The organism is Desulfurellaceae bacterium, from assembly GCA_021296095.1.
Taxonomy (GTDB): domain Bacteria; phylum Desulfobacterota; class Binatia; order Bin18; family Bin18; genus JAAXHF01.
Genome location: JAGWBB010000017.1, coordinates 1 through 41,899 on the forward strand (window position 1 = coordinate 1; position 41,899 = coordinate 41,899).

48 protein-coding genes are annotated in these 41,899 nt (G+C 63.5%); 16 read left to right on the plus strand and 32 right to left on the minus strand.

Annotated features, from left to right (window positions below):
- The 4 genes from J4F42_05630 to J4F42_05645 all read left to right on the plus strand — a co-directional run.
- Positions 1–454, plus strand: a 454-nt coding sequence (locus J4F42_05630) for an LLM class flavin-dependent oxidoreductase (protein MCE2484972.1), incomplete at its 5' end; no start/stop codon positions are given.
- A gap of 85 nt (positions 455–539) precedes the next feature.
- Positions 540–1,247: an alpha/beta fold hydrolase gene (locus J4F42_05635; protein ID MCE2484973.1), complete on the plus strand. Its 708-nt coding sequence runs from the start codon at positions 540–542 to the stop codon at positions 1,245–1,247.
- Positions 1,248–1,303: 56 nt separating this feature from the next.
- Positions 1,304–1,804, plus strand: coding sequence for a hypothetical protein (locus J4F42_05640; GenBank protein ID MCE2484974.1), 501 nt, complete (start codon positions 1,304–1,306; stop codon positions 1,802–1,804).
- Positions 1,805–1,859: 55 nt separating this feature from the next.
- Positions 1,860–2,843 (plus strand): hypothetical protein, encoded by a 984-nt coding sequence (locus tag J4F42_05645; GenBank protein ID MCE2484975.1) that lies wholly within the window; start codon positions 1,860–1,862, stop codon positions 2,841–2,843.
- A gap of 20 nt (positions 2,844–2,863) precedes the next feature.
- Here the strand turns inward: J4F42_05645 and J4F42_05650 are convergent, their stop codons facing one another.
- The 4 genes from J4F42_05650 to J4F42_05665 all read right to left on the minus strand — a co-directional run bounded on the left by J4F42_05650 (position 2,864) and on the right by J4F42_05665 (position 6,268).
- Positions 2,864–3,739 carry an LLM class F420-dependent oxidoreductase gene (locus J4F42_05650; GenBank protein ID MCE2484976.1) on the minus strand — a complete coding sequence of 292 codons (876 nt, stop codon included), beginning with the start codon at positions 3,737–3,739 and terminating at the stop codon, positions 2,864–2,866.
- A gap of 162 nt (positions 3,740–3,901) precedes the next feature.
- Positions 3,902–4,558, minus strand: a complete 657-nt coding sequence (locus tag J4F42_05655) for a hypothetical protein (GenBank protein MCE2484977.1) — start codon at positions 4,556–4,558, stop codon at positions 3,902–3,904.
- Between the two features lie 54 nt (positions 4,559–4,612).
- Positions 4,613–5,059, minus strand: a complete 447-nt coding sequence (locus J4F42_05660) for a hypothetical protein (GenBank protein ID MCE2484978.1) — start codon at positions 5,057–5,059, stop codon at positions 4,613–4,615.
- 9 nt (positions 5,060–5,068) lie between these two features.
- Complete coding sequence (locus tag J4F42_05665; protein MCE2484979.1) at positions 5,069–6,268, minus strand: amidohydrolase; 1,200 nt, start codon at positions 6,266–6,268, stop codon at positions 5,069–5,071.
- A 277-nt stretch (positions 6,269–6,545) separates the two neighbouring features.
- Here J4F42_05665 and J4F42_05670 point away from each other — a divergent pair, with 277 nt between their 5' ends.
- From J4F42_05670 to J4F42_05685, 4 genes are all read left to right on the plus strand, one after another.
- A complete protein-coding gene (locus J4F42_05670; GenBank protein MCE2484980.1) occupies positions 6,546–7,145 on the plus strand; it encodes a TetR/AcrR family transcriptional regulator in 600 nt (199 codons plus the stop codon).
- 216 nt (positions 7,146–7,361) lie between these two features.
- Positions 7,362–8,237 carry a xanthine dehydrogenase family protein subunit M gene (locus tag J4F42_05675; protein MCE2484981.1) on the plus strand — a complete coding sequence of 292 codons (876 nt, stop codon included), beginning with the start codon at positions 7,362–7,364 and terminating at the stop codon, positions 8,235–8,237.
- A complete protein-coding gene (locus J4F42_05680) occupies positions 8,234–8,719 on the plus strand; it encodes a (2Fe-2S)-binding protein (protein MCE2484982.1) in 486 nt (161 codons plus the stop codon). Before J4F42_05675 ends, J4F42_05680 begins: the two co-directional genes overlap by 4 nt.
- Positions 8,720–11,086: a xanthine dehydrogenase family protein molybdopterin-binding subunit gene (locus J4F42_05685; GenBank protein MCE2484983.1), complete on the plus strand. Its 2,367-nt coding sequence runs from the start codon at positions 8,720–8,722 to the stop codon at positions 11,084–11,086.
- A gap of 65 nt (positions 11,087–11,151) precedes the next feature.
- Here J4F42_05685 and J4F42_05690 read toward each other — a convergent pair whose 3' ends face one another.
- The 3 genes from J4F42_05690 to J4F42_05700 are packed head-to-tail and all read right to left on the minus strand — an operon-like array spanning position 11,152 to position 12,473.
- On the minus strand, positions 11,152–11,451 hold the full coding sequence (locus J4F42_05690; GenBank protein ID MCE2484984.1) for an MmoB/DmpM family protein: 300 nt from the start codon (positions 11,449–11,451) through the stop codon (positions 11,152–11,154).
- A gap of 29 nt (positions 11,452–11,480) precedes the next feature.
- Entirely contained in the window at positions 11,481–11,795 is a 315-nt protein-coding gene (locus tag J4F42_05695) for a Rieske 2Fe-2S domain-containing protein (protein ID MCE2484985.1), read from the minus strand.
- Positions 11,796–11,855: 60 nt separating this feature from the next.
- Positions 11,856–12,473, minus strand: a complete 618-nt coding sequence (locus J4F42_05700) for a 2-hydroxychromene-2-carboxylate isomerase (protein ID MCE2484986.1) — start codon at positions 12,471–12,473, stop codon at positions 11,856–11,858.
- Between the two features lie 170 nt (positions 12,474–12,643).
- Between J4F42_05700 and J4F42_05705 the strand changes: the two genes are divergently transcribed.
- Complete coding sequence (locus J4F42_05705) at positions 12,644–13,153, plus strand: nuclear transport factor 2 family protein (GenBank protein MCE2484987.1); 510 nt, start codon at positions 12,644–12,646, stop codon at positions 13,151–13,153.
- A 9-nt stretch (positions 13,154–13,162) separates the two neighbouring features.
- Entirely contained in the window at positions 13,163–13,942 is a 780-nt protein-coding gene (locus J4F42_05710; GenBank protein MCE2484988.1) for a carbon-nitrogen hydrolase family protein, read from the plus strand.
- A gap of 3 nt (positions 13,943–13,945) precedes the next feature.
- Here J4F42_05710 and J4F42_05715 read toward each other — a convergent pair whose 3' ends face one another.
- Entirely contained in the window at positions 13,946–14,404 is a 459-nt protein-coding gene (locus J4F42_05715; protein ID MCE2484989.1) for a pyridoxamine 5'-phosphate oxidase family protein, read from the minus strand.
- Between the two features lie 46 nt (positions 14,405–14,450).
- Entirely contained in the window at positions 14,451–15,209 is a 759-nt protein-coding gene (locus tag J4F42_05720) for an SDR family oxidoreductase (GenBank protein MCE2484990.1), read from the minus strand.
- 107 nt (positions 15,210–15,316) lie between these two features.
- Between J4F42_05720 and J4F42_05725 the strand changes: the two genes are divergently transcribed.
- Positions 15,317–15,790, plus strand: coding sequence for a nuclear transport factor 2 family protein (locus J4F42_05725; protein ID MCE2484991.1), 474 nt, complete (start codon positions 15,317–15,319; stop codon positions 15,788–15,790).
- On the opposite strand, the gene J4F42_05730 is transcribed toward J4F42_05725, so the two are convergent.
- A complete protein-coding gene (locus J4F42_05730; GenBank protein ID MCE2484992.1) occupies positions 15,787–16,857 on the minus strand; it encodes an LLM class flavin-dependent oxidoreductase in 1,071 nt (356 codons plus the stop codon). The genes J4F42_05725 and J4F42_05730 overlap by 4 nt on opposite strands.
- A 27-nt stretch (positions 16,858–16,884) precedes the next feature.
- Positions 16,885–17,790 carry a universal stress protein gene (locus tag J4F42_05735; protein MCE2484993.1) on the minus strand — a complete coding sequence of 302 codons (906 nt, stop codon included), beginning with the start codon at positions 17,788–17,790 and terminating at the stop codon, positions 16,885–16,887.
- A gap of 283 nt (positions 17,791–18,073) precedes the next feature.
- On the opposite strand from J4F42_05735, the gene J4F42_05740 reads away from it, so the two are divergent.
- Together J4F42_05740 and J4F42_05745 are read left to right on the plus strand one after the other, a co-directional pair.
- A complete protein-coding gene (locus J4F42_05740) occupies positions 18,074–18,493 on the plus strand; it encodes a hypothetical protein (protein MCE2484994.1) in 420 nt (139 codons plus the stop codon).
- Between the two features lie 291 nt (positions 18,494–18,784).
- Positions 18,785–19,189 carry a CBS domain-containing protein gene (locus tag J4F42_05745; protein MCE2484995.1) on the plus strand — a complete coding sequence of 135 codons (405 nt, stop codon included), beginning with the start codon at positions 18,785–18,787 and terminating at the stop codon, positions 19,187–19,189.
- Between the two features lie 23 nt (positions 19,190–19,212).
- On the opposite strand, the gene J4F42_05750 is transcribed toward J4F42_05745, so the two are convergent.
- Genes J4F42_05750 through J4F42_05765 form a run of 4 tightly spaced genes read right to left on the minus strand, consistent with a single transcriptional unit; the run spans position 19,213 to position 21,086 of the window.
- Positions 19,213–19,734 carry a hypothetical protein gene (locus J4F42_05750; GenBank protein MCE2484996.1) on the minus strand — a complete coding sequence of 174 codons (522 nt, stop codon included), beginning with the start codon at positions 19,732–19,734 and terminating at the stop codon, positions 19,213–19,215.
- 20 nt (positions 19,735–19,754) lie between these two features.
- Positions 19,755–20,186, minus strand: coding sequence for a CBS domain-containing protein (locus J4F42_05755; GenBank protein MCE2484997.1), 432 nt, complete (start codon positions 20,184–20,186; stop codon positions 19,755–19,757).
- A gap of 29 nt (positions 20,187–20,215) precedes the next feature.
- On the minus strand, positions 20,216–20,587 hold the full coding sequence (locus J4F42_05760) for a hypothetical protein (GenBank protein ID MCE2484998.1): 372 nt from the start codon (positions 20,585–20,587) through the stop codon (positions 20,216–20,218).
- Positions 20,588–20,618: 31 nt separating this feature from the next.
- A complete protein-coding gene (locus J4F42_05765; protein ID MCE2484999.1) occupies positions 20,619–21,086 on the minus strand; it encodes a hypothetical protein in 468 nt (155 codons plus the stop codon).
- A 250-nt stretch (positions 21,087–21,336) separates the two neighbouring features.
- Here J4F42_05765 and J4F42_05770 point away from each other — a divergent pair, with 250 nt between their 5' ends.
- Positions 21,337–22,050, plus strand: coding sequence for a HAMP domain-containing histidine kinase (locus J4F42_05770; protein MCE2485000.1), 714 nt, complete (start codon positions 21,337–21,339; stop codon positions 22,048–22,050).
- 20 nt (positions 22,051–22,070) lie between these two features.
- Here the strand turns inward: J4F42_05770 and J4F42_05775 are convergent, their stop codons facing one another.
- Entirely contained in the window at positions 22,071–23,423 is a 1,353-nt protein-coding gene (locus J4F42_05775) for a sigma-54-dependent Fis family transcriptional regulator (GenBank protein MCE2485001.1), read from the minus strand.
- 137 nt (positions 23,424–23,560) lie between these two features.
- Between J4F42_05775 and glgP the strand changes: the two genes are divergently transcribed.
- Positions 23,561–25,696 carry an alpha-glucan family phosphorylase gene (gene glgP, locus J4F42_05780; GenBank protein ID MCE2485002.1) on the plus strand — a complete coding sequence of 712 codons (2,136 nt, stop codon included), beginning with the start codon at positions 23,561–23,563 and terminating at the stop codon, positions 25,694–25,696.
- Between the two features lie 2 nt (positions 25,697–25,698).
- On the opposite strand, the gene malQ is transcribed toward glgP, so the two are convergent.
- The 15 genes from malQ to J4F42_05855 form a co-directional block, all read right to left on the minus strand.
- Complete coding sequence (malQ, locus tag J4F42_05785; GenBank protein MCE2485003.1) at positions 25,699–27,825, minus strand: 4-alpha-glucanotransferase; 2,127 nt, start codon at positions 27,823–27,825, stop codon at positions 25,699–25,701.
- A gap of 5 nt (positions 27,826–27,830) precedes the next feature.
- Positions 27,831–29,342 (minus strand): glycoside hydrolase family 13 protein, encoded by a 1,512-nt coding sequence (locus J4F42_05790; GenBank protein ID MCE2485004.1) that lies wholly within the window; start codon positions 29,340–29,342, stop codon positions 27,831–27,833.
- A gap of 53 nt (positions 29,343–29,395) precedes the next feature.
- The gene (locus J4F42_05795) at positions 29,396–29,959 is read right to left on the minus strand and encodes an OmpH family outer membrane protein (GenBank protein MCE2485005.1); all 564 of its coding nucleotides are present in this window, start codon (positions 29,957–29,959) and stop codon (positions 29,396–29,398) included.
- 31 nt (positions 29,960–29,990) lie between these two features.
- Positions 29,991–30,473 (minus strand): RES domain-containing protein, encoded by a 483-nt coding sequence (locus J4F42_05800; protein ID MCE2485006.1) that lies wholly within the window; start codon positions 30,471–30,473, stop codon positions 29,991–29,993.
- A complete protein-coding gene (locus J4F42_05805) occupies positions 30,473–30,937 on the minus strand; it encodes a DUF2384 domain-containing protein (protein ID MCE2485007.1) in 465 nt (154 codons plus the stop codon). Before J4F42_05805 ends, J4F42_05800 begins: the two co-directional genes overlap by 1 nt.
- Positions 30,938–31,014: 77 nt before the next feature.
- Positions 31,015–31,833: an aldo/keto reductase gene (locus J4F42_05810; GenBank protein MCE2485008.1), complete on the minus strand. Its 819-nt coding sequence runs from the start codon at positions 31,831–31,833 to the stop codon at positions 31,015–31,017.
- A gap of 29 nt (positions 31,834–31,862) precedes the next feature.
- Entirely contained in the window at positions 31,863–33,086 is a 1,224-nt protein-coding gene (gene glgC, locus J4F42_05815) for a glucose-1-phosphate adenylyltransferase (protein MCE2485009.1), read from the minus strand.
- A gap of 10 nt (positions 33,087–33,096) precedes the next feature.
- The gene (locus J4F42_05820) at positions 33,097–34,779 is read right to left on the minus strand and encodes a DUF1957 domain-containing protein (protein ID MCE2485010.1); all 1,683 of its coding nucleotides are present in this window, start codon (positions 34,777–34,779) and stop codon (positions 33,097–33,099) included.
- 4 nt (positions 34,780–34,783) lie between these two features.
- Positions 34,784–36,286, minus strand: coding sequence for a glycogen synthase GlgA (glgA, locus tag J4F42_05825; GenBank protein MCE2485011.1), 1,503 nt, complete (start codon positions 36,284–36,286; stop codon positions 34,784–34,786).
- A 43-nt stretch (positions 36,287–36,329) separates the two neighbouring features.
- The gene (locus tag J4F42_05830; protein MCE2485012.1) at positions 36,330–36,638 is read right to left on the minus strand and encodes a GYD domain-containing protein; all 309 of its coding nucleotides are present in this window, start codon (positions 36,636–36,638) and stop codon (positions 36,330–36,332) included.
- Between the two features lie 27 nt (positions 36,639–36,665).
- On the minus strand, positions 36,666–36,986 hold the full coding sequence (locus J4F42_05835; protein ID MCE2485013.1) for a hypothetical protein: 321 nt from the start codon (positions 36,984–36,986) through the stop codon (positions 36,666–36,668).
- A 6-nt stretch (positions 36,987–36,992) separates the two neighbouring features.
- On the minus strand, positions 36,993–37,637 hold the full coding sequence (locus tag J4F42_05840) for a hypothetical protein (protein ID MCE2485014.1): 645 nt from the start codon (positions 37,635–37,637) through the stop codon (positions 36,993–36,995).
- 11 nt (positions 37,638–37,648) lie between these two features.
- Positions 37,649–37,960 (minus strand): antibiotic biosynthesis monooxygenase, encoded by a 312-nt coding sequence (locus J4F42_05845; GenBank protein MCE2485015.1) that lies wholly within the window; start codon positions 37,958–37,960, stop codon positions 37,649–37,651.
- An 11-nt stretch (positions 37,961–37,971) separates the two neighbouring features.
- A complete protein-coding gene (locus J4F42_05850; protein MCE2485016.1) occupies positions 37,972–38,715 on the minus strand; it encodes a hypothetical protein in 744 nt (247 codons plus the stop codon).
- 193 nt (positions 38,716–38,908) lie between these two features.
- The gene (locus tag J4F42_05855; protein MCE2485017.1) at positions 38,909–40,021 is read right to left on the minus strand and encodes an ATP-dependent 6-phosphofructokinase; all 1,113 of its coding nucleotides are present in this window, start codon (positions 40,019–40,021) and stop codon (positions 38,909–38,911) included.
- A 413-nt stretch (positions 40,022–40,434) separates the two neighbouring features.
- Between J4F42_05855 and J4F42_05860 the strand changes: the two genes are divergently transcribed.
- Positions 40,435–40,728, plus strand: a complete 294-nt coding sequence (locus J4F42_05860) for a hypothetical protein (GenBank protein MCE2485018.1) — start codon at positions 40,435–40,437, stop codon at positions 40,726–40,728.
- On the opposite strand, the gene J4F42_05865 is transcribed toward J4F42_05860, so the two are convergent.
- On the minus strand, positions 40,706–41,899 hold a 1,194-nt coding region (locus J4F42_05865; protein MCE2485019.1), incomplete at its 5' end, for a hypothetical protein. The two genes, J4F42_05860 and J4F42_05865, sit on opposite strands and share 23 nt — an antisense overlap.

A 41,899-nucleotide genomic window follows, 5' to 3' on the forward strand; every position in this document is an offset into this window, starting at 1 on the left:
GAGCGATGAGTACCTGCGGGCGATGAAGACCCTGTGGACGCAGCCCGACCCGGAATTTGAGGGGGAATTCGTCAGCTTCAGCGATATCGAGTGTGAGCCAAAGCCGCTCCAGCAGCCGCCGCCGATCTGGCTCGGCGGTCACTCGGCCCGCGCCATGCGGCGGGTAGTCGAGTTCGGCGACGGTTGGCTGGCCGTACCCAAGAGCGTTGCGGCGTTTCATGACAGCCTGGGCGCCCTCCGGGTCGCCGCCGAACAAGCCGGTCGGGCGATGAGCGATATCCAGATCATGATCAGCCCGATGTACGTCGATTCGGTCGATGCCTACGTCGAAGAGTTCAAACGCTACAGCGCTATGGGCTACGATTCCTTCTTTGCCACGCTGCCCTTCTGGGCCCGGGGCCTGGACGGCATTCAGCAGGCCATGGACGACTTTGCGCGCAAGATGAACATGTAAGCCGGCAAGGGGCAGTCATGGGATGGGCGACGATTGACGGGCTTAAGATTCACTACCACACCGCCGGAGACCTCTCGGCGCCACCGTGCACGGCACGGGCTGCGACGGGCGGGTGTGGGCGCGTCACATGGCAGCCCTGGCCGACCGCCATGCTGCGGTCGCCATTGACCTGCCCGGCCACGGCCGCTCAGCGGGCGACGGTTTTCGGGGGGTGGCGGATTATGCCTATTGTGTGGCCCGGCTGGCCGCCCATCTGGAATGGGACCGCTGTGTTGTCGCCGGCCACTCCCTGGGTGGGGGCATCGCCCTGGCCCTGGCCGTTTACCACGCCGAGTTGCTGGACGGCCTGCTGCTGATCGACACCGGGGCTCGGCTGCGCGTCAATCCGACCATCCTGGAAAATGCCCGTCGGGCGGTCGAGGGCGAACAACCCTTGGCGCTCGATCCGCGCATGGGCTATGCCACAAGCACGCCCCAGTCGGTGATTGACGAAATCGAGGCGCTCAGCGCCGACACCGACCCCCGGGTCACCTACAAAGACTGGATCAGCGACGACAGCTTTGACTTCATGAGCCGGCTGAGCGGCATTCAGGTCCCGAGTCTGGCCATTTGCGGCGATGAGGACCGCTTCACCCCGGTCAAGTACCACGTCTACCTGCGCGACCGGATGCCCAACTGTCAGCTGGCCATCATCACCCGGGCCGGCCATTGGACGTATGCCGAGCAGCCGCAGGCCTTCGACCGGGTTGTCCGCTCCTACCTGGACACGCTTCCTCCGCAACGGAGCGAATAGCGCGGCAGACTCGCGGCAAAGCAAGGCGATCTTCAGACTCCGAAGGAGACGGAACCATGTCTGAGTACACCACCGTGTTCGGCTCACTCGACCGCTACGAAAAAGGCCGGCTCGAAATCATCGACGACGACCCGCGCCACTACGCCTTTTCCAATGTGTTCGAGGTGGCGGCTCAGGCGCAGCCGTATGAAAAAATCGCGGTGGCAAAAAACCTGGAATACGTGGTCGAGGTCATCCGTGCCGAGGGCCGCTCGGACTGGTTTGCGTGTGCCCATGACGAGTTTGCCGTGGTCCTGGACGGCCAGGTGGAGATTCATCTGCTCAAACTCGACGATCCGCGGTCCGTCCTGGCCCAGGACAGCCACGGCGCGGTGCGCGTTCCCGGCAGCCCGGTCGGTCGCAAAATGGGCTGGATGAAACTCAGTCGTGGCCATCAGGCCCTGCTGCCCGCAGACGCGGCGTATCAATTTGTCGCCGCACAGCCCGGCGTCGTCCTGCTGCAAACCCTGCACGGCGATCTCACCGTCGAGAAGTGGGCCGAGGTGTGCCAAGCATAGTGTGCCAGGTATAGCATCCAGGCATAGGGCGACAGACCCGAAGAGGAGAGACACCATGCCGAGTGCTTCAGATCCCCACCCCACCACCGGCTATACAAGCTTCCAGCTGGGCCGGTTCTCGTTCAGCCGAGACGAATATTTTGTGACCGTCAGCTGGCCCGCCCGGGAAACCCAGCTGTCTCACACCATGCCGGTTGACGCCTTCCTGCGCGCCCTGGTCCGAGACGTAGCCTGGGGCTTCTTCTACGGCTGGGTCAATTTCGACACCGTGCTGGGCACGCGCAACAGGTATGGCAGGGTGGAACTGTACGCCGGCCGGTATGACGACAGCTACCACCGGGCTGGCCTCGACTATGTCGAAAGTTTTGACACGCCCCAGATTCTGGACACCTTCCAGGCCATGCTGGCCGACTGGACCAACGCCGGCTTTGATCCCTTTGCCGCTCCGGCCGAGACCGGCACGTCCGTGTTTGGCAAAAAACACGGGACCAACAGAGCTGCGATTGAACGCCAGCGGGAGACATGCAAACGCATGCCGGGCTTACCCGGCGATGCCTCCCTGCGGTCGGACGAGAGCGGCTATCCGGTCAACCGGGCGTTTGCCGACGTGGACCAGGATGAACCGGAGGTCCACGCCGAGCCGGGCTTTGAGAATGAGGTCCACGCCTTCAACCTGTTCAAGTATCTGTCCCGCTCGGACGTGACCTGGAACCCGTCGGTCGTCTCGGTCTGCCGCAACAGCCTGTTCTGTCCGACCACCGAGGAACACATCCTGCCCGTCATCCACGGCAACGACCGGGTCGAGTGGTTCATTCAGCTCAGCGATCAGATCACCTGGCAGGTCAGCGACAAAGCAACTGGCCGACCCCGGGCGCGGGTCATCATGAAGCCGGGCGATGTGGCGGCCATGCCGGCCGATATTCGGCACCAAGGCTTCTCGCCCAAGCGGGCCATGCTGCTGGTGTGGGAAAATGCCACGCCGGGGCTGGCCGACAAATACGACGCGGGCGAGCTGTCGCCCTACCCGATTGCGCTGTAGTCGGCCGTACCCGGTTCGGTCTATACGGCCTGGGCCCGCTCCACGATCGGCGCCACCCGGTCGATACAGCCGAGCGGGTTACCCTCGGCAATCTCTTTGGCAAACGGCTGTGAGAAGAGCACAATCCGACTCGCCCCCGCATCCCGGAAGGCGGCCAGCTCGTCAGCCGACAGGCCGCCGTCTTTGGGATCGACAAAGGCCGACATCTGGAGAGCGTCAGGATCGCGCCCGGCTTCTCTGGTCAGCTCCCGAATGGTGTTGACCTTGGCTTTATAGTCCTCGGGATCAAACGCCAGCGGACACCAGCCGTCATAGGTACGGGCGACCCGTTCGAGCGCTTTTGGCACGTGTCCGCCCAGAAAGATCGGCGGACCGGACGGCTGGACCGGTTTGGGATCGCAATACACGGGCGGGAACTGAACCATTTCGCCCTGATAGCTCGGCTCCTGCTGGGTCCAGCACAGGCGCAGCGCCTCGGTCGTCTCACGCAGCCGTCTCCAGCGCAACCGAAAGCTGGTGCCCATGACCTCGGTCTCCTCCCGCAGCCAGCCCGCGCCGACCCCGATCATGACCCGACCGTTGGAGTACATGTCGAGGCTGGCAATGACCTTGGCCGTGATCAGCGGCTCGCGCTCCGGGAACAGACAGATGCCGGTCGCCAGCTTGAGGCGTGAGGTCACCGCCGCAGCCATGGTCAGGGCCACAAACGGGTCTGCCCAGCGGTTGTAGTGCCGGGGCAAGGTGCCTCCACCCGGGACTTCGGTTTTGAAGCCGACCGGAATCACCGGGTGTTCTGGAATCCACAGCGACTCAAAGCCGAGGCTCTCTACCCGCTGGGCAATGTCGGCAATGTTCTTGGTATCGGACGTGGCTGGAACGAGAATGCCAATTTCCATCTTCTCTCCCCCCTTTTCATAGCATTGGAATTGGAGAAAAACCGTTGCGAGCGTCGGGAGAACAAGGCGCGAGAAGACGAGAAACCGGAGTGTCCATAAGGGTACATGAGGATTTTGAGTCTTCGAGGAACGCCGGTATCCCAAGCGCAGCAGGTTTTTCCTTTAGTCGAGCGGAATGCTGTCCATGGGCAGCAGAAAGGCCCACAGGTCGCGTCGGACGCCGGCATTTTTCATGGCCAGCTGGGCCGAACGAATAACCTCGCCAGCCTTGGTCGCGTCCCGGTACCAGCGTGCGCTGGCCCAGGCTGCGGGCGTGTGATCGACGATGGCCAACGCCGCAGTCTCATAATAGCCCCGGATGTCCTGGGCCACCCGAGCCGGAATGCCGGGGATTCTGGCCTCTTTCCACGGCGTGCCCTGGGCGATCCGAATGAATGCCTCAAGCGCCTGCGGAATATCGTCGGGACTGAGCGTGCGCGTGGCGGCGCCCCGCTCGCCGTGCTCGGCCACCGCCCGGTCGTAGGCGGTCCGCAGACCACGCGCCTCATCCACCGCCGGGTGGGCATCAGAGTCATAGCGGGGCGGCAGCGCGCACACCAAAACCTCCGAACCCTCGTCGGCCACCCGCTCGGGAAAATCTTCCAGAGCCGGCTGGCTGCGCTCCAGCAGGGAAAAACCATGCGCCAGCACCCGATGCTGGAAGGCCGCATCGCCGGGCTTGCCAAGCGGACGGCCGAGCGGGAAGTCGCAGAACAGGCCGCGCGGCGGGACCGTGTTGACCAGCTGCTCACGGATCGAGCCGAGCACGATCGTCGCCATCCCGGCCGCCTCGAAAATATGGGCCAGCGTACTCACGGTACGCGTACACAGCGGTCACACCGGGGTGAGCACGACGACATCAACACCCTGCCCGCGCAGATAGGCCGCCCCGGCCGGGCCGCCGTCCATGCGGAGCTGGGCCAGGTCAAACTGGTTGCCGGCGTAGGCCAGGTGCTGGTCGGCCACCTGACCGATCCTGCCCTGAGCGGCGAGTTCATCCAGCCGGTCCAACGGAAATACCACGTTCAGATCGAGCGCCACGCCCGAGGCATCGAAGTTCGGACTCCAGTGGCCGACCAGATAGTCGCGCCGCGCGCTGTCGAGCACCCGATAGCTGGTATCCATGGGCGCAAAGTCATCCTGGTCGGGATGGTGGAGCGAGGCCGAGGTGACCAGCGCGACAGTCGCCCGCTCCAGCGGCGGAGGAACGCTGAAGGCCGGATTCTCAAACACCGGACACTCGATGTTGCGGACCGCATCTTTGATTTCAGTATCGGACATGCCGCCTCCTCAGTCGAGCTTGTAGACCCTGGCCACGTTCTCACCCAGGATGCCACACCGGGCCGCGTCGGTCATCGGCGCCACCATCTCGCCCAGTTCTTCCAGATACTTAGCGGGATGGTCGGGATGGGGATAATCGCTGGCCCAGAAAAACTTGTCCTCACCGACCATGCCGGTCAGCGCGCTGATGGTCCGCTCTTCCGGGTCGGCCGAGATATAGCACTGGCGCTTGAAGTAATACGAGGGCGGGTGTTTGAGCCTGACCGTTGCGCTGAGCGTCGTGCCTTTGAAGATGGCGTCGGCCCGGTCCAGGAAGTAGCCGATCCAACCGGCCTGCGACTCCAGCACCACGGTCCGCAGACGCGGGAAACGCTCGAACACGCCGAGCTGAAAAAAGGTGGCAAAGGCATGCTGCACCCCCTGGCCGGCAAACAGGTCGTTATACCAGGCCGCCCAGCCGAACTTGTCATAGCGGTGGTGGATGCTGAACTCGGGCGGCTCAAAGGTCGGATGAATGGCCAGCGGCACATCGAGGTCTTGGGCTGCGGCAAAAACCGCGTCGTGGCGTACGTCGCCGTGCGGGATACGCGTCATCGTGAACGGGGCGACAAAGGCGCCTTTGCAGCCGTCCTCGACGGCCCGCTGCAGCTCACGGGCGGCCTCTTCGGGCTCGCCCAGGGACAGATGGGCGATCGGCACCAGCCGTCCGCCGGAATCACGGCAAAAGTCGGCGATCCAGCGGTTATAGGCCCGACAATAGGCGGCCGAAAGCTCGGCATCGAACAGCTCGGCTTCCCACAACAGGCCGAGCGTGGGATACAGCACGGCCTTTTCCATGCCCTCCTGTTCGAGGAGTGCCAGCCGCTCCTTCATATCCATGGTGCCGAACGCGGCACCCCTCAGGTAGGTCTGCTCGGGTCCCATCCGAATGGCCCGCATGTCTTCCGGGCTGACCTCGCCGTCCATGGCCCTGCGGCGCAGCTGCTGGGCTTCCTCGACCTGCTTGCCCATGCCGCCCAGCGTCCCCAGCATGCCGGGTTTGATCAGCCTGGCCCGCTTTTGATCGACCTCCAGATACTCATAGCCATCCTCGCCGACCCGCAGGCGCAGAGCCCGCTCACGATAGCGGGGTTCGAGATAGGTTTCCCACAAATCGGGCGGTTCCAGAATATGTCCGTCACAATCAATCACTACAGGTTCTACCGTCATAACCTCCGTCCTCTCAGGTCTTTTCGTTGCGCCCACAGGTCAATCATGCCTGCGGCAGGCTCGTCAAGTAGCCCGCCGCTCTTGAGCCGCCATCCCTGAGCAGCTTCCCTGCATAGCTACTGCGACTTGAACGGCAAGTCACTAGTTATGCTAGGGCAACAACCTTGAAATGTACCAGGACCCGGCCTGACGGATAGTTGACATTTGTGACGATTATGGACAGTGTGGGCGTGTCACACGTGGGCAGTGTTTCAGCAAATGAAAGAGGAGGAGCCCCTTGTCCGCCGCGCTTTCAAAAGACGAACAGTCTGAGAGAACCCGGAGAGCCTTGATCGGCGTTGCCCGGGATATATTTACCGAGCAGGGCTATGCGCAAACCGCGACAGAAGAGATTGTGCGGCGCGCCGGGGTAACCAGAGGCGCGCTGTATTACCACTATCGCGACAAAGCCGCCCTGTTTAAGGCGGTGTTTGAGGAAGAGAGGACCGCCTTGATCCAAGCGGTTCTCGAGCGCATACAGGCGGCCGAGGGCGACACCTGGCAGCGCTTCGTTGTGACGGGCTGCCACGCTTTTATCGAACATACCTCAAACCCGACCGTGCGGCGTATTGTCCATACCGACGGTCCGGCGGTCCTTGACTGGGTCGCGCTGCAACAGAGCGGGCCGGGGCTAATGCTGTTGCGCACCGTGTTCACACGGCTGATGGCCGAGGGACTGATCGAAGAGCAGCCGGTCGAATCCCTGGCCCGCCTGGCCTGGGCCATGCTCTTTGAGGCGGCGATCTATATCGGTCAGGCTGGCGATAGTGCGGAAGCCCGTGAGGAAGTGCTCAACACGCTGCTTCGCCTCATCGCCGGATTGCGACCCGACCCCTAGACCGGAAAGTACGGGTTCATGGTGCGGGGGGAGCCGCTGGAGCCACTCCCGTCTGTACCCCGTCACCCAACAGGTTCCGGTAGGGTGCGGACGACGCAGATCCTGGCCTTGTACCCACTGGTCAATCATGTCTCCGGGAAGCTCGCCAAGTAACCCGGTTGCCTGTGGCCGACGCTCTTGAGCCGCCATCCCCGAGCAGCCACCCTGCACAGCCACATGAAACCTGCGCCGTTTGCCTACCACGATCCCCGCACTGTGGATGAAGCCCTATCTCTGCTCCAACGCTACGGTGACGAGGCCAAGGTTCTTGCCGGTGGTCAGAGCCTGATGCCTGTGCTGAACTTCCGTCTCAGCGTGCCGAGCGTCCTGATCGATATCAACCGAGTCTCAGAGTTGGCCTATATTCGGCATCAGCCCGGTCAGCTTCACATCGGGGCTCTGACCCGTCAGCGCCAGATCGAATTTTCTGAGTTGGTGTCCCTGCACGTGCCGCTCCTGCACCGGGCGACGCAGCTGATTGGCCATTTACCGATCCGCACCCAGGGGACAATCGGAGGGAGTATGGTCCACGCCGACCCGGCGGCCGAGTACCCGACGGTAACCGTGGCCTTAGGCGCCGAGTTTGTCGTCCGGGGACCACGCGGCAGCCGAGTGGTGGCGGCTGAGGACTTCTTCGTGGACTATCTCACCACTGTACTCATGCCCGACGAACTGTTGCTCGAGGTCCGCTTTCCAACCGTGTATTCCAGCTACGGCCAAGCGTTTGTCGAGTTTGCCCGGCGGCACGGAGATTTTGCCCTGGTCGGGATCGCCGCGCTGCTTGAGATGCAGGACAATCAGTATCGCTCAGCTCGGCTGGCGACTGCGGGACTCGGTCCACAACCAGTCCGGCTCCGGGAGGTCGAGCAGATGCTTATCCAAGACGGGCTGAGCGAGGTGAGCCGCCGGGCGGCGGCCGCGCGGGCGGCCGAACTGGTTGAACCGGACAGCGACCTGCACGCCTCGGCCGAGTTCCGGCGTCACCTGACCCGGGTACTCAGTCACCGGGCGATCCAACAGGCAGCGGCCCGCCCCGAGGAGATCGCGTTATGACTGACCGGCGGTCCGTTCAGCTGACGATAAACGGCGTGACCTATAGCGGCCACGTTGAGCCACGGACCCTGTTGGTCGATTTCCTGCGTCATGATCTGGGCCTGACGGGCAGCCACGTTGGCTGTGAACACGGTGTTTGCGGAGCGTGTACCATTCTGGTCAACGGCGAGGCCGTTCGGTCGTGTCTGATGCTGGCCGTACAGGCCGATGGCGCCCGGCTGCTGACCGTTGAAGGGCTGGCTCAGGATGGCCAACTCCACCCACTGCAAGACGCATTCCGGGAACACCACGGACTCCAGTGCGGCTTCTGTACCCCGGGCATGCTGCTGACCGCGTACGATCTCCTGCAAACAAACCCAACTCCAAGCGAGCAGGAAATACGGGCCGGGCTGTCCGCCGTCCTGTGCCGGTGTACCGGCTATCAGGGGATTGTCGGGGCGGTTCAGGCTGCGGCAAAACGGCTGGAGGCGAGCAAGACATAAATGGCGGTGCTCAGCCCAAAACTCGTCGGTGCCAGAGTCAGGCGTACAGAAGACGTGCGCCTGCTGACCGGACAGGGGAGCTATGTCGACGATTACCGGCCGCCCGGCCTGCTGCATGCCGCCTTTGTGCGCAGTCCGTATGCCCATGCGCGCATTGTTCAACTCGACGTGTCAGCCGCGCTGCGGCTCGACGGCGTGCTCGCCGTCGTGACCGGCCAGGAACTCGCCCGAGAAATCAAACCCGTCCGGGCGGGCTCAACAATGGCGGATTACAAGGAAACCGGTTTTCCGCCCCTGGCGGTCGACAAGGTTCGGTTTGTGGGCGAGGCGGTTGCCGTTGTGGTGGCAGACAGTCGCTATATTGCCGAAGACGCGCTTGAGCAGATCCAGGTTGAATATGACCCGCTCGAAGCGCTGAGCGATGTGGAGCAGGCCCTGGCCCAGACCACGGTTCTGCTCCACGAGGAGGCCGGCAGCAATGTCCTTCTGTCACGCCAGTTTACGGCCGGAGACGTTGACGCGGCCATGGACAGAGCGCCGGTCCGTGTCCGGGAGCGCTTTCGGTTTCATCGTCATACGGCCGTGTGCATGGAGAACCGGGGCTGTGTGGCCGAGTATGCGGCGGGCAGCGCAAGCCTGACGCTGCGCTCGGCAACCCAGTGTCCGGGTTTGCTGCGCGATGCCCTGGCCGAGCTGCTGGATATGCCCGAACACAGCATCCGCGTGGTGGCGGCTGACGTGGGCGGCGGCTTTGGCGCCAAGTCCTCCCTGTATCCCGAAGAACTGACCCTGTGTGCCGTGGCGAAACGCCTGGGGCGTCCTGTGAAGTGGATCAGTGACCGACGCGAAGACCTGATGACCTCGACCCAGGCCTGGGACGAGATTGTCGATGCCGAACTGGCCGTGCAGCGGGATGGAACGATTGTCGGCCTGCGGGCCGAGGTCGTGTCGGATATCGGCGCGTATTCCATTTATCCCTGGACCTCAACGGTCGAACCGGTCCAGGCCGTCAGCTTTTTACCCGGTCCCTACCGTATTCCCCACTACCGGGGTCGAACCCGGGGAGTGGCCACGTGTAAGGCCCCAATGGGTCCCTACCGGGGTGTGGGCCGACCGTTGACGACCTTTGTGACCGAGGGCTTGATTGATCGAGCGGCTCGCCGACTCGGTCGAGATGCGGCTGAGTTACGTCTCCAGAATTCCATTCGTGCCCAGGATTTTCCGTATAAAACGCCCTCCGGCATTGTCTGGGATCAGGCCAGTCTGGTCGAGTGCCTGGAAAAAGCCCGTGCCGTCCTGGACGAGCAGACGACACGCAAATGGCAGGCCGAGGCGCGAGCGGACGGCCGCTGGGTCGGTATTGGCTTTGCCAGCTATATCGAGTTAACCGGGGTGGGCTCGGCCATTCCGGTTTCTCCGGGCATGCCGGTCTCGACCGGGACCGAGGCGGCGTTCTTACGGATAGACCCGTCGGGGACGGTCACGGCCACGTTCAGCGTTGCCCCTCAGGGCCAGGGGCACGAGACCGCCCTGGCTCAGCTCATCGGTGACGCCCTCGGTGTCAGGTTTGAAGATATCCGTGTCATCTGTGGCGACACCGCGCTGGCCCCGCACGGCACCGGCACCTATGCCAGCCGCAGCGCGGTCATTGCCGGCGGAGCGGCAATCCGAGCCGGGCAGGCACTCAAGGAAAAAGCCCTCCAGATTGCCGGGCACATGATGGAGAGCAATCCGTCCGCCCTTGATATCCAAGACGGGGAGGTCTTCATCAAGGCCAGTGCGGACCGACGCCTCCCTTTTCGGGAAGTGGCCAAAGCCGCCTACGGCGGTCTCCGCCGTCTGCCCAAAGACATGGAACCCGGGCTTGAGGTGACGCGTTTTTATGACCCATATTTCGGTACTGCCTCAAACGCCACCCACGTGGCGGTCGCCGAGGTCGACCGAGACACCTACCAGGTCAAGCTTGAGCGCTACATCGTGGTCGAAGACTGTGGACGGATCATCAACCCCATGATCGTTGACGGCCAGGTGCGGGGCGGCGTCGCCCAGGGCATTGGCGCAGCCCTGTACGAGGAGGTCGTGTATGACGAAGCGGGCCAGCTGCTGACCGGCTCCTTGGTCGACTATCTCGTTCCCACCGCCTCAGAACTTCCAGCGGTCGAGGTCTACCATATCGAAACGCCCTCCCCGACCACCTTGGGCGGCTTTCGGGGTATGGGTGAAGGCGGGACGATCGGTGCTCCGGCCGCCCTGGCCAACGCCGTCTCGGACGCCCTTACTCCGCTGGGAATTGAGATAAACGAACTGCCGATCACCCCGCAGCGCTTGTTTGAGCTGGTGCGGGGAAGAAATGATGAAGGCGGATAAGGCTCGGGGCTGGTTCAACCGTTCTGCATCGAGCAATGCCCTGAGTTTTGCCTGCATCCCCGATACTACAGCTTTTTGTCCAGATAGAAACGCATGTACTCGCTGCTGGTTTCAATCTGTCCGGCAAAAGAGCTGAGCATGGTTTCCAGTTCCTGCATCTGAAACGGCCGCCCCAGACAGGTCTCCAGCGTCTGGCGACGAATCACGCACTCGGTCTGTGTCTCAATCTGGATATACGCCGTGTGGTCTTCGATGCGGATGTCCTGGTCAGGATTGTCCTGATGGATGGCCTCAACAGCCGCGTCGGCGATTTCTCCGGCGCTCAGAACCGGGCCAACCGTGTTCTTGCCGGTTTCAGCGCTCATAGGCCGCTCACACTCCAACCTGCCGGAGTTCAACCGGCGACATCGACATAGACGGCGTCGCCCTCAATCTTGATCGGATAGCGCTTCAACTCGCAGTCATCAGGCTCGATACCTCGCCCGGTGAGCACGTCGAACTCCCAGCGGTGCGAGTTGCAGATCAGCACCCGGTGCCCGTCGAACTCCCCGGCCGATAAGGGAAAATTCTGGTGTGGGCACTCGCCCTGTATGGCGATCAGCTCGCTATCCCGGGGGTGGATAAGGACAATCGTGTGTCCGTCACACTCGAACTCGGCGAGATCGCCCTCCCCGACCTCCTCCACACCACACACCCGGATAAATGCCATCGTCTTTTCCCACCCTTCAGGCCGGCCCGACTTCCAGACAAACGCGACAGGCCCGAACGGCTAGGCCGCCGTCCGCTGGGCCCGGATTTCCTCTTCTACCTCGACCAGCTTGTCCTTGCCGAAAAAGAGTTCGTCCCCGACAAAAAAGCTCGGCGCGCCAAATACACCACGGGCCACCGCATCCTCGGTGTTCTCGAGCAGCCGCTGTTTGATCGCCGGCTGCTGTACGCCAGCCATGATGGCACCGGCGGGCAGACCGGACGCGGCCAGCGCTGCCCGCATCACCTCGGCCTCGTCCATCTTCTTGGGCTCGACCCACATGTGGTGATACACGGCGTCAACGTACTGGGCGAAATAGTCCTGGCTCTGGGCAAAAACGGCCCCCCGCATGAGCCGGAGGGTATTGACCGGAAAGTGGGGATTCCTGGTATAGGCGGTAATGGCGTGCTTTTTGAGGAAGCGCCGCGTTTCCAGGGCGTAATACTCGGGCTTATTGGCGATGCCCTTGAGCGACACCGCAGGCGAGACGTTGTTGGTGGCTTTGAACACCCCCCCGAGCAAAATCGGGACATAGGTGAAGGTCGCGCCGGTCCGCGCCTCAATGGCTGGAATCACGAGATGCGCCAGGTAGGCGTTGGGACTGCCAAAATCAAAATGAAACTCAATCCGTGGTGTCATGGCCGGCCTACCTCTTGCGTGCAGCGCGTTTCGCCCTCAGGCTGGGGCAAGACTAAGCCATTTCCCCGCTCCGAGCAACACGGGCGAGACCTGAACGCCGCACGATGCACGCCTCTCGAACTCCCCGGCTGAACGCGCTAGTCTGACGGGAAAAAATAGCGGAGGGACGTATGACAGCAGAGAATGCCGCACTCCAGGAGTTGCTTGATAAAAATGCCTGCCAAGAGGTGTTGATCCGCTATGCGCGGGCGCTTGATTGGGTTGATGAGGAGACGCTGAAAACCGTGTTCTTCCCAGATGCGGAGATCGACTACGGCTTTTTTACCGGCCGGGGAGACGCGTTCATTCCGGTCGTGATTGAGCTGGAACGGGGATTTCTGCGCCGCTGGCACAACAACGGGCCGGCCCTGATCACGCTCAGCGGCGATGTGGCTGAGGCCGAGAGCTATGGCCTGGCCGCGGCCGTCTCTCGGCAGGACGGCCAGACCGTGACCAACGTGTTCGGCGGGCGTTATCTCGACCGCCTGGAACGTCGTGACGGGCAGTGGGGCATTGCCAAACGACAGTACCTGTTGGACTGGCAGCGCTCCTTTGAGATGGACGCGGCAAACGAGGCTGTTCCGGGCTTGCCCTGGCTCGACGGAGCGGACCCCGACCATCCGCTGTACCGCCGCCTGTAGGAGTCGGACATGGCCATCTACCGCGTTGCGGTCGGCGAAGTCGCCCCGGAACTCTCACACGGAAGCCAAGCCTGGACCGATCTGATCCGCGACCTTGAGCGGCTTCGACCAGACCTGTTTGTGCTGAATGAGCTGCCCTTTGGCCCGTGGCTGGCCGCCCGGCCCGGCTATGATCGGGACGCCTGGCGGGCGTGTGTCGCTGCGCATGAAAAAGGGCTAGCGGCCGTCCACGAACTCGGGGTGCCGACCGTCCTGGGCAGCCGCGCCGTCGATCTTGACGGTCGCCGCTGCAACCAGGGTTTTATCTGGCGCCGCGCCACCGGGCTTGAGGCGATCCATACCAAACAGCATCTTCCGCGCTCGCCCGGCTATTGGGAGACGAGTTGGACGCAGCCGGGGTGGCAGCGATTTCAGACTGCCCGCGCCGGGCAGCTGCGGGTCGGCATGCTGATCTGCACCGACATCATGTTCAACGAACACGCCCGGCAGTACGGACGGGACGGGGTTGATCTCATTGTCGTGCCCCGCGCCACGCCCCCCCTGGCCTCGCATCAGTTCGAGGTGGCCTTGCAGATGACCGCGATTGTCTCGGGCTGTTATGTGGCGTCGTCGGACCGTCGGGGAACCGATTCGGCCGGCGAGGCGTTTGCCGGCCACGGCTGCATCATCAATCCGATCGGCCAGACCGTGGCCGCGACCTCGTTTTTCAGCCGGGTGGCGGTGCACGATATTGATACCGATTTCGTGCGCGGTCAGCAGCAGCGCTACCCGTGCAATGTCGTTGACTGAGCGTCACCGACCGTCAGGCTGGGGCGTCACCTTCACCGCAACAAGCGAGCCGGCCTCGACCCGGCCAGCCAAGGGCCGCGCCCAGTAGGTCAACCACGCCGCCCAGTATTTGCGTTTGTAAACAGCGTTCATCCGCTCCAACGTGGGGACATCGGTCACGACGTGTGCCGGTCCGACAAAGGCCGGTTCAGTCGCGTCGCTCAGCCACACCTGAGCCGGACTGCCCCGGCGGATGCGCCGGGCTTTATACGAGTCCGGGGCAGTAATGAAATAGACGGCCTCGCCGTCGTACATGAACCACACCGGAGCCGCCCTGCCCCAGCCGCCGTCGGCGCGCTGGGTGGCGATAGAGACCAGTTTTTGCGTCTCCAGAGCCGTTTTGACCGAATCGCCCAGCTGGCCCGCACCATAGGCTACAACACACACGCTGAGGGTCAGCAGAATACCGAGAAAAATGGGCATGACAGGGACTCCTCCATCCATCGGGAACGGCGCGTCGGCTCCGCATTCAGCTCCGTAAATACGACGCCCCGTTCACGTCAATGATGCTGCCGGTGGCAAAATTGGCCTGACCGGAGGCCAGAAAGGCGACAATCGCGGCCACCTCCTCGGGCTTGCCGACCCGGTTCAGGGGACTCTGAGCCCGAATCGCGTCCCCACGCGGACTGGCCAGAATCGACGCCGACATATCGGTCTCGACAAAACCAGGGGCCACCACATACACGAAGATGTTCTCCGGCGCCAGGGCCTGGGCCAGCGACTGGCTCATGATGTTGAGGGCGGCCTTGCTGGAGGCATAGGCCGGGGACTTGGGCGCCCCCCGGAAGGCGCCCCGAGACGAGATGTTGACGATCTGGCCCCCGCCGTTATCCCGCATATGCCGGGCAGCCCAGAACATCACGTTGGACGGGCCGACCAGATTGGTGTCGAGAGTGCGCTGCCAGACATCGTTCCACACCTCATAGTCAACCCGCAGCACAGGCTGCCACTTGTTAATCGCGGCATTGTTGACCACGATATGCAGGCCGCCCATGTCGGCGGTGATGACACCGACCATGGCCTGGACCGCCGCTGGGTCGGTCAGGTTGGCCTGGACAACACGGTGCGGCCCGCCGGCCAGCGAGGCCAGGGTTTCCTCAGCCGCTGTTCGGTCCTGATTATAGTGAATGGCGATCCGTCCGCCCTGCTGGGCGAGCTGTTGGGCGATAGCGCGGCCGATACCGCGGGACGCGCCGGTGACCAGGGCGACTTTGTCTGTCAGGCTCATGGGGGTGCCTCCGTTTGCGTCTGCGTGCTGGCCCGCAGACTACCGTAGATTCGAGAAGAATTGAATGATATGGCAATCCCATGAACAGCCTGGGAGGAAGCTACAGTATGCAGATGATGTATCGCCTGACACTCGTCCTCAGTCTCGTCGTGTTTGTCTTGTGCGGTTCGCCCCTGGCGCAGGCTGCGGACGACGACCTCGCGGCTCTCAAGGCCAACTTTGAGGCCGAGATGGCCGGCCTCAACACTGGCGATCTGGCCGCCACACTGGCTGAGGCTCACGAGGATATCGTGCTGTTCGGAATTTTCTCGCCTTTTCCTTCAAACGGCAAAAAAGAGTTTGAGCAGGCGGTGACCTCCTACTTCGGCAGCTATGACAAGGCCGAATTTACTCCGGTCTCGCCCCAGTTGACCGCGGTCTCTTGGGGCCACTACCAGTTGGCCGCCACCGCCAAGGGCGGGGAGCAGGCGTCCTACTCGCACGGCCGGTATATCTTTACCCACGTCAAGGTCGATGACACCTGGCTCATTCTGAGCATGCACATCTCGCCGCTCGAACCCTACCGCCAGCCGCCCTTCTAAACCCCGGCGACCTGCGGCTGGGCCTGCCGGTCATGCTCAGCCACTAGGCTGCGGATACACGGAATCAGCTCCTTGCCGAAGGCTTCGGCGTCCTCAAACGGACTGAAGCCCCGAATCAGCACGCCGCCAACGCCGAGGGCGTAGTAGCCGACGATTGCTTCGGCGACCTGTTCGGGGGTACCGACCAGGGCTGTGGTGTTGACCAAGCCGGTCCACAGCCGCTCGTCGTGGACCTCGCCCGCGTCGGCCAGCCGCATCAGGCGGCGACCGAACTCGGCCTCGCTCGTCACCGCCAGCCGCTGGGGCACGCGATCCAATTGAGCCAGAATGTCCCGGGCCTTGTCCCAGGCCGCACCCTCGGTCGGGGCGATGATCGGCCGGAAGGAGATGTTGAAACGCGGCCGGCGCCCATACCGGGCAGCCTCGGCGGTGATGCGGTCCATCATCGTTTGCACCGCCGCGCGGGGTTCGCCGAACAGGGCGTACACATCGCTGTGCTTGGCCCCGACCCGAACGGCAGCATCGGACGCTCCGCCAAAATAGATGGGCGCGTGAGGCTGCTGGAAGGGCCGGATTTCGGAAAAGGCTTTGTCCAGGCGGTAGAAACGCCCGGCAAAGCTGAACGGCTTGTCCGCAGTCCAGACCCGGCGCAGGATGTCGAGATACTCGTCGGTGCGGGCGTAGCGTTCATCGTGGTCCAACCAGTCGCCGTCACGGCGCTGCTCCTTGTCCGCCCCGCCGGAAATGATGTGGAGCCACAGCCGCCCATCGGTCAGGTTATCAAACGTGGCCGCAGTCCGGGCGGCCAGGGTCGGCATGACAAAGCCGGGCCGATGGGCAATCAGGAACCTCAGGCGTTCGGTGTGGGCCGCAGCGTACTGGGCAATCTGGAATCCTTCGGCCGAAGAAGACGTATAGCCGACCAGCACCGCATCAAAGCCGGCGGTCTCATGAGCCTGTGAAAAACGGCGCACATAGTCCCGGTCAATCCCGCCCCCAATGACGTGGACGGTGGCCCGGCCGGTCGGCGGCGCAACGCCTATCATACCCAAAATGTTCATCGGCATCGGTCTTCCTCCGTGATTGCAGTCCGATCAGGGTAGCTCGAACTGGAAGGCGTCCGGGCGGATGGTCAGCACCGGACACCGGGCGGTTCGGATGACTTCCTCAGTCACCCCACCCAGCAGCATATGGGCCAGCCCGGTCCGCCCGTGGGTGCCGATAACGAGCAGGTCGGCCTGCCGCTCCTTGGCCTGCTGCACGATGGCGCTAGCGGCCAAACCGGTGACGGTCCGTCGCTCCCAGGCCAGCTGCTGCAAAAGGGGCAAATCGGACAGAAATGCCTCCCACTCCAGCTCAAGATCCTGAGCCTCGACAACCGGCGGGGGCGGCAGGGCGGGCATATCGGCCCCGGTAGTCGCGGCATAGATGTGCGATACATCAATGGCGTGCAGAAAGATGACCCGCGCGCCGAAGCCGGCGGCCAGGGTCAGGGCTTCCTCGGCCGCTTTCCTGGCCCCAGTCGAAAAATCGGTCGGCACCAGCAATGTTTTGGCCTGGGCGCTGAACGGCGCCTTGGCGATCAGAACCGGCACCATGGCCTTGCGCACCACTCGCTCGCTGGTCCGCCCCAAGCCCGGCTCCTCGCCCTGCCCGCTGCCGCCGACCACAATCAGGTCGGCGTTCCAGGCCCGGCGGGCCACAATCAACTCGACAAACGGTTTTCCGGTATGCACCTCATACTCGACCGACAGGTGTTCCAGCCTGCTGCCGGCGGCAATCGTTTCCAGCGCGGTCCCGGCCTGCTGGGCCAACTCTTCGGGTGAGTAGGGAGCGGTCAGGGGATGGGACAGGCGTTGATACAAATGGGGCGGCTCGACCACATGCACCAGACGCAGAGCAGCCCGGTAGCGGGCGGCCAGCGCTGCGGCCGAGCTGACGGCGACTTCTCCGCCAGCCCTGAAATCGTGACCCACAAGGATGCGGTGGAGTTGTTGCATGGCAGTTCTCCTGTGTTGACTTCTCCGTCGTGCCTGTCTGACCGATAGGACGGCTCGATCATACCACATATGGGACGAGAGTGGACGCGCCTGGCGCTGTTCTTCTTCGAGCCGGCCGTGTCCCCCTTTTGCAACCGACCTGTCCCGCAGCTGGGACACCTCCGGCCACAACACTGCCGGAAGACCGAGAAACCGATGTAGAGACGCAGGTTTGGGTCCAGCCCCGGACGGCGGCGATTGTGGCACGGCCTTTGCGGTATTTGGGGATAGAGGAGGAAAGGCTATGAAACATGTGTACAGCGTGGTCATCCTTGCCCTCAGTCTCGTCCTGTGCTGGACCAGTTCGACAGACGCCCGGTTCTCCTACCCCGAGGCGCCTCCCTATGTCCGCCTGTCCGGAGTCCTGCTGCCGCTCGAAGACCAGCATGATGCCGGGCTGCGCAGCCTGACCGTGTTTGTCCACGGCCAGCTGTGGCGTTTTCAACTCGACGCGGTAGAAGAGGTGACCCAGGGCAACCATGCGCGGCTCGAGCTGCGCGACCTGCTGTGGGGCTCAATCCGGCTGTACGGCTCTCCGGGTCTGATCGCTTCGCTCCAGCACGCCGGCAAGCACCTGACGATTGAGGGCCATCTCCATACCAGGGAACGCCGCCTGCTGGTGACCGCGGCCGAGGAAACCCCGGCGGTCGCCCGCATACACTGAGCCACACCATCCGCCCAGACGCGTCTCCCCTTGGGGATCCTCCCCCGAAAATCCCCCTGCGCTTCCGCGCCTCCCTCTTTTTCCAAAGGGGGATTTTCTCGACGTGAGAGCCGAAATTCGGTGGGCTATTCGGTGGGCCATACTGGGCAACTCTTAGCACTCCCCCCACCGACGCTCGTTGGACGCCGCAGCCCGACTGGAGTATGATCTGGGCAGGCGCCCAGCTACTCAGCGTCGATCAGCTCTGCCGTAGCGCCTGGGTCAGGAAGAATCGGTGGAGAGGAGCCAGCGATGAAAGGACACGCCCGTCAACTCATGGCCGCCCAGGTGGCAACGGCTGCGCCGGACACCAGCCTGGCCGAGGCGGCCCAGGAACTAGCCAGCATCGTGATCAGCGCGCTGCCGGTTGTGGACGGTTCAGGTCAGGTGGTAGGCATCGTTACCGAGAGCGATGTCCTGAACGCCCTGCTCCAGTCGGCATCAGCCGAAACCCCGGTCCGGACGATTATGACCCGGTCGGTCATCACGGTCGATGAGTTTGCCTCGGCCGACAGCGTCGTCCGCCTCCTGCGCCTCAAACAGCTCCACCATCTGCCCGTCACCCGCCAGGGGAGTGTAGTGGGCCTGATCACCCCCCAGGATGTGATCCGCTATTTCGTGGACCACGAGCTGCCGCTGCCGCCGGACGTAGCCTGAAGGCGACGCAGGCGTCTCCCCGACTAGGGTTCGATGGTCAGCCGGGGATGATGACGCCAGAAATAGCCGACCATGACCACGGCCGCGAACAGATTGCCGACCAGAACCGCCGACCACGCCAGGGCGCGCAGCACCGGCTCGGCAAACACCAGGCTGACCACCACAAAGCCCAACTCCAGGACGACAAACAGCAGCACCACCCCGAAGCCGACATGCGGATGATGCTCGGCCAGGTCCAGCAGATACGACACCAGGCCACCGATAGCCATGAAGACAAGGCCGTGCACCCAGGTAAACATCAGGACCATCTCCAGGTCGATGGCAACACTGGAGGCCAGGCCGGCCGTACCTTGGAACAGGGCCAGCCCGAGCACGGTCGGGGTATACAGCGGGCGGCCGCTCAGGCTGTCCACGACCAGGAACCACACCGCAATGGTGACCGCCCCGAGCAGCCCGGCAACCATGCCTTCCTGGGCAAACGTCGTTAGCCCGGTCGCGGACGGGCGCGACACGGCTGGAGTGTGGGTAACATCTGATGTAGCCACGGTGGCCTCCTTTCTGCTGCCTAGCTGTGCTGGATGAAGTCTCTGAGATAGCGGTTCTCAAACTCCGCGGCTTCGAGTTGGGCCTTGACCACGTCGCCAATCGAGATCATCCCGGCCAAACGCTCGCCATCGAGAATGGGCAGGTGTCGAATACGGTTATGGGTCATGATGCCCATGATATACGCCACCTCATCCTCGGGAACGGCGATAATCGGGTTGGAACTCATGATCTCCCGCACCGCCATCTCGCGCATGCCTTCGGGATGGATCGCGCACTCGCGCAGCAGATCACGCTCGGTGAGAATGCCGGCGATCGGGTCGTGGCCGTCAACCACGACCAGGGAGCCGATCCGCAGCTCGATCAAGCGCTCCAGGGCGTCGTGCAGGCTGGCCTCGGCCGGGATGGTCGCCACCGCGCTACCCTTGCTCTCCAGGATGTCTTTCACCTTCATAGGCGCCTCACTCCTCCCCCGAGCCGCAGCTAGGCGGCATGCGACTCAATCACTTCCACGTCCCGCCATGACTGGGAAATATATTCCCACAGGCGGTCCAAGACCTCTCCGAGGTCTTGGGGCGTGTACCAGCCGGCCGGGATGCCCGGTCCGCAGCCCCACACGGCTTTGCCATACCGCTTGGCAATGGCGTAGGCATCCGACCAGGAGTCCGCGGCTTCATCACCGAGCATATCGGCCAACTCTTCGTAGCTCAGCTCTTCCCAGCGGCTCGGACGCTCGTCGTCACCAAACCCGTGATGTTTGAGATGATAGGCCAGATAGTCGCTCAGCGTCTCGAACTCGGTAAAGCGGAGTTCCTCCTGATGACCGTAGCTGTCGGTAAATCGGATAATCAGCATCGCACCTCCCGCAGCACTGTGGATGACCGACTCAGACCGGCTGGGCAAAGGCCGCCACCTGAGGCTGGACGAGCCAGGCGAAATCCGCATAACGCATACGCACAGCGTGGCAGTGCGTCCCGGCGTTGAACACAATCTCCTCGTCCTCGGCCAGCGTCCGATCAACCCACACGTCCAGACCGAACAGATTGCCAAAGGGCGGCTCGGCTCCGGTCTCACAGTAGGGAAACAGCAGCCGGAACTCTTGCTCGCCTTCGAGCCGCACCGACTCGCCGAGCCTGGCCTGCAACTGGCCCAAATTCACCCGGTGAGTGGCCGGCAGTACGGTCATGACCGACCGCTCGCCCTGCTTGACCATCACTACCTTGGCCATATGTTTGCCAGGGATGTGTTGGCAGGCGGCCGTTCGCTGCGCCGAGTAGGCCCGTGGATGGGTCAGCACCCGGTATGGAACGTCATGCGCCTCAAGCACGTCTCGCAGCTTTTGTAGAATTGGCATTGCTGGTCCTCCGTGTCCCGGTCACGAAAAGCACGTCCGCCTATCCAAACCTGTTGCAAGCTGCGTGCCAGGTTGAAAACGGCTATGTGTGACCTCTCGCAGCCCGGTGTGTCCCATTTCCAGGACAGGATGAGCGCCAGCGCGTTGCAAAGCTGGGACACCACGCTATAAGGAGGAGGATGGCCAAGGACAGGAAGACGCGGGCCCGGCCGCCGAGACCAGCCGCTCGGACCCCAGAAGACCGGCCACCATGGGCCTTACCACCGCCAAGCTGGTCCATGAAATCGGCAACCCGCTCAACGGCATGTCCACGACCGTGCAGCTGTTGGAGCGCGATCTGATGAAGCCGGGGCCACCCGACAAGGAGTTGCTCCGCGCGACCGTCCACGACCTGTCGAGCGAGATCAACCGCCTCCGCTCGCTGCTGGTCGAGTTCCGCTCCCTGGCCCGCGCCCATGCGCTCGACCTGCAACCGACCGCGCTGGCCAGCCTCGTCACCGAGCTGCTGGCGGTGGAAACCGTCCAATACGCCGAGCGGGGGATTCAGATCCACAACGAGATTCGGTTCGATCTGCCTCTGGTCATGGGCGACCAGGAGAAGCTCAAGCAGGTCGTGCTCAATCTGTGTCAAAATGCGGTCGAAGCCATGCCGCAGGGCGGCCACCTGACCGTCCGGGCCGGCCAGGCCGACGGCCAGGTCTCACTGGAGGTGGTGGACACGGGGGCCGGTATCCCGGACGGCCTGGATATTTTTGAGCTGTTCACCACCACCAAACCGAGCGGCATGGGGCTGGGGCTGGCCGTGGTACGCCAGATTGTCCTGGCCCACGAGGGGACGATTACCTATACCACCGAGCCGGGTCGGGGGACCGTTTTTCGGCTCAGCCTGCCGGCCTGTCCGCCGGCCACACCAAAGACCAGGAAGAGACGGCCCAGCGCCAAGTCTCCTCCGTCGCCCAGCTGACACGCGTCGGGCAGTCTGGATCAGTCGAGCGCAACCCCGAGCTGATCCATTTTCCGGTACAGCGAGGAGCGGCTGATGCCCAGGAGCTTGGCCGCCCGTACCCGGTCCCGGCCGGCTTCCCGCAGCACGTACTCGATGTGGCTTTTTTCGTAGCTGCGCAGGGCGGCCTTCAGCTCATGGCCCGCTTGGCCGGTATCCCGGCTGAGCGCCTGTCCGCTGGGCAGGTCTTCCGGGCTCAACCACTCGTCATTGCCCAGAATCATGGCCCGTTCCAGAACGTTCTCCAGCTCACGCACATTGCCCTTCCAGGGTGCGGCCAGGAGCAGCTGCATGGCCTCGTGGGTCACCCCTCTACAGTTTGTCTTCATTTCGAGGTTGTGGCGCTGAATCAGATGCTCAACCAGGAGAGGGATATCGTCCCGCCGTTCCCGCAGCGGCGGGACCGGAATGCCGACCACATTCAGGCGATAGAACAGGTCTGCGCGAAAGCGGCCGGCCTCAATCTCTTTTTCGAGATCCCGATTGCTGGCGGCCAAGATACGCACGTCGACCTGTATGGGCGTGGTTGCCCCGAGCGGCAAGACCTCCTTACGCTCTATGACTCGCAGCAGCTTGGGTTGCAGGGTGAGGGGCAGTTCGCCGATCTCGTCCAGGAAAATCGTGCCCCCCCGGGCCTTGCGAAACAGGCCGTCCTGGGCGCTCAGGGCGCCCGTGAAGGCGCCCTTGGTATGACCGAACAGCTGGCTCTCCAACAGCGTGTCCGGGATGGCGCTACAGTTCACGGGCAGAAAGACCTTGTCCTGGCGCAGGCTCTCGGCATGAATCGCCCGGGCGACGAGTTCCTTGCCCACCCCGCTCTCGCCGGTGATCAGGACCGTGCTGGCCGTAGCCGCCACCTTGCTGATCAGCTTCAGCACTGCGCGCATGGCCGGGCTCTCGCCAACCATGCCGCTGGGGTCGATATGGCGGTTGACCTCGCGCCGCAACATCTGGTTTTCCCAAGCCAGGCTCTTGTGCTCCATCAACAGATGGACCTTGCGCAGCAAGTCATCAAACACAATCGGCTTGAGCAGATAGTCCTGGGCGCCGAGTTGCAGGGCGGCTACTGCGGTATCAACCGACGCATGGGCGGTCATGATCGCCACAAAGGTCTGGGGCGCGACCTCCCGTACGCGTCGGAGCACGGCCAAGCCGTCGGCACCGGGCATGCGGAGATCGGTCAGCACCAGGTCGAAGTCACGCTCATCAATGGCGACCAGCGCCGCCCGTCCGTCGGTCACTTCGTGGACCCGGTAGCCTTCTTCGTGCAAGACCCGGCAGATATTCTTGCGCGGGATGGTTTCGTCTTCGGCCACAAGAATCGTTCCCGTCATGGCACAACTTTTGACACACCCCGCCCCAGTCCGAAAGAGGGACAGGCGTGTCATATACTGTGCCTGTGAAATCGAGACGACACTTTCACCCGCGCCAACAATCGGCTACAAAGACCCGAGCCCGCACGAGAGAAACCATGGCCCCAGCCTCCCTCGCCCAGTCGCTTCCCCTGCGTATTCGGAGATTGAGCGATCTCGCCGCCAACCTGTGGTGGAGCTGGTATCCGGAAGCTGTGGAATTGTTCTCGACGATTGATACGGGACTGTGGCAGACGAGCGTCTCCAGCGGCACGCCCAATCCGGTCACACTGCTCCACGCTGTCGCCCCCCGGCGCCTGCGCAGCCTGGCCCGCGACCCCGACTTTCTTGCACGCTATGACACGGTCCTGCGGGCATTTGATGCGGCACTATCGGCCTCCCCCCACCCTGCCCCGGAGTTCAGGCAGGCGCCCATCGCCTATTTCTCGGCCGAGTTCGGCCTGCACGGCTCGTTGCCCATTTACAGCGGCGGCCTGGGCGTGCTGGCCGGCGATCACTGCAAGGAGGCGAGCGATCTCGGCCTGCCCCTGGTCGGCGTCGGGCTGCTGTATGGCCAGGGCTATTTTCACCAACGCCTGTCCCCGGACGGACGCCAGGAAACGCGCTACACCGAGCTTGAGCGGAGCGTGGCTCCCGTCAGTCCAGTCCTGACGCCCGAGGGGACACAGCGTCAGGTACGGGTGCGCATCGCATCCCATGACGTATACCTGGCCGTGTGGCAGCTCCGGCTGGGCCGCATCTGCCTGTATCTGCTGGATAGCGATGTGGAGGCCAATGCGGCTGAGGACCGTGTCCTGTCAGCCCGCCTGTACGGCGGCGATCAGGAGACGCGGCTGCGCCAGGAGATTGTGCTCGGCATTGGCGGGGTACGCGCGCTGCGCGCCCTGGGCATTGCCCCGCGCGTGTGGCACCTGAACGAGGGCCACGCCGCCCTGGTCCTGATTGAGCGCCTGCGCGAACTCGTGGGTGAGGGATTCTCCTTCAACGAGACGCTGGCCCGGGTCCGGGCCAGCAGCGTGTTTACCACCCACACACCTGTTCCGGCCGGTCACGATGCGTTTCCTTTTGACCTGGTTGAGCACTGCCTGCCGGCCTGGTGGGAGGAGCTGGGAGTTGACCGGGAGCGTTTTTTTGACTTGGCCCGCTATGGGCGACAGGCCGACGAACGCTTCCATATGACCGTCCTGGCCCTACGCCTGTCCGGCCGGCGAAATGCCGTCAGCCACATCCATGCGACGGTCTCCCACCGCATGTGGCGCTCGGTCTGGCCAGAGGCCAACCCCGATCAGATACCGATCAGCGCAATCACCAACGGGGTGCATGTGCCGACCTGGCTGGCCCCTGAACTCGGCCGCCTGTTCGCCCGGCATCTCGGCTCGGACTGGCTGGCCAGCCACGACGATCCACAACTGTGGCGGCGTATCGCAGATATCCCGGACGAAGACCTGTGGGCGGTCCACCTGCGGCTCAAACACGAACTGATCCGGTTTCTGCGCGAACGGGCACGCCAGCTGTGGCGCGAGCACGGCCGCGACGCCGTTCAGGTCTTGGCCGCAGGCGGCTTGCTCGACCCGGACGTTCTGACGATCGGTTTTGCCCGGCGCTTTGCCACCTATAAGCGGGCCACCCTCCTGCTCAACGATCTCGCCCGTCTGCACGCCCTGCTGGGCGCGACAGACCAGCCGGTCCAGATCATTTTTGCCGGCAAGGCTCATCCGGCCGATGAACCCGGCCAAGCCCTGATTCAACAGGTGTATGCCGCAGCCTGCGACCACAGGCTTGGCGGGCGGATCGCGTTTGTCGAGGACTACGATATGCACATCGCCCAGTTCCTGGTCCGCGGCGTCGATGTGTGGCTCAATAATCCGGTCTCCCCAGAGGAAGCCTGTGGTACCAGCGGCGAAAAAGCCGCCCTCAACGGCATCCCGAACCTCAGCATTGCCGATGGCTGGTGGAGCGAGGCCCATAACGGCAAAAACGGCTGGATCGTCCAGCCGGCAGACGTAGGGCTGTCTGACGCAGACCGGGATGAGGTCGAGGCGAATGCCTTCTACGAGCTGTTGACAGAAGAAATCGTGCCGCTCTTTTATGAGCGGCACGCCGGGGGCATCCCGCGCGGCTGGCTGCGGGTGATGAAGGCAACCCTGGCATCCATCCCCCCCCGGTTTTCGGCTCGGCGTATGCTGAAAGAGTATATTGAGCGGCTGTATCTGCCGGCCGCACGGTCGGTCTGAGATTAACGGCCCCTGGCACCCGTCGTGTTGGGAATGGTCTTGCCCGTGCGCAGGCTGTGGACCCGGCGCGTCAACTCCAGCAGCCGGGGCATTTGATTGAAGGTCTCCAAGCCGTAGCGGGCCTGGCGGCGCCAGTTCGGCCGCTCCTGGCCGGTCCCGGGCATATTCTGGCGCTGCGTTTCCCCCCACCCGTCTTCCAGGTTGATGAGGACGAGTTGGGCAGGACTGGCGGCCAGATACGAGACACACCCCGCGTAGACGGTCTGCAGATCAGGTGCCTGGTCCTCCAGCCAGCCGTGCTGTGTCAGAAACGCCACCAGCGCCCGCTTGCGGTCCTCGTGCTCGCTCTCGGCCTCGGCGAGGTCGGCGAGTTCCAGGAATCCGCACTCAACCCGCTCGCGTCCCTCCATCCCCCGCCAAAACGCGGCAAACGGCGCGCTGTCGTGGGTGTTCAGACTGGCAAGCGCACGAGCCGGCATACGCCTCGGCACGGCGAACTGCAACACCTGGCTGCGCAGAATCCCGTGCCGGGCCATGGCGGGTCTGACCGAGGACGGAACCGTGCCGAGGTCCTCGCCAACCAGAACGGTCCGATTGCGGTGCGATTCGAGACTCAACACGGCGTACCACTCCTCAGCCGGATAGCCGACGTAGACGCCCTGGCGCGGCTCATAGCCGTGTGGCACCCAAAAGAGTCGGTGCAGGCTCATGACGTGGTCGAGACGCAAAATCCCGGCGTGGCGCAGATGGTGGCGCAGGTAGGCTCTGACGTAGCCATACGCCCGGGCACGGCTTGTGTCGGGATGCAGCGGCGGAAAGCCCCAATTCTGTCCGCCGGCAAAAAAGTTGTCGGGTGGCGCACCGCTCGACACCGCGCCGACAAAAAGCTCGCGTTCCTTCCACACATCATAGCCCCAGCCGTGCACTCCGAGAGGCAGGTCGAGATACAGCCCGGGCCCGTGCTTGCGCGCCTTGTCGGCCACCGCCCGCATCTGCTCGTGGGCCAGCCACTGGACATAGCGATGATAGTTCGTGCGGTCCTGGGGAACCGCGTCGTGTCTGATGCGCCCGTCCCGGAGCGGTTGGGGCCAGTCTGGCCACGGCGCGCCAAAGTGCTCACCGGCCGCACGGAAGCGCGCGTAGTCGTCCAGCTCGGGCTGGGAGGCGGCAAACTCGGCAAAAGCTGCCTGGCGCAGTGACGGCCGGGCGAAGAAATGCCGGGCGAGCATTTCGAGCAGACGCCGCTTGAGCGCCATCTGGCGACGATAGTCAAGCTGCGAGGCGTGTCGGAGGGCGGCGACTTCAGCCTGCACGTCCGTCGAGGTGAACAGGGCGCGGGCGGCCTGGCAGGCATGCAGTTCGGGAATGCGTCGGATATTGAGGTACAACTCGTTCCAGAACACACGGCTGACCGGGGCGTAGGGACTGGGCTCGAACGGCTCGCCGTCGTGGCCCAGAAAAGCGGCCAGCAGCGGCAGCGTGGCCACACTCCCCCCACCCTGCTCCGCCGTCCACGTCACCAGGGCGTCGAGGTCCGAAAAATCACCTCCGCCCCAGCTCGTGTTCGAGTGCAGGGCGTACAGGGGCAGGAAGACCCCCCACGCCTTCTCCTTCAGGCCGTAGGCTTTTTGCGGCGCACTCAAGACCAGACACGACGCCCGCTCCCCGATCCCTTCGAGTTGCAGCGTATGAAAGCCAAAGGGCAGGCGCTCGGGCAGCCGGAGGTGTCTCACCCCATAGCCCTGGCCCTCGACCGTCTGGTGCCCGACCAGGGGCAGCTCGCCCACCCGGACGGTTCGGGATCGCGCCCGCCCATTCTCCAGGCTGAGACGGTACGCAAGCGTACGCTGCTCATCGAGGCTGGCCGGAAGCCGCAGTTCCAGCGCCGGAGCCACGCCCTGCCAGGCAACACACACCTGCGGACAGACCCGCCTCCACAACTCCTGACGGCGCTCGCGCAGGGCGTCCGGCACGTTCCGGAGCGTTTCAACCCTGGCTCCCAGGGCCCGCAGAACGGCCAGCAGCGCCTCCGGCTCGGCCCGTTGGCGTTGCCCCCAGAAGTCGGTATAGGCCGTCTGGACATCGTACAGGCGGGCCAACTCAAGGAGCTGTCTCCTATGGCTTGCCATCGATCTCATACCTGCCGCAGGACAAGAGCGCTGCGCGGCGCTATGGCCAACATCCGCCGACCTCCATCCAGCGCCAGCCCCGCCCGGTCACCCCACACGACCTGCCACGCGGCAACCTGCCCATCAGCCTCAAGGAAAGCCAGGTCGAGCCGGCGGGTTTGCCCGGCGACATTGAGGGCAACGACGAGGCTTTCGGCCTCCAGGCTTCTCTGGAACATATACACCCCGTCCGCAGCGTAGCGCCGGGCGAAGCTGCCGTGGCGCAGGGCGGGAAACCGGCGGCGGAGGGCGATACAGTCTTTGACATGCCCGCGCAGACCGTGATCCCAGACATCCGGGTCCCAGGCAAAGGCTTTGCGACAGTCCGGGTCGGGTCCGCCCTGCAGGCCGATTTCGTCGCCATAGTACACGCACGGCACGCCCGGCAGCGTACACACAAACAGCCAGGCCAGGCGCAGGGCGGTCTGGTCTCCGCCCACGCTGGTGAGAAACCGGGCTGTATCGTGGCTGTCCAGGAGGTTGAGCTGAGACGCCGTCACGGCCGGTTCATACCGGTCGAGCAGGGCATCAATCCGGTCGGCAAATGCCTGGCAGTCGAGGCAGCCGACCTGGCGGAAGCCCAAGGGTTGACGGGCCTGGCTCAGGTCGAGCTGCTCGCCGCCAAAAAATCCCAGACAGGCCGCCGCCAGCGGGTAGTTGGTGACCGCGTCGAACTGATCGCCCTGCAACCAGGGCTGAGCCTCGTGCCAGATTTCACCGACCAGATACGCTTCAGGGTTACGCGCTTTGACCCGTTGGCGGAACTCCTGCCAGAAGGTCTCGTCCTTGATCTCAGCCGCAACATCCAGACGCCAGCCGTCGATACCGAACTCAATCCAGTGAGTGGCTACACTCCACAGAAACTCGCGCACCGCAGGCGTGTCAATGTTGAACTTGGGCAGGGCCGGCAGGTCCCACCAGGCCTGATAGCCAAGGGCTTTCCGGCTGCCGACGCCCTGCTTCAGGGCGTTGCGGGCCACAAGGTCAGGATAGGCGGCAAAGTGGCGTTTGCCCGTCAGGCGATCCGGGTCGAAGTGGAACCAGTCCACATAGGGCGAGGCTGCGCCGTTCTCCAGGGTATGATGAAACTGCCACAATCCTCGACCAGCGTGGTGAAACACGCCGTCGAGCACGATGCGGATATCGCGCGCGTGCGCCTGGTCGAGCAGCTCCCGGAAAGCCGGAGTGCCGCCCAGCAGCGGATCGACCCTGAAATAGTCGTAGGTATGGTAGCGGTGGTTTGCCGCCGAGGAAAAAATCGGGTTGAGATACAGGGCGTTGATCCCCAGGTCGGCCAGGTAGTCGAGGTGTTCGGTCACCCCGAACAGGTCTCCGCCCTGAAAACCGAACACGGTCGGCGGACTGCCCCAGGCTTCCAGCGTGTCAGGCTTGGCCAGACGGGCGGAGCGGGCAAAACGGTCTGGAAAAATCTGGTAGAAGACCGCGTCTGTGACCCAGCCGGGTGTAGAGGCTGGCATACGACTCCTTTCCGACAGCCGCCTTCCCCGAGCCTGTAACAGAAAATCGAGGCTTACAGCAAATTGAACTGTTTGAGCACCTTGGCGACTTCGGGATTGCGTTGACCCAAGGCTCGCAAGGCATCGAGTAGAGCCTCCAAGCGCTGGCGGTTGCGGCTCAGGTCCTCGCTCAGACCCGTGACTGTCCGCTCCAACGGCCGCAGCATCGTCCGTCGGTCCCACAAGGCAAAGCCGATGATGGCTACCACCAGCGCGCTAAAGGCGCCCAGCAGGGCCAGGGTCAGGCGAAACTGACAGGCGAACTGCTCATTCATATCTTCCCGCAGCTGCTGATTCTGCCGGTTCATGTCCTCACGGAGCTGCTGATTCTGCTGATTCATGTCGGCCCGCAGCTGGCCCATGTCCTCACGGAGCTGCTGATTCTGCTGATTCATGTCGGCCCGCAGTTGTTGGATGTCGGCCCGTAGCCCTTGCAGCCCCTCGTCCAGGCGGGTTTCGAGCCGCGTCAACCGCTCGGCAATCTCGCGGTCGGTCAAGGCCGGCGCCGCCTCGACCGCCCACACCGGGCTGGGCAGGAGCAGCACGGCCACAACCCAACACAGAAAGGACTTTCTCATGGGAGCATACAAGGCCGGACAGTCGGGAAAGTCAAGCCGGAAAGAGGCGGCGATCCCACCACACCGGGGTCTCCAGCCCAACCGTCAGGCTGCTGAAGTCCGCATGGCGGGTGTTGATGACGACATTGCGTTCCATCCGCGCGACCACAGAAGGGACAAGCAGGATGGCGCTGCGATTGTCCACATACCACTGATGGCCAAAGCGGCGGGCCGCAACCCCGCTCGGCGCAGACCAGTCCGGGATGATATCGGCCGTCACAAGCTCGTAGCTGGTCCCCGTGGGAATGGTGATCTCAATGAAATGTTGGTTCGGCGGCAGCGCGCCGTTCCAGTGCACCAGCTTTTCCAGCAGGGCCGTCGAATAGTGCTCGGACGCATAGATCACGGCAGCCCCGGCTTCGTGCCACCTGCCGGAGGTGCGTTTTGCGCCTTCCGTACTCCACACCGGAAACTGCCCTGCGGGATCGCCGATCCGATACGTCCGCATCGGTTCCGGCAGGGTGCGTGGCCGCATCACAGGGCGATGCCGGCCTCGGCTCGACGCAGGAGGTTCAGGACCGCGTCAGCTCCGGCCGAACTGGACCGCGCCATATCGAAAGGCGTCTCCCCGTCCAGCAGAGGATGAGGCCGGTGCAGGAATGTGTCGATGGCCTGCCAGTCCCCGTGATAGGCGCGGCCGACCGCATCAACGACACGCCCCATTTCATACAGCCGCTCGCTCAGCTCCCTGGAGAGCCTTTTGTTGGCTTTGCGCACCCGCCTGAGCGTTGCCTCGGGGATAACGGGTCCGACCACCCGGTGCCTGCCAAGTACCTCGGCCAGGGCCACAGCTGCCCCTGGAAGCAGGCCGGCATCAATGCGTCGTGCCAGTTGCACATCGCTCAGGATGTCCGGGCCATCAATCGCCAGAAGTCTGGCGACCCGCGTGGCTTCACTTGCCGGCAGCTCCGCCGGGTCGGCATAGGCTTGGAGGTTCATCGACATTTCCCCTGAATACAAACGTCATATGACGACCGTATAGCACTCATTTGACGCCAGCAAGTGCGTATCACCTGTCATCCGCTTCCAGGCTGGGTAAAAGTCATATTGAGATAGTGGAGCTGCTCGGGAGATAGACGCCAGCCGGAGGCCTGACAGTTCTCCATGATACGCGCCGTGCTGTTCGACTTGGGAATTACGACGACGTTGGGATGCGAGGTACACCAGTTGAGGGCGACCTGGGCGGGTGTCTTGCGGCTGAAGGCCGCGACCTGCTCCACAGCCCGCATGCGCCAGTCGTGGGGGAACACAGCCGGGGTGGCCAGCCGGCCGTCGTCCAGGGGCGTGTAGGCGATAATCGTGATGTGCTGCTCCAGACAGTAGGGCAGCAGGTCGGCTTCAATGGCGCGCCGATTCAGATTGTACAGGACCTGGTTTGCCACAATGGGTGTATTGCGCAGGCTGGCCTGGGCGGCTTGCAGCTGGTCCAGCGAAAAATTACTCACCCCGATATGTTTCACCAGCCCGTCATCGACCAGCGACTCCATCGCCCGCATGGTGTCCTGAATGGGCACCCCAGGGTTGGGCCAGTGTACCTGGTAGAGGTCGAGGCTGTCCGTATCCAGACGGCGCAGACTGGCCTCTGCCGCTCGCCGCAAGTCGTCGTAATGGAGGTGATTGCCCGACACCTTGGTCGCCAGCACAACCCGGTCGCGCAGGCCCCTGATGGCCTGGCCGACGACTTCTTCGGTGCCGTATATTTCTGCGGTATCAATGAGAAACGCGCCCAGTTCGATGCCGGTCCGCAGCGGCTCGACCCCGCCACTATACCGCCATACCCCCAGCCCGATCTCCGGAATCATCACATCGGTATTGCCCAGCGCTTTGTGTTCCATGTGTCTGCTCCCTGTCCGTCCGGCGGGCATCACAGAGGACGCGTCTCGCCCCGCTCCAGCACCACCAAGCCCGAGGGGTCACGAAAATAGCGACGCTCATCCGTCCCGGTCCCTCCCCCGATCACCGCGCCGGCCGGAACGCTGTGAAACCGATCAACAATGGCGCCCTTGAGTTTCACGCCCGCTCCAATCTCGGCCCGGTCCATGATGATCGACTCCTCAATCTCCGCGCCCTTGCCGATCCGCACGCCGCTGCCGATCACAGACCGGACGATACGCCCGCCTTCCAGCTGAGAGCCCTCGCCAACCAGGGTGTCTCGGACCTCCCCGCCGTAAAAACGGGTCGGCGGACCGTCATAGATGGTGCCGAACACCGGCCAGTGCGGATTGTGCAAATCAAAGGCCGGCGTCTCGCCCAGCAGATCCATATGCGCCTCCCAATACGCCCGCAGAGTGCCCACATCGCGCCAGTAGGCGCGTTCCTCGCCCGGTTTGACGCCGGGGATTTCGTTTTCCAGAAAATCGTAGGCCAAGACCTGCTGGCGCGGAAACAGCTCGGGAATGATCGTCCGCCCGAAGTCGTGCTCGGTACTCCGGCGCGAGTCTTCCAGCAAGGTCCTGACCAGCAGGTCGGTGTTAAACACATAGTTACCCATCGAGGCATAAACACGGTCGGAATCCCCGGGCATGGGTTTCGGGTGGGACGGCTTCTCCTCAAAGCCGATGATGCGCCGTTTCTGATCGACCTCGATCACCCCGAAGCTGCCGGCCTCGGACACTGGAACGGGCAGTGCCGCAACCGTCGCCTCGGCCGCGTGCTCAAGGTGAAAGGCGACCATCTGGTTGAGGTCCATGCGGTAAATATGATCGGCCCCAAACACGGCGATCAGATCGGGACGAAAGTCCTGGATCAGGTTGAGGTTTTGATACACGGCGTCGGCCGTGCCCTGGTACCAGTCTTCCCCCCACCGCATCTGGGGCGGCACGACCGTAATAAAGGTCTCTTTGAGGCCGCCGCCGATGCGCCAGCGCCAGGTCGAGCGCAGATGCTCAATCAGCGATTGCGACTTGTACTGGACCAGGATGTAGACCGAAAAAATACCCGAATTGATGAAGTTGGACAGCACGAAGTCGACAATCCGGTGCTTTCCGGCAAACGGAACGGCAGGCTTGCTGCGGGATTTCGTCAACGGGAACAAGCGCTCGCCCTTGCCGCCGGCCATAATCATGCCCAGCAGGCGCAGTCTGCGCACAGTCTGCCTCCTATCGGAACATCACCTGTTCCAGAGCCGGGAACAGAAAATTCTGCTGCTCCCGGTCGGCCAAAAAGCGCTCCTGTTCGGCCTCCAGCCGCCCCTGCTGGCGCACCGAGCGGGCGAGCTGCAGGAGGCGTTTCAGATCGGTCGAATGGATCAGGAAACGCTGCTCGGCGTAGTCACGAGCCGTTTGGGTGGTGATGAGAAACGGCCAGTCCGAGGCCTGCATCAGCAGGAGTTCTTTGCCGGCTTGGCACAGCACACGGCCGAGCGGTCCCTTGCGGTCTGCCTCGCGCGTTGCCTGCATGGCATCCCAAAACTGAAACTCCCCGTCGTACAGTCGCTCCCAGACCCAGGCGGTGTCTTTATTCAGCCAGGTCCGGTGGTCTCCACCCTCCCCCCACGAGCCTTCAGGAAGGCTGACGGTCCGGGCCGGGGGGTAGCGGTCGAGGGCCGCGCTACAGGTGAGCGGGACGATACGGTGGCGGTCCAGTTCCGGGTAGAGGGCCTCCAGCCACTGCGGCCCCTCGTGCCACCAGTGACCGAGCAGCTCGGCATCGTAGGCGGCGCAGGTCAGGCCGGCCGGCCCGGCTTCGGTCGCGGCCAGCTGGCCGGCAAAATGGCGCGCATGCGCCCGGGCCTGGGCTCGGGCACGCGTGGGCGTGTAGACCTGCTTGCGGTCCAGTTCGGCCCGCTCCTCGCTCACCCGCCACAGCTTGAGGCCGCCCGGGTCGTGCTGCTTATGGAAGTCCAGGTACCACGGGTCGCCCGGGTAGCCCACCTCTCGACTCCACACCAGGCGGCTGCTATCGGGGTCGCGCAGCAAAGCCTTGGCCGTCCCCGTCCCACTCCGCGAGGCGACCCGGTAGGTTTGATGCGGCGAGAGCGGGACTGCCGGGCGCCCGCCTGCCCAGCCGGGCGGCTCCGTCACCAGCGCGGGGTCGGCGCGGTAGGGGAGACTGGGGAAGACGCCCTGAACGGACTGCCCGTCAACACAGAAAAACGCCAGGCCGCACGCCGCCACGTGCTCCTCAAGCCCCCGCCGCAGCGAGCGGTGGTGTTGGCGGTTGACGCCAACCGGCGGAAGCCAGTGATAGCGTGGACGATAGCCGCATTCCGGCAGCCACATCCCGGCCGGACGACGGCCAAAGTGCGTTTCGTGGCTGACGGTCGCCAGCCGCAGCTGCAGGCGAACGCTCTGCTCGCGGGCAAGCAGGGGCAGATAGCCGTGGGTCGCCGCCGAGGTCATGAGTTCGACGTGGCCGTCTTCCATCAGGCTCCGAAAGGCGGCCAACAGATCGCCGTCAAGAGCCCGCCACTGCGCGAGCCGGGCGCGGTAAAACTCCTCCCAGTAATCCACCAGATCGGCGGTGTCGGCCTGGCCCTCGGACTGAAAATGCCGGCGGGTATCGGCGCACGCCCGCAAACGGGTATCGAGAAAGAACTCGAGTTCGGCTTGCAGGAGGGGGCTGGCCAGCTGTTCGCACAGGACCGGCGAAAAACTCAGGGTCAGCTGGGGCGAGGTGCCGCGCTCAACCAGCGAGCGGAGCGTGTCCAGGAGCGGCAAGTAGCATTCGGTCACCGCTTCACACAGCCAGTCGCTGCCGTGCGGCCAGCGCTCATGACCCAGCACAAACGGTTGGTGGGCGTACAGGACGAGAGCCAGGGCCCTGGACGGGTCTGAAGCCATAGGTCTAGCCCGGGGCGACCGCTGCCTGTCGGGCGCTGACAAGCTCCTGGTACAGGTCGAGATAGCGGCGCGCCGAGCGTGTCCAGGAAAAATCCTGGGCCATGCCCCGGCGCATCAGCCCATGCCAGGCGGCCGGGTCGGCAAAAGTCGTCAGCGCCTCCCGCACGGCCCGGGTCAGCGCCTGGGGGCTGGCATCTTCGAACACAAAGCCGGTGCCCTGTCCGCTGTTGGCGTCAAAGGGGCTCACCGTGTCGCGCAGCCCGCCGGTCGCCCGCACAATCGGCACCGTGCCGTAGCGCAGGCTGTAGAGCTGATTCAGGCCGCACGGCTCATAGCGCGACGGCATCAGAAAACAGTCGCTGCCGGCTTCAATCTGGTGGGCCAGGGCTTCGTCAAAACCGATCCGCACCCCGACCCGCCCGGGATGCGCCCGGGCCCGCTGGGTCAGCAGTGTCTCGTAGCGCGACTCTCCCGAGCCCAGGATGACCAGGCGGCAGTCCAGCTCCAGCAAGGCATCAAGCGCGCCGGCCACCAGGTCAATGCCCTTCTGGTCAACCAGCCGGGTCACCATGCCCAGCAGCGGCATGTCCGGCTCGTCGGACATGCCGTACTCGCCCAACACGGCACGCTTGCACACCGCCTTGCCGCTCAGGTCTTCGGCGGTGTACTGCGCAGCGATCAGGGGGTCAGTTTCCGGGTTCCAGACCGCGTAGTCCGCCCCGTTCACAATACCGACCAGAGCCGAGCGGCGAGCCCGAATACAACCGTCCAGACCAAAGCCAAGGACCGGGTTACCAATCTCGTCGGCATAGCTGGGACTGACGGTCGTCAGCCGGTCGGCATAGTACAGTCCCGACTTCATGAAGTTGAGGGAGCCGTAAAACTCCAGCCCCTCGGGCTGAAACAGAAACGGAGGCAGGCCGGTCAGGCCAAACGCCCAGTTAGGGAAGACACCCTGATAGGCAAAGTTATGGATGGTGAAGACGCTGGCCGCCTGCCTGCTGCGCGCGTCCAGGCCGGGCAGAAAGCGCACCAAGGCCGGAATCAGGCCGGTATGCCAGTCGTGGCAGTGAAAGACCTGGGGAAACCAGCCCAGCCGCTCGACCAGGGCCAGGACGGCCCGGGAAAAGAAGGTGAAGCGCAGCGCATTGTCGGGATAGTCGCCGTTCCCGTTGCCATACAGGCCGGGCCGGGCAAAAAAGTCGTCCTGCTCAACGGCGTACACCGGCACCCGGGCAGCCCCCCCGTCCGGCTCGGGCAGGTGGGTCTGCCACACCCGCGCCAGCCGCGGGCCGATGACCAGTGGGACCTGGAGGTCTGATACGCGTTCGGTCAGCGGGAAGTCTCCGTCGCGCAGGCTTTGATACCGCGGCATGACAATGCGGACATCATGCCCCAGCCCGGCCAAGACCTGGGGCAAGGCGCCGTTCACATCGCCCAAGCCGCCGGTCCGGGCAAACGGAGCAACTTCGGCGCTGATGAACAGGATACGGAGAGTTGCGTCCACGTGGCATTCCTCGGTACGGGGTTTGGTAATCGAACGCAGGCGGTCATGTGCGGCCGATCTGCTTCGGCCCGGCCATTCTGTCGCGCAGGAGCGAGGTCGGGATGGCCGGCAATGTGGTAATCCGCACCGTTCCGCGCGAACTCAGATCAATCGACAGGTGGGCGATGGTTTCGTTATCCGGGGCCTCGACGATGGTGACAAAATCATAGCTGCCGAGCGTGGCGTACTGGCCAATGACAGTGCAGCCGAATTCGGCAATCTCGGAGTTCACCTCTTCGATGCGTTCAGGATTATTATGGAGCGTCTGGCTGCCTTCCGGGGTCAGGGTGCTCAGCAAGATGTATACGGGCATGGCCTCCTCCTCGGGTCTGGTGGCATTTCAGTGGCGCGTCTCTTCGGGCCGAACGAGAACCGGGGTGACGAGATGGCCTGCGGCACGGTCCAGGTCGCGCTCCTGCGCGGCGCGGAAGGTCGCGGCCGGCGACTCGCAGCGCAGGCACTGTTGGTAGGCCGAGGCGTACAGCGCCTGTTCCGCCGGGCTGAGTTCATAGCGCCGGGTCAGATAGGCGAGCTGTCGGTCGCTCTCCTGTGTTTCGGCCCACGTCATGGCGTAGTGCACCCAGCCACACTGTGGGCAGGCGAGGAGGCGTCTGTCAATGAAACGGGAGGGCGAACCCTGCCCGCTGTCGTCCGCAGCCATAGGCTCTCAGTCGAGGCTCACCCGGAAGTTGTGGCCGTTGTCGGTGATCCACATGGCAAAATCATCTTCGGGCAAGGGGGAATTTGTCCGCAACAACTGGTAGCGATACTCGACCTGCGCGCCGCGCGGTCCCCACACCTTGCCGACATACCGGCGGGGCAGAGGGACGGTCTGAATCAGCTCGTAGATCGCGTCATCGGCCAGGCCTTCCCCCTCACGATCATGCCCGGCTCGGTCGGGCAGGGTTTGCAGATGCAGTCCTTCGAGATTGGCCTGGGTCCAGTTAGGGGCGTTCCAGCTGTCCACGCCCCACAGCAGCCGGACTTCGGTGATGCGCCCCTCTTGGTCGAGATAGTCGATTTCGCGCGAGACGATTTCTTCGCTGAACACCTCGGACAGCTGCTCCTGCCCGCTTTGGACATACATGAAGCGGTGGTGCAGAAGAAACGAGTCCTTGTCGTGGAAATAGCGGGGCGGCTCAATAACGGCCTGACGCATCTTGGGGTCGGTGTTGGGGACGACCCGCATCACCTCGGTCTCTTCCGTTCCGTCCCAGGTAGCGGCTTCTCCCAGTGCCGACCAGGTGTAGCGGACCGCGACCATCTGGATGCTCGGATCCTGATCGGTCCACACCTTGGTGAGTTGAAACATGGACCTCCTCCTTAGTCGGTCTTCATGATCGTCGCATCTGAGAGGCTCCGCTGGACTTCGTAGCTGCGGACAGTCGGCCGCCCCATGAAAAGCGGCGTAATCTTGGTGAACAGGTCGCGGGCCACCTCGCCGTCGGCGTAGGCGGCCAAGTCCTCTTTCGTCGCCCAGGTACTGATGCCGACAATCTCGTTGCCGTTTTGCAACAGCTGGGCCAGCAGGCAGCCGGACAGCGCCTTGGCCCGCCCGACGAATTCGGTCAGCAGGGCGATTGCCTCAGCTTCTTTGCCCGGTTGAACCGTTCCATAAAAGAGCCGTGTAAACATGGCGTTTCCCTCTACAGGACATGCACATTGTTGCCCCAGTAGTCTTCCCACCGCTCGGCTTTGTTGGGCGTCCACATGCCGCCCACATGCCAGCTCTGCACCACCTCGGCGCCCCGCGGGCCGCGGATCTTGCCCACAAAGCGGCGCGGCAGGGACAGCGTCTTCAGCATGTCGGCGCGCTGTTCCGAGAAGGCTTCCATGTCCTCCGCGCCGTAAAACTTGTACGACAGATAGGGGCTGTCCTCACCGTACTTTTCGATGAATTCGGGGACTTCGGTCGGCTGATACTGCGGCGCGTCCCAGTCGTAGATACTCCAGTAGATGCACATCCCGCCCAGCGTCCCGTCGCGGTCGACAAACTCAACCTCTTGGGCCACGATCTCTTCGGTGTACAGCGGGCTCTCCTCACGCTTGCCGTCCCGAAAAATCTCGTAGTAGTGATGAAACGCGTACTCCTCGACGTGCTTTTCCTGGCTGGGATCCCACACGTCGGACGGCAGGCGAATGACCTTGCGCCGGACCCCGTCGTCGGGCAGCCCAATCACCTGGCCCTGAGTCTGCACGGACTCCCCGGTTTCATCCAGGGTCGTGCCGCCAAAGCCCCGCATCAGCGTTCCGCCGCGTGGCATGGAGCGGGTCTCACGATGCGCCTCCCAGTCCGGGGCTTGGTTGAGTGGGGTCCAGGTGTAGTGAATATTCACCATTTCGATACCCGGACCGTTATCCACATAATTCCGCTTGATATAAAACGCCATCGTGTCTCCTCCTTGGAGTTGCGGCTTGGTCTTGGTGCAGGGGTGCAAGCTGGATGTCTGCAACCCCTAGCACGGGCTGGGGGCAGGAACAATCTTGTGAGCCGTTAAATTGTGCAACAAGAATGACCAAAAGTTCAGTTTTTGGACTAATCAGTTCAAATTCACACTCCTTCCCGATACAAAAAGCGTCGCCTCACAGCCGTGGCGAATAGCGCTGGGTGTCGTACCAGCGCTCAAGATTGACCGTTTTGAGGGCGCCGACCGCCTGTGTCAGCGGCACCAGGGACAGCTGGCAGGCCGGGGCAACCCCTTGGGCGCTGACCATCTGCCCGAAGGCGCCCTCGACAACGGCTTCCACCGCCTTGGTCCCGAACAGTCTGCCCATGATTCGGTCCACCACGGACGGCGAGCCCCCACGCTGGCTATGACCAATGACAAGCGCTCGGGAATCAAAAGGCGTGTGGCGACGAATGCGGTCCGCCAGCCGATTGCCGATCCCGCCGAGACGCTCGTGGCCAAACGCATCCCGGTCGGTATCTATGGTCACCAAGCCCTCATCGACGGCCGTCGCGCCCTCTGCAACCACCACGACCGCGTAGCGCGGATAGCGTCGGTTCTGCTTGCCGCGCTCCAGACGTTGGGTCAGCAGGCTATACACGTGTTCATACGAAAACGGATACTCGGGAATCAGCACCATGGCTGCCCCGCCCGCCATGGTACTCCACAGGGCCAGGTGGCCGGCATGGCGGCCCATGACCTCGACGATCTGCACCCAATGATGGGAGCCGGCCGGGGTGCGGACCTGTTCGATCACTTCGGCACAGTTGCGCAGCGCCGTATCAAAGCCCAGCGTGTAGTCGGTATGGCTCAGATCGTTATCTATGGTCTTGGGGATGCCGACGACCTTGCCGCCCTGCTGACACAGCCTGGCCGCAACCCCCAGCGTGTCTTCCCCGCCCAGCGCAATCACCGCATCGAGTTGCAAGCGCTCGATATTGGTCAGGACTTCCGCTGAGCGATCAGCCGGCTCAGTCTGGTCCGGCAGGGGGGTGCGGAATGGATTCGTCCGGGACGAACCCAGATTCGTCCCGCCGTCACGGTCCCAGCGCCGAACCATATGGTCTTCCAGCCGAGTCCACTCCTGACAGCCTTCGTCCAGCAAGCCGTGCCAGCCGTCGTACAGGCCGATGACCTCGATGTTCAGGACGGTCGCCTTGTAGACAATGGCTTTCAGCGCCGGATTCAGGCCGGGCGCATCGCCGCCCCCGGTCAACACCCCAATCCGTTTGATGTGTTGCGTACCCATGTGACACGTCTCTTTTCCAGAAGATAGGCGGTACACCTCACTGTGTAACATGTCTCTTGAGAGAGAATAAGCAATTTACATACCACCCATATGAAAATTGTATGAAAACATGCGGCCTACAAGCAAGCTGCCGTTTTTGCGTCAGCCCGGGCGAGGAAGGGGAACGAGCCGCACGGCATCTGCCGCCTCACTGCTCAAGAAATTCGCACCAGGACCACCATCTGCCGCTCTTTTCGGCAGCATTCATTCAAGCACCGAACGAGGACCCGGCGTGGCATACCGTCAGCGCAAGATCAGCGCAAGACACGGAGCGCCGTTCATGAAAGAACTTGACAGCCAAACACCATCAGGGGTAGAAGCGGCGTACGATCCTGCCTATTACGATTTTGCCCGCCCAGTCACAGGAGGCACACATGCAGTTTTTGATCACCATCACATGGCGCGCCGGGGCGACCGTTGCGCAAAATCGCTCGGCAGCCAGCGTGGTCCAGCGACGCCTGATGCAGCCGGCCGAGGGGGTCAGAATCATGAACACGGTGGCCGATCTGGGCAAGCGCAAGCTGTATATTCTGGCCGAGGTGAATGAAGAGGCGGTCAACAATATCCAGGACACCCTGGAACTCACCACCCAGCCGGCCATAGACAGCGTCGAGACGACGCTGGTGGTGGACGGCAAGCGGGCGATCAACACCTTTCTGACGATGTAGGCCGGACAGCCCCGCCCTCTTCCTCCCGGCGATAGTACAGCACGTTCACGCCGGCCGGTTTGAGCCGGCCGGTCCGAAAGTCCGGCGTATGGTGCAAGCGCCCGTCCAGAGCCAGGTCGTCAATGCGCTCGGGCGGGGCAAAAACACGTCCCAGGCTGCCCAGCCAACACCGCTGGGGATAACAGCGGTTCTTGTTCAATAACAAGAGCGCGCGCTCTGCCCCGTCCCGGCTGGATTTGACACACGCAAAAACCTCGCGGTTACGCACCCGCAGCAGGCGTATCGGCCCTTCCTCGTTGAACACCCGGTAGGTCATCTTGATGCGGTGCACGTCGGCAATGAAGTCACGCAAATCCCAGGCTGGCTCTTCCCAGTCCTGGGGTCGGGTTTTGACCACATCGAGCCGACGGCGAAAGCCGTACTCGAAGCCCATCGGCATCATCACCCCGCTCGCGTACAGGCCGGCAAACGCGTAGCGCTGCCTGACCGCAGCCCGGTCGCCGCCCAGTTCGGTGGCTAGGCGCTCGGTATCGTGCGATTCGGGAAAGCTGATGGACGGCGCCCAGGGTGCGGTGCGCTGATAGTGGTTGACGCACCAGCGGCCGTTCCAGTCCCACCACTTTGAGCTGTTGAACACATAATCGAACCCGGCCTGGGCCAACTGCACGGTCTGCTCAATGGGACAGCCCAAGGACTCGGCCACAAACAGGCGGTCGGGGTAGGCGTGTTTCAGCTCCTGGATGAGGAAGGTCCACAGCGCCGCCGGGACTTTATAGGCTGCGTCACACCGAAAGCCGTCAAACCCCAGCGCCGCGTAGTGCCGCACCAGACCGAGCCAGTACTGCCACAGCTGTTCACGGTCCGGGCTGTCGGCGTTGTCTATTTCGACCAGATCGCCCCACACGACCTTTTTTCTGCCGTCCCTGGCGCTGGGGTGGACCCGTTTTCCGGCGGCGTCGTATTTGTACCACTCGGGGTGTTGGGCGACCAGGACCGAATCGAAAGCGGTATGGTTGATGACCAGGTCCATCATCACCCTGAGGCCGAGCCGTTTAGCCGTGCGGAGCATCCGTTTCAGCTGAGCCTGGGGCCGACCGGCGTTCGGATCGAGTAAACGCGGATCAACGCTGTAGTAGTCTTTGATCGCGTACAGACTGCCGGAGTACCCCGT

Coding starts and splice junctions, on each gene's coding strand:
- J4F42_05775 (MCE2485001.1), bottom strand. CDS start 23,423: ATGACGGGAACGATTCTTGTGGCCGAAGACGAAACCATCCCGCGCAAG.
- glgP (MCE2485002.1), top strand. CDS start 23,561: ATGGCCCCAGCCTCCCTCGCCCAGTCGCTTCCCCTGCGTATTCGGAGA.
- J4F42_05760 (MCE2484998.1), bottom strand. CDS start 20,587: ATGCTGATTATCCGATTTACCGACAGCTACGGTCATCAGGAGGAACTC.
- J4F42_05735 (MCE2484993.1), bottom strand. CDS start 17,790: ATGCAACAACTCCACCGCATCCTTGTGGGTCACGATTTCAGGGCTGGC.
- J4F42_05680 (MCE2484982.1), top strand. CDS start 8,234: ATGACTGACCGGCGGTCCGTTCAGCTGACGATAAACGGCGTGACCTAT.
- J4F42_05790 (MCE2485004.1), bottom strand. CDS start 29,342: ATGCCAGCCTCTACACCCGGCTGGGTCACAGACGCGGTCTTCTACCAG.
- J4F42_05860 (MCE2485018.1), top strand. CDS start 40,435: ATGCAGTTTTTGATCACCATCACATGGCGCGCCGGGGCGACCGTTGCG.
- J4F42_05770 (MCE2485000.1), top strand. CDS start 21,337: ATGGGCCTTACCACCGCCAAGCTGGTCCATGAAATCGGCAACCCGCTC.
- J4F42_05800 (MCE2485006.1), bottom strand. CDS start 30,473: ATGCGGCCACGCACCCTGCCGGAACCGATGCGGACGTATCGGATCGGC.
- J4F42_05730 (MCE2484992.1), bottom strand. CDS start 16,857: ATGCCGATGAACATTTTGGGTATGATAGGCGTTGCGCCGCCGACCGGC.
- J4F42_05685 (MCE2484983.1), top strand. CDS start 8,720: ATGGCGGTGCTCAGCCCAAAACTCGTCGGTGCCAGAGTCAGGCGTACA.
- J4F42_05725 (MCE2484991.1), top strand. CDS start 15,317: ATGCAGATGATGTATCGCCTGACACTCGTCCTCAGTCTCGTCGTGTTT.
- J4F42_05765 (MCE2484999.1), bottom strand. CDS start 21,086: ATGCCAATTCTACAAAAGCTGCGAGACGTGCTTGAGGCGCATGACGTT.
- J4F42_05840 (MCE2485014.1), bottom strand. CDS start 37,637: ATGTTTCAACTCACCAAGGTGTGGACCGATCAGGATCCGAGCATCCAG.
- J4F42_05855 (MCE2485017.1), bottom strand. CDS start 40,021: ATGGGTACGCAACACATCAAACGGATTGGGGTGTTGACCGGGGGCGGC.
- J4F42_05740 (MCE2484994.1), top strand. CDS start 18,074: ATGAAACATGTGTACAGCGTGGTCATCCTTGCCCTCAGTCTCGTCCTG.
- J4F42_05665 (MCE2484979.1), bottom strand. CDS start 6,268: ATGACGGTAGAACCTGTAGTGATTGATTGTGACGGACATATTCTGGAA.
- J4F42_05820 (MCE2485010.1), bottom strand. CDS start 34,779: ATGGCTTCAGACCCGTCCAGGGCCCTGGCTCTCGTCCTGTACGCCCAC.
- J4F42_05695 (MCE2484985.1), bottom strand. CDS start 11,795: ATGGCATTTATCCGGGTGTGTGGTGTGGAGGAGGTCGGGGAGGGCGAT.
- J4F42_05650 (MCE2484976.1), bottom strand. CDS start 3,739: ATGGAAATTGGCATTCTCGTTCCAGCCACGTCCGATACCAAGAACATT.
- J4F42_05805 (MCE2485007.1), bottom strand. CDS start 30,937: ATGAACCTCCAAGCCTATGCCGACCCGGCGGAGCTGCCGGCAAGTGAA.
- J4F42_05835 (MCE2485013.1), bottom strand. CDS start 36,986: ATGGCTGCGGACGACAGCGGGCAGGGTTCGCCCTCCCGTTTCATTGAC.
- J4F42_05645 (MCE2484975.1), top strand. CDS start 1,860: ATGCCGAGTGCTTCAGATCCCCACCCCACCACCGGCTATACAAGCTTC.
- J4F42_05850 (MCE2485016.1), bottom strand. CDS start 38,715: ATGGCGTTTTATATCAAGCGGAATTATGTGGATAACGGTCCGGGTATC.
- J4F42_05655 (MCE2484977.1), bottom strand. CDS start 4,558: ATGGCGACGATCGTGCTCGGCTCGATCCGTGAGCAGCTGGTCAACACG.
- J4F42_05700 (MCE2484986.1), bottom strand. CDS start 12,473: ATGACACCACGGATTGAGTTTCATTTTGATTTTGGCAGTCCCAACGCC.
- J4F42_05705 (MCE2484987.1), top strand. CDS start 12,644: ATGACAGCAGAGAATGCCGCACTCCAGGAGTTGCTTGATAAAAATGCC.
- malQ (MCE2485003.1), bottom strand. CDS start 27,825: ATGGCAAGCCATAGGAGACAGCTCCTTGAGTTGGCCCGCCTGTACGAT.
- J4F42_05845 (MCE2485015.1), bottom strand. CDS start 37,960: ATGTTTACACGGCTCTTTTATGGAACGGTTCAACCGGGCAAAGAAGCT.
- J4F42_05690 (MCE2484984.1), bottom strand. CDS start 11,451: ATGAGCGCTGAAACCGGCAAGAACACGGTTGGCCCGGTTCTGAGCGCC.
- J4F42_05715 (MCE2484989.1), bottom strand. CDS start 14,404: ATGCCCATTTTTCTCGGTATTCTGCTGACCCTCAGCGTGTGTGTTGTA.
- J4F42_05810 (MCE2485008.1), bottom strand. CDS start 31,833: ATGGAACACAAAGCGCTGGGCAATACCGATGTGATGATTCCGGAGATC.
- J4F42_05675 (MCE2484981.1), top strand. CDS start 7,362: ATGAAACCTGCGCCGTTTGCCTACCACGATCCCCGCACTGTGGATGAA.
- J4F42_05710 (MCE2484988.1), top strand. CDS start 13,163: ATGGCCATCTACCGCGTTGCGGTCGGCGAAGTCGCCCCGGAACTCTCA.
- J4F42_05745 (MCE2484995.1), top strand. CDS start 18,785: ATGAAAGGACACGCCCGTCAACTCATGGCCGCCCAGGTGGCAACGGCT.
- J4F42_05720 (MCE2484990.1), bottom strand. CDS start 15,209: ATGAGCCTGACAGACAAAGTCGCCCTGGTCACCGGCGCGTCCCGCGGT.
- J4F42_05640 (MCE2484974.1), top strand. CDS start 1,304: ATGTCTGAGTACACCACCGTGTTCGGCTCACTCGACCGCTACGAAAAA.
- J4F42_05830 (MCE2485012.1), bottom strand. CDS start 36,638: ATGCCCGTATACATCTTGCTGAGCACCCTGACCCCGGAAGGCAGCCAG.
- J4F42_05660 (MCE2484978.1), bottom strand. CDS start 5,059: ATGTCCGATACTGAAATCAAAGATGCGGTCCGCAACATCGAGTGTCCG.
- J4F42_05755 (MCE2484997.1), bottom strand. CDS start 20,186: ATGAAGGTGAAAGACATCCTGGAGAGCAAGGGTAGCGCGGTGGCGACC.
- J4F42_05795 (MCE2485005.1), bottom strand. CDS start 29,959: ATGAGAAAGTCCTTTCTGTGTTGGGTTGTGGCCGTGCTGCTCCTGCCC.